The 56390-nt window shown below is 72.6% G+C and carries 50 protein-coding genes and 1 pseudogene (1 of these 51 running past the window's edge); 18 read left to right on the forward strand and 33 right to left on the reverse strand.

Annotation, left to right across the window (positions count from 1 at the left end):
* Positions 1 to 21, reverse strand: the 5' end (the start) of a protein-coding gene (locus MFF61_RS09805) for a GCG_CRPN prefix-to-repeats domain-containing protein (protein WP_238234916.1). It extends 288 nt beyond the left edge of the window; 21 of the gene's 309 nt are visible here — the first part of the coding sequence; the start codon lies at positions 19 to 21; its stop codon lies off the left edge, out of view.
* Between the two features lie 387 nt (positions 22 to 408).
* On the opposite strand from MFF61_RS09805, the gene MFF61_RS09810 reads away from it, so the two are divergent.
* The 5 genes from MFF61_RS09810 to lpdA all read left to right on the forward strand — a co-directional run bounded on the left by MFF61_RS09810 (position 409) and on the right by lpdA (position 7964).
* Positions 409 to 684 carry a DUF6489 family protein gene (locus MFF61_RS09810; protein ID WP_238234917.1) on the forward strand — a complete coding sequence of 92 codons (276 nt, stop codon included), beginning with the start codon at positions 409 to 411 and terminating at the stop codon, positions 682 to 684.
* A gap of 186 nt (positions 685 to 870) precedes the next feature.
* On the forward strand, positions 871 to 1629 hold the full coding sequence (locus MFF61_RS09815; RefSeq protein WP_238234918.1) for a YoaK family protein: 759 nt from the start codon (positions 871 to 873) through the stop codon (positions 1627 to 1629).
* A gap of 399 nt (positions 1630 to 2028) precedes the next feature.
* Positions 2029 to 4698 (forward strand): pyruvate dehydrogenase (acetyl-transferring), homodimeric type, encoded by a 2670-nt coding sequence (aceE, locus tag MFF61_RS09820; protein ID WP_238234919.1) that lies wholly within the window; start codon positions 2029 to 2031, stop codon positions 4696 to 4698.
* 121 nt (positions 4699 to 4819) lie between these two features.
* Positions 4820 to 6112 carry a dihydrolipoyllysine-residue acetyltransferase gene (gene aceF / locus MFF61_RS09825; protein WP_238234920.1) on the forward strand — a complete coding sequence of 431 codons (1293 nt, stop codon included), beginning with the start codon at positions 4820 to 4822 and terminating at the stop codon, positions 6110 to 6112.
* A 13-nt stretch (positions 6113 to 6125) separates the two neighbouring features.
* A complete protein-coding gene (gene lpdA / locus MFF61_RS09830) occupies positions 6126 to 7964 on the forward strand; it encodes a dihydrolipoyl dehydrogenase (RefSeq protein WP_238234921.1) in 1839 nt (612 codons plus the stop codon).
* Between the two features lie 113 nt (positions 7965 to 8077).
* On the opposite strand, the gene MFF61_RS09835 is transcribed toward lpdA, so the two are convergent.
* Positions 8078 to 8515 (reverse strand): Ros/MucR family transcriptional regulator, encoded by a 438-nt coding sequence (locus MFF61_RS09835; RefSeq protein ID WP_238234922.1) that lies wholly within the window; start codon positions 8513 to 8515, stop codon positions 8078 to 8080.
* Positions 8516 to 9232: 717 nt separating this feature from the next.
* Between MFF61_RS09835 and MFF61_RS09840 the strand changes: the two genes are divergently transcribed.
* Positions 9233 to 9709, forward strand: a complete 477-nt coding sequence (locus MFF61_RS09840; RefSeq protein WP_238234923.1) for an MgtC/SapB family protein — start codon at positions 9233 to 9235, stop codon at positions 9707 to 9709.
* 21 nt (positions 9710 to 9730) lie between these two features.
* Here the strand turns inward: MFF61_RS09840 and paaE are convergent, their stop codons facing one another.
* The 6 genes from paaE to MFF61_RS09870 form a co-directional block, all read right to left on the reverse strand.
* Positions 9731 to 10816 (reverse strand): 1,2-phenylacetyl-CoA epoxidase subunit PaaE, encoded by a 1086-nt coding sequence (gene paaE / locus MFF61_RS09845; RefSeq protein WP_238234924.1) that lies wholly within the window; start codon positions 10814 to 10816, stop codon positions 9731 to 9733.
* Between the two features lie 8 nt (positions 10817 to 10824).
* Complete coding sequence (paaD, locus tag MFF61_RS09850) at positions 10825 to 11313, reverse strand: 1,2-phenylacetyl-CoA epoxidase subunit PaaD (protein WP_238234925.1); 489 nt, start codon at positions 11311 to 11313, stop codon at positions 10825 to 10827.
* The gene (gene paaC, locus MFF61_RS09855) at positions 11310 to 12086 is read right to left on the reverse strand and encodes a 1,2-phenylacetyl-CoA epoxidase subunit PaaC (protein WP_238234926.1); all 777 of its coding nucleotides are present in this window, start codon (positions 12084 to 12086) and stop codon (positions 11310 to 11312) included. The genes paaD and paaC overlap by 4 nt, the downstream gene beginning before the upstream one ends.
* An 88-nt stretch (positions 12087 to 12174) precedes the next feature.
* On the reverse strand, positions 12175 to 12462 hold the full coding sequence (gene paaB / locus MFF61_RS09860) for a 1,2-phenylacetyl-CoA epoxidase subunit PaaB (RefSeq protein WP_238234927.1): 288 nt from the start codon (positions 12460 to 12462) through the stop codon (positions 12175 to 12177).
* Positions 12463 to 12472: 10 nt separating this feature from the next.
* Entirely contained in the window at positions 12473 to 13489 is a 1017-nt protein-coding gene (gene paaA, locus MFF61_RS09865) for a 1,2-phenylacetyl-CoA epoxidase subunit PaaA (RefSeq protein ID WP_238234928.1), read from the reverse strand.
* 46 nt (positions 13490 to 13535) lie between these two features.
* Entirely contained in the window at positions 13536 to 14429 is an 894-nt protein-coding gene (locus MFF61_RS09870) for a PaaX family transcriptional regulator C-terminal domain-containing protein (RefSeq protein ID WP_238234929.1), read from the reverse strand.
* 246 nt (positions 14430 to 14675) lie between these two features.
* Between MFF61_RS09870 and paaZ the strand changes: the two genes are divergently transcribed.
* A complete protein-coding gene (gene paaZ / locus MFF61_RS09875) occupies positions 14676 to 16703 on the forward strand; it encodes a phenylacetic acid degradation bifunctional protein PaaZ (RefSeq protein WP_238234930.1) in 2028 nt (675 codons plus the stop codon).
* A gap of 27 nt (positions 16704 to 16730) precedes the next feature.
* Here paaZ and MFF61_RS09880 read toward each other — a convergent pair whose 3' ends face one another.
* From MFF61_RS09880 to MFF61_RS09895, 4 genes are all read right to left on the reverse strand, one after another.
* Positions 16731 to 17003, reverse strand: a complete 273-nt coding sequence (locus tag MFF61_RS09880) for a hypothetical protein (RefSeq protein ID WP_238234931.1) — start codon at positions 17001 to 17003, stop codon at positions 16731 to 16733.
* A 258-nt stretch (positions 17004 to 17261) separates the two neighbouring features.
* The gene (locus MFF61_RS09885) at positions 17262 to 17474 is read right to left on the reverse strand and encodes a hypothetical protein (RefSeq protein WP_238234932.1); all 213 of its coding nucleotides are present in this window, start codon (positions 17472 to 17474) and stop codon (positions 17262 to 17264) included.
* Between the two features lie 109 nt (positions 17475 to 17583).
* Complete coding sequence (locus MFF61_RS09890; protein ID WP_238234933.1) at positions 17584 to 20295, reverse strand: ATP-binding protein; 2712 nt, start codon at positions 20293 to 20295, stop codon at positions 17584 to 17586.
* Positions 20296 to 20338: 43 nt separating this feature from the next.
* Complete coding sequence (locus MFF61_RS09895) at positions 20339 to 21385, reverse strand: HD-GYP domain-containing protein (protein ID WP_238234934.1); 1047 nt, start codon at positions 21383 to 21385, stop codon at positions 20339 to 20341.
* Between the two features lie 297 nt (positions 21386 to 21682).
* On the opposite strand from MFF61_RS09895, the gene MFF61_RS09900 reads away from it, so the two are divergent.
* Complete coding sequence (locus MFF61_RS09900) at positions 21683 to 22030, forward strand: DUF6481 family protein (RefSeq protein WP_238234935.1); 348 nt, start codon at positions 21683 to 21685, stop codon at positions 22028 to 22030.
* A 441-nt stretch (positions 22031 to 22471) separates the two neighbouring features.
* Here MFF61_RS09900 and MFF61_RS09905 read toward each other — a convergent pair whose 3' ends face one another.
* Positions 22472 to 22954: a Ros/MucR family transcriptional regulator gene (locus tag MFF61_RS09905; RefSeq protein WP_238234936.1), complete on the reverse strand. Its 483-nt coding sequence runs from the start codon at positions 22952 to 22954 to the stop codon at positions 22472 to 22474.
* A 507-nt stretch (positions 22955 to 23461) separates the two neighbouring features.
* Positions 23462 to 24082, reverse strand: a complete 621-nt coding sequence (locus MFF61_RS09910) for a DUF2147 domain-containing protein (RefSeq protein ID WP_238234937.1) — start codon at positions 24080 to 24082, stop codon at positions 23462 to 23464.
* Positions 24083 to 24361: 279 nt separating this feature from the next.
* Between MFF61_RS09910 and MFF61_RS09915 the strand changes: the two genes are divergently transcribed.
* The 4 genes from MFF61_RS09915 (at position 24362) to MFF61_RS09930 (ending at position 27349) form a co-directional block, all read left to right on the forward strand.
* Positions 24362 to 24544 carry a hypothetical protein gene (locus MFF61_RS09915; protein WP_238234938.1) on the forward strand — a complete coding sequence of 61 codons (183 nt, stop codon included), beginning with the start codon at positions 24362 to 24364 and terminating at the stop codon, positions 24542 to 24544.
* A 129-nt stretch (positions 24545 to 24673) separates the two neighbouring features.
* Complete coding sequence (locus tag MFF61_RS09920) at positions 24674 to 26491, forward strand: cation:proton antiporter domain-containing protein (protein ID WP_238234939.1); 1818 nt, start codon at positions 24674 to 24676, stop codon at positions 26489 to 26491.
* Between the two features lie 304 nt (positions 26492 to 26795).
* Positions 26796 to 27059, forward strand: a complete 264-nt coding sequence (locus MFF61_RS09925; RefSeq protein ID WP_373324666.1) for a hypothetical protein — start codon at positions 26796 to 26798, stop codon at positions 27057 to 27059.
* Between the two features lie 83 nt (positions 27060 to 27142).
* Entirely contained in the window at positions 27143 to 27349 is a 207-nt protein-coding gene (locus tag MFF61_RS09930) for a hypothetical protein (RefSeq protein WP_238234940.1), read from the forward strand.
* A gap of 22 nt (positions 27350 to 27371) precedes the next feature.
* Here MFF61_RS09930 and MFF61_RS09935 read toward each other — a convergent pair whose 3' ends face one another.
* The 8 genes and pseudogenes from MFF61_RS09935 to MFF61_RS09970 all read right to left on the reverse strand — a co-directional run bounded on the left by MFF61_RS09935 (position 27372) and on the right by MFF61_RS09970 (position 36233).
* The gene (locus tag MFF61_RS09935) at positions 27372 to 29528 is read right to left on the reverse strand and encodes a putative bifunctional diguanylate cyclase/phosphodiesterase (protein ID WP_238234941.1); all 2157 of its coding nucleotides are present in this window, start codon (positions 29526 to 29528) and stop codon (positions 27372 to 27374) included.
* 73 nt (positions 29529 to 29601) lie between these two features.
* Positions 29602 to 29937 carry a hypothetical protein gene (locus MFF61_RS09940; RefSeq protein WP_238234942.1) on the reverse strand — a complete coding sequence of 112 codons (336 nt, stop codon included), beginning with the start codon at positions 29935 to 29937 and terminating at the stop codon, positions 29602 to 29604.
* Positions 29938 to 30075: 138 nt separating this feature from the next.
* Positions 30076 to 30792, reverse strand: a pseudogene (locus MFF61_RS09945) (SOS response-associated peptidase).
* A 66-nt stretch (positions 30793 to 30858) separates the two neighbouring features.
* Positions 30859 to 31854, reverse strand: a complete 996-nt coding sequence (gene corA / locus MFF61_RS09950) for a magnesium/cobalt transporter CorA (RefSeq protein ID WP_238234943.1) — start codon at positions 31852 to 31854, stop codon at positions 30859 to 30861.
* Positions 31855 to 31862: 8 nt separating this feature from the next.
* Complete coding sequence (locus tag MFF61_RS09955) at positions 31863 to 32717, reverse strand: SDR family oxidoreductase (RefSeq protein WP_238234944.1); 855 nt, start codon at positions 32715 to 32717, stop codon at positions 31863 to 31865.
* 34 nt (positions 32718 to 32751) lie between these two features.
* Entirely contained in the window at positions 32752 to 33597 is an 846-nt protein-coding gene (locus MFF61_RS09960) for an SDR family NAD(P)-dependent oxidoreductase (RefSeq protein ID WP_238234945.1), read from the reverse strand.
* On the reverse strand, positions 33594 to 34358 hold the full coding sequence (locus MFF61_RS09965; RefSeq protein WP_238234946.1) for an enoyl-CoA hydratase-related protein: 765 nt from the start codon (positions 34356 to 34358) through the stop codon (positions 33594 to 33596). The genes MFF61_RS09960 and MFF61_RS09965 overlap by 4 nt, the downstream gene beginning before the upstream one ends.
* A gap of 96 nt (positions 34359 to 34454) precedes the next feature.
* Complete coding sequence (locus MFF61_RS09970; protein ID WP_238234947.1) at positions 34455 to 36233, reverse strand: acyl-CoA dehydrogenase family protein; 1779 nt, start codon at positions 36231 to 36233, stop codon at positions 34455 to 34457.
* Between the two features lie 100 nt (positions 36234 to 36333).
* On the opposite strand from MFF61_RS09970, the gene MFF61_RS09975 reads away from it, so the two are divergent.
* Positions 36334 to 37326, forward strand: a complete 993-nt coding sequence (locus tag MFF61_RS09975) for an L-threonylcarbamoyladenylate synthase (RefSeq protein WP_373324667.1) — start codon at positions 36334 to 36336, stop codon at positions 37324 to 37326.
* Between the two features lie 192 nt (positions 37327 to 37518).
* Here MFF61_RS09975 and wrbA read toward each other — a convergent pair whose 3' ends face one another.
* Positions 37519 to 38118: an NAD(P)H:quinone oxidoreductase gene (wrbA, locus tag MFF61_RS09980; RefSeq protein WP_238234949.1), complete on the reverse strand. Its 600-nt coding sequence runs from the start codon at positions 38116 to 38118 to the stop codon at positions 37519 to 37521.
* A 132-nt stretch (positions 38119 to 38250) separates the two neighbouring features.
* On the opposite strand from wrbA, the gene MFF61_RS09985 reads away from it, so the two are divergent.
* Complete coding sequence (locus tag MFF61_RS09985) at positions 38251 to 39153, forward strand: LysR family transcriptional regulator (protein ID WP_238234950.1); 903 nt, start codon at positions 38251 to 38253, stop codon at positions 39151 to 39153.
* Here the strand turns inward: MFF61_RS09985 and greA are convergent.
* From greA to ppdK, 5 genes are all read right to left on the reverse strand, one after another.
* Positions 39137 to 39598 carry a transcription elongation factor GreA gene (gene greA, locus MFF61_RS09990; protein WP_238234951.1) on the reverse strand — a complete coding sequence of 154 codons (462 nt, stop codon included), beginning with the start codon at positions 39596 to 39598 and terminating at the stop codon, positions 39137 to 39139. The two genes, MFF61_RS09985 and greA, sit on opposite strands and share 17 nt — an antisense overlap.
* A gap of 71 nt (positions 39599 to 39669) precedes the next feature.
* Entirely contained in the window at positions 39670 to 40656 is a 987-nt protein-coding gene (gene acuI / locus MFF61_RS09995) for an acrylyl-CoA reductase (NADPH) (RefSeq protein ID WP_238234952.1), read from the reverse strand.
* A 112-nt stretch (positions 40657 to 40768) separates the two neighbouring features.
* Positions 40769 to 41419, reverse strand: a complete 651-nt coding sequence (locus MFF61_RS10000; protein ID WP_238234954.1) for a hypothetical protein — start codon at positions 41417 to 41419, stop codon at positions 40769 to 40771.
* Between the two features lie 297 nt (positions 41420 to 41716).
* Entirely contained in the window at positions 41717 to 42871 is a 1155-nt protein-coding gene (locus MFF61_RS10005; RefSeq protein ID WP_373324668.1) for a cell wall hydrolase, read from the reverse strand.
* Positions 42872 to 43163: 292 nt separating this feature from the next.
* Positions 43164 to 45839, reverse strand: coding sequence for a pyruvate, phosphate dikinase (gene ppdK / locus MFF61_RS10010; protein ID WP_238234955.1), 2676 nt, complete (start codon positions 45837 to 45839; stop codon positions 43164 to 43166).
* Positions 45840 to 46091: 252 nt separating this feature from the next.
* On the opposite strand from ppdK, the gene MFF61_RS10015 reads away from it, so the two are divergent.
* Positions 46092 to 46541, forward strand: a complete 450-nt coding sequence (locus MFF61_RS10015) for a DUF5991 domain-containing protein (RefSeq protein WP_238234957.1) — start codon at positions 46092 to 46094, stop codon at positions 46539 to 46541.
* A 62-nt stretch (positions 46542 to 46603) separates the two neighbouring features.
* Here MFF61_RS10015 and MFF61_RS10020 read toward each other — a convergent pair whose 3' ends face one another.
* From MFF61_RS10020 to MFF61_RS10040, 5 genes are all read right to left on the reverse strand, one after another.
* Entirely contained in the window at positions 46604 to 46963 is a 360-nt protein-coding gene (locus tag MFF61_RS10020; protein ID WP_238234958.1) for a YciI family protein, read from the reverse strand.
* 117 nt (positions 46964 to 47080) lie between these two features.
* Complete coding sequence (locus MFF61_RS10025; protein ID WP_238234959.1) at positions 47081 to 47725, reverse strand: L,D-transpeptidase; 645 nt, start codon at positions 47723 to 47725, stop codon at positions 47081 to 47083.
* A 111-nt stretch (positions 47726 to 47836) separates the two neighbouring features.
* On the reverse strand, positions 47837 to 50284 hold the full coding sequence (locus MFF61_RS10030; RefSeq protein ID WP_238234960.1) for a putative bifunctional diguanylate cyclase/phosphodiesterase: 2448 nt from the start codon (positions 50282 to 50284) through the stop codon (positions 47837 to 47839).
* A 110-nt stretch (positions 50285 to 50394) separates the two neighbouring features.
* Positions 50395 to 51942 (reverse strand): acetolactate synthase large subunit, encoded by a 1548-nt coding sequence (locus MFF61_RS10035; RefSeq protein WP_238234961.1) that lies wholly within the window; start codon positions 51940 to 51942, stop codon positions 50395 to 50397.
* Positions 51943 to 52133: 191 nt separating this feature from the next.
* A complete protein-coding gene (locus MFF61_RS10040) occupies positions 52134 to 53156 on the reverse strand; it encodes a PAS domain-containing protein (RefSeq protein WP_238234962.1) in 1023 nt (340 codons plus the stop codon).
* A 292-nt stretch (positions 53157 to 53448) separates the two neighbouring features.
* Between MFF61_RS10040 and MFF61_RS10045 the strand changes: the two genes are divergently transcribed.
* The 3 genes from MFF61_RS10045 (at position 53449) to MFF61_RS10055 (ending at position 56164) form a co-directional block, all read left to right on the forward strand.
* Positions 53449 to 54507, forward strand: a complete 1059-nt coding sequence (locus tag MFF61_RS10045; RefSeq protein WP_238234963.1) for a zinc-binding metallopeptidase family protein — start codon at positions 53449 to 53451, stop codon at positions 54505 to 54507.
* Positions 54508 to 54656: 149 nt separating this feature from the next.
* Entirely contained in the window at positions 54657 to 55655 is a 999-nt protein-coding gene (locus tag MFF61_RS10050; RefSeq protein WP_238234964.1) for a fumarylacetoacetate hydrolase family protein, read from the forward strand.
* Between the two features lie 65 nt (positions 55656 to 55720).
* The gene (locus tag MFF61_RS10055; protein WP_238234965.1) at positions 55721 to 56164 is read left to right on the forward strand and encodes a VOC family protein; all 444 of its coding nucleotides are present in this window, start codon (positions 55721 to 55723) and stop codon (positions 56162 to 56164) included.
* Positions 56165 to 56390: the final 226 nt, after the last annotated feature.

Here is a 56390-nt window from a genome sequence, read left to right on the forward strand (position 1 = left end):
CATGATCTTCGTGCTCGTCATGACAGTATCTCCTCTCGTTCCCTTCGTCTCCGCGACCTGCGGATCAAGAACAAGAGAAGTGTTACTGCGCCCTCGCCGGGAAGAATGTGCCGAATGACACGCCGGCGCGGGCCGCCGGACCGGGAGCGGGCGCCGGCCCGTCGGGGCCGGCACCCGCCCCTGAGGCGGGCCGGGCGTCGCATCACCGGACATTCTGTGCCCGGCCCGCCGCCGCGCCGCCGGGAGAGGGGCTGGATGGGCGGCACGGCGGATGCACCGTTGCACGGGCGCCGCGGCTGCGCTGTTCACATAGGCAACGGGAGCGGTCGCAATCGCGCTTTACAAAAAGTCGCGAATGCTCCTGTGTGGGTGCGACGGGGCGCGCCGGCCCCGGGAGGAAGACGGGCGATGAAGTTCCGGGTCGAGGTCGACTGCACCCCGCTGGAGGCGCGCCAGTTCGTCGGTCTACCCAACCTTGAGCCGATGCAGGCGGCCGTGATGGCGGAACTCGAGCGCCGGATGCTGGCCGACATCGAGCGCTTCTCCCCCGATGCCATGCTGCGCAGCTGGTTCTCGCTCTTCCCCCAGAATGCCGAGCAGATGCAGTCCATGTTCCTGAACATGTTCCAGCAGGGCTTCGGCGGCACGGCGGCGCCCGCCCGGACCGACCGCGAGCGCGAGTGAGGCGGGCCTCGCCGCTGGTGCCGTTCGGCCGCCAGGAAGTCTGCCCCTGAGGAAGGGAGGCGGCTGCCGCAGAGGCGTCGTGCCGCTGCCGGAGCGCTTGCCAAAGGTCATCCGCATCTGCAAGCCTTCCGCGCGGAACGGATCGCCCCGTCCGGGGCGCGCTGCCGCCGGATCCCGGGAGCCCTGATGACCGACAAATCGTTTCCCGCGAGCGCGATCACGCGCGTGCCTCTGGCACTCATGCTGTCCGGACTGGCGGGATGCGCGGATGCGATCGGGTTCCTCGAATTCTCGCAGCTGTTCATGTCGTTCATGTCGGGCAATACCACCCGCTTCGGCGCGGCGGTGGCCCAGGGCGAGTGGGACGGGGCGACCCGCGTCGCCTCGGTGATCGCGGTGTTCTGCTTGGGCGCCTTCGCGGGCACCCTCGTCGCCGCCTGGGCCGGGCGCTGGCGCCTGCCCGTGCTGCTGTGGCTCCAGGCCGCCCTCCTGTGCCTCGGGCTCGGCATGCCGGAGGGGCCCGTCCCGTTCCCGTTCCACGTCTACCCGGTGGTGCTGGCGCTCGGGATGCAGAACGCGACGCTGCAGGATGCGGACGGGCGCAGCCTCGCGCTGACCTACGTGACGGGAGCGGTGGTGCGCTTCGGCACCGGGCTGGCGAACCTCCTCCTGCACAAGCCCGCCGACTCCTTCTGGATCCAGGCGCCGCTCTGGGGGGCGTTGAGCTCCGGCGCGGTGGTGGGCGGCGTCCTGCACACTTATTTCGGCGAGGCCGCCTTCCTGTTCACGGCGGCCCTGGCGGCGGGCCTCGCCCTGGCGGTGACCGTGCTGACCCTCGCCAAGCCGGGCAGCCGGCTCATCGCCGGCACGGCGCCCGCCCCCGACGCGCCCGCCGATGCCGTGCCCGTGACCGTCGTGAGGGAGCGCGCGACGGCAGCGTCCTGAGCCCTCCGGCCTGACGCCGATGCCGGTTCGCAGGCGGCCAAGAGGCAGCCATGAAGGCGAGAGCAGAACCCTGAGGCAGGACCGCCCGGAACAATTTTGCCGGGCAGGCTCGCGGCAGAATTACGCAGGGGTAGGACGCCGCATCGTCAGATCTCGCGCCGGACGCCAAGCAGTCCCGGCGACCGGGCGCGGCCCCGCGCCGGATCTGGTCCTGTCTGAGTTTCCGGACAGAATCTCGCTTCTATTCCGAAATGTCGGAACGGCCTCGGCCGGGCGCTGCACTAAGCCCTTGCACTTCCACGTGGCTTCTCTAAGCCATGGTGTGGCACGCGCCGTGCTCATGGCCCGGCGACAGACCAGCCCCGCGCCGCCGCGAGAGGGCTACCAGGGAGGACCAGAGTGGAACGCAGCCGCGAACTCGACCAGCGCGATCCCGATCCCGTGGAGACCCGGGAGTGGCTCGACTCCCTCGACGGCGTGCTCGACGTGGAGGGGCCCGAACGGGCGCACTTCCTGATCGGGCAGGTGATCGAGGAGGCCCGCAAGAAGGGCGCGCCCGTCCCCTACTCGGCCAACACCGCCTACCTGAACACGATCCCGGTCGACAAGCAGGACCCCCACCCCGGCGACCGGGCGATCGAGCACCGCATCCGCTCCGCCATCCGCTGGAACGCCATCGCGATCATCCTGCGGGCCAACAAGGACTCCTCCGAACTCGGCGGCCACATCGCCAGCTTCCAGTCGGCTGCGACCCTGTACGACACCGGCTTCATGCATTTCTGGCACGGGGCCAACGACAGCCACGGCGGCGACCTGATCTACGTCCAGGGCCATTCCTCGCCAGGGATCTACGCCCGCGCCTTCCTCGAAGGGCGGCTCACCGAGGAGCAGCTCCTGTCCTTCCGCCAGGAGGTCGGGGGCAAGGGCCTCTCCTCCTATCCGCATCCCTGGCTGATGCCGGATTTCTGGCAGTTCCCCACCGTCTCGATGGGCCTCGGGCCGCTGATGGCGATCTACCAGGCCCGCTACCTGCGCTACCTCCATCACCGCGGGCTGGCCAACACCGACGGCCGCAAGGTCTGGGCCTTCATGGGCGACGGCGAGATGGACGAGCCCGAGTCCCTCGGCGCCATCGCGCTTGCGGCGCGCGAGAAGCTCGACAACCTCGTCTTCGTCATCAACTGCAACCTGCAGCGCCTCGACGGGCCGGTGCGCGGCAACGGCAAGATCGTGCAGGAGCTGGAGGCCAACTTCCGCGGCGCCGGCTGGAACGTCATCAAGGTGCTGTGGGGCTCCGGCTGGGATCAGCTGCTCACCCGCGACACCTCCGGCATGCTGGCACGCCTGATGACCGAGTGCGTCGACGGCGAGTACCAGGACTTCAAGTCCAAGAACGGCGCCTACATCCGCGAGCATTTCTTCGGCCGCTACCCCGAGACCGCCGCGCTGGTGGCCGACTGGAGCGACGACGACATCTGGCGCCTCACCCGCGGCGGCCACGACCCGAGCAAGGTCTACGCGGCCTACAGCGCGGCCGTGAAGCATAAGGGCCAGCCCACCCTCATCCTCGCCAAGACCGTGAAGGGCTACGGCATGGGCGAGGCCGGCGAGGGCCAGAACATCACCCACCAGCAGAAGAAGATGGGTGAGGCGGTCCTCAAGCAGTTCCGGGACCGCTTCCAGATCGACCTCACCGACGAGCAGGTCGGCGAGATCCCGTTCATCCGCTTCCCCGAGGGAAGCCCCGAGCACCGCTACCTGATGGCCCGGCGCGAGGCGCTGGGCGGTCCCCTGCCGGCGCGCCGGCAAAAGGCGCAGGCGCTCCAGGTGCCGCCGCTGGAGGCCTTCGACGCGCAGCTCAAGGAGACTGCGGGCCGCGAGATCTCCACCACCATGGCCTTCGTGCGGGTGCTGAACACGCTCCTGCGCGACAAGAGCATCGGCAACCGCATCGTGCCGATCGTGCCCGACGAGAGCCGCACCTTCGGCATGGAGGGCATGTTCCGCCAGTTCGGCATCTTCAGCCAGGTCGGCCAGCTCTACCGGCCGGAGGATGCCAACCAGCTGATGTACTACCGCGAGGACGAGAAGGGCCAGATGCTCCAGGAGGGCATCAACGAGGCCGGCGCCATGTCCTCGTGGATCGCGGCGGCGACCTCCTACTCGCATTCCGACGCGCCGACGATCCCGTTCTACATCTACTACTCGATGTTCGGCTTCCAGCGCATCGGCGACCTCGCCTGGGCGGCGGGCGACATGCGGGCGCGGGGCTTCCTGATCGGCGGCACCGCCGGGCGCACCACCCTCAACGGCGAGGGGCTCCAGCACGAGGACGGGCACAGCCACCTGGTCTCGGCCACGATCCCGAACTGCATCTCCTACGACCCGACCTTCTCGTACGAGGTCGCGGTGATCGTGCAGGACGGCCTGCGGCGGATGTATGCCGAGCAGGAGGACGTGTTCTACTACATCACCGTGATGAACGAGAATTACGCCCATCCGGGCATGCCGGAGGGGGCGCGGGAGGGCATCCTCAAGGGCATGTACCTGTTCCGCGAGGGCCAGGGCAAAGGCCCGCGGGTGCAACTCCTCGGCTCGGGCACCATCCTGCGCGAGGTGATCGCGGGGGCCGAACTCCTGAAGACGGATTTCGGCATCGTCGCGGACATCTGGTCCTGCCCGAGCTTCACGGAGCTGAAGCGCGAGGCGATGGCGGTGGAGCGCTGGAACATGCTGCACCCGACCGAGCCGCAGCGGACCTCCTACGTCGAGACCTGCCTGTCGGGCCGCTCCGGCCCGGTGATCGCCGCCACCGACTACATGCGGCTCTTCGCCGACCAGATCCGCCCCTACGTGCCGGGCCGCTACAAGGTGCTGGGCACGGACGGGTTCGGGCGCTCGGACTACCGGGTGCGCCTGCGCGACTTCTTCGAGGTCGACCGGCACTGGGTGGCGGTGGCGGCCCTCAAGAGCCTCGCCGAGGAAGGACAGGTCCCGGCCGCCAAGGTCGCCGAGGCGATCGCCAAGTACGGCCTCGATCCGCAGAAGCCCGCACCCTGGACGGTGTGACCCGACGCGGGCCCCTGCTCCCGTCCGGGACAGGGGGCCCGCCACGCAAGCTCCATCGAGCCAGCATCCATCGAGCCAGCATCCGTCAAGCCAAGCGACGTGACGTAACGGGAGAGGCGCCGTGGCGACCGAGGTCAAGATTCCGGATATCGGGGATTTCAAGGACATCCCGATCATCGAAGTGCACGTGAAGGTGGGCGACACGATCGGGCCGGACGATCCGCTCGTCTCGCTCGAATCCGACAAGGCCACCATGGAGGTGCCCTCCCCTGCGGCCGGCGTGGTCGAGCAGGTGCTGATCAAGATCGGCGACAAGGTGAGCGAGGGCAGCCCGATCCTGCTGCTCAAGGGCGAGGGTGGTGCCGCGGCCGAGACTAAATCCGAGCCGAAGGGCAACGGGGCCGCGACCGCGGCCGACACCGCCGCGCTGATGCCGAAGCAGGAGCTCGCCCCGGCCCCGGCCGCGGCGCCCGCCGCCTCCGCCATCCCCGACTTCTCGCAGGTCCATGCCAGCCCGGCGGTGCGCCGCCTCGCGCGCGAACTCGGCATCGACCTCAACGCCGTGAAGGGCACCGGCGAGAAGGGCCGGATCACCAAGGAGGACGTGAAGGGCCACCTCACCCGCGCGGCGGCCCCGGCCCCGGCCCCGGGCGGCGCCGTGATGACGTCGGGCGGCATGGGCATCCCGGAGATCCCGGCCGTCGACTTCTCGAAGTTCGGCCCCATCGAGACCAAGCCGCTCGCGCGGATCAAGAAGATCTCGGGGCCGCACCTGCACCGGGCTTGGCTCAACGTGCCCCTCGTCACCCATCAGGACGAGGCCGACATCACCGAGACCGACGCCTACCGCAAGGAACTCGACACCCAGGGCAAGGAGAAGGGCTACCGCGTCACGCTGCTGGCCTTCCTGATCAAGGCCTCGGTCTCGGCCCTGCGGGCGCACCCGGAGTTCAACTCGTCCCTGTCGCCCGACAAGGAGGCCTTGATCCTCAAGCGCTACTACAACATCGGCGTCGCGGTCGACACGCCGGACGGGCTCGTCGTGCCGGTGGTCAAGGACGCCGACCGCAAGGGCATTACCGAGATCAGCCAGGAACTCGGCGCGCTCTCCAAGAAGGCCCGCGACGGCAAGCTCGGCAGCGGCGACATGCAGGGGGCGACCTTCACCATCTCGTCGCTCGGCGGCATCGGCGGCACCGCCTTCACGCCGCTCGTCAACGCCCCCGAGGTGGCGATCCTGGGCGTGGTGCGCTCGAAGATGGCGCCCGTCTGGGACGGGTCGGAGTTCAAGCCCCGCCTGATGCTGCCGCTCTCGGTCTCCTACGACCACCGGGTCATCGACGGGGCGCTCGCCGCCCGCTTCACCCACCATCTCGCCCACGTCCTCGAGGACGTGCGGCGGCTCGTGATCTGAGGAGGCGACAGCGATGAGCCAGAACGAGGTCCGCCTCCCCGACATCGGGGACTTCAAGGACGTGCCGATCATCGAGGTCGTCGTGAAGCCCGGCGACCAGATCGGGATCGACGACACGCTGATCGTGCTCGAATCCGACAAGGCGACGATGGACGTGCCCTCGCCCGTGGCCGGCACGGTGGCGGAGGTGAAGGTGAAGCCCGGCGACAAGGTGAGCCAGGGCGACCTGATCCTCCTGCTCTCCGGTGCCGCTGCCGGCACCGGCGCGGCCAAGCCCCAGGTCGCCGAGACGGCCGCCCCCAAGGCCGCCCCGGCGGCTGGCGGTCACGCCCCCGGCGAGGGGCAGGCCGGCTACGGCTCGTCCGCCGCGGCCGGGGGCAACGGCGCGGCGCCCGCCGCACCGGCCCCGAGGGCCGCCGCCCCGGTCTCCGGCGAGGAGATGCGCGCCGAGGTGCTGGTGCTCGGCGCCGGCCCCGGCGGCTACACGGCGGCCTTCCGGGCGGCCGATCTCGGCAAGAAGGTCGTGCTGGTCGAGCGCTGGGCCTCGCTCGGCGGGGTGTGCCTCAACGTCGGCTGCATCCCCTCGAAGGCGCTGCTGCACGCCGCCAAGGTGATCGACGAGAGCCACGCCATGGCCTCGCACGGCATCAGCTTCGCGGCGCCCTCCATCGACATCGACAAGCTGCGCGGGTGGAAGGACGGGGTCGTCAAGAAGCTCACCGGCGGCCTCGGGGGCTTGGCCAAGCAGCGCAAGGTGACGGTCGTCACCGGCACCGCCCGCTTCGTCAGCCCGCACCAGATCGCGGTCGAGCACGAGGGCAGGACGCGCATCATCGGCTTCGAGCAGGCGATCATCGCGGCGGGCTCGGAGCCGGTGCGGATGCCGTTCATCCCGCACGACGACCCGCGGGTGATCGACTCCACGGGGGCGCTCGAACTCGACGGCATCCCCAAGCGCCTGCTCGTCATCGGCGGCGGCATCATCGGGCTCGAGATGGCCACCGTCTACCACGCGCTCGGCGCCAAGGTGACGATCGTCGAACTGATGGACCAGATCATCCCGGGCGCCGACAAGGACATCGTCACGCCGCTAATGAAGCGGATCTCCAAGCAGTACGAGGCGATCCACCTCAAGGCCAAGGTCACGGCCGTGGAGGCGCTGCCCGAGGGGCTGAAGGTGACGTTCGAGGGCGGCTCGGCGCCGGCCAGCGACACCTTCGACAAGATCCTGGTCTCGGTGGGCCGGCGGCCGAACGGCAAGCTGATCGGGGCCGAGGCGGCGGGCGTGGCCGTGGACGAGCGGGGCTTCATCCCGGTCGACCGGCAGATGCGCACCAACGTGCCGCACATCTTCGCCATCGGCGACGTGGTGGGCCAGCCGATGCTCGCCCACAAGGCGACGCACGAGGGCAAGGTGGCGGCCGAGACGGCGGCGGGGAAGAATTCCTTCTTCGACGCCAAGGTGATCCCGTCGGTGGCCTACACGGATCCGGAGGTGGCCTGGGTGGGGCTCACCGAGAACGAGGCCAAGGCCAAGGGCCTCAAGGTCGGCAAGGGCGTGTTTCCGTGGGCGGCGAGCGGTCGCTCGCTGGCGCTCGGCCGTGACGAGGGCCTGACCAAGGTGCTGCTCGACGAGACCACGGACCGCATCCTCGGCTGCGGCATCGTCGGCCCCTCGGCGGGCGACCTGATCGCGGAGGCGGCGCTCGCCATCGAGATGGGGGCGGATGCGAGCGACATCGGGCTCACCATCCATCCGCACCCGACCCTGTCGGAGACCGTCGGCATGGCGGCGGAGGCCTTCGAGGGCACGATCACCGACCTCTACATGCCCAAGCGCGCCGCGCACTGAGAGGGAAGCGGGCTCCCCCGTCCTGCGGGACGGGGGAGCCCTTATGGTCCGTCACGCCCCGCCGACGGCGGGATGGCCGCACCGGGTGCTGCGGCGCGTGGCCGATGGCGGCGTCAGGGCTTGCGGCGGCCGCGGTTCTTGCGCTGCTGGCCGAGGCCGATGCTCTTGGCCAGTTCGGAGCGCTGCGCGGCATAGTTGGCCGCCACCATCGGGTAGTCGGGGGGGAGCCCCCACTTCTGGCGGTACTGGTCCGGGGTGAGGCCTCGGGTGGTGAGGTGTCGCTTGAGGGACTTGTAGGGCTTGCCGTCTTCCAGGCTGATGATGTGATCGGGGGTCACGGTCTTCTTGATCGGCACCGGCGGCACCGGCTTCTCCGGCTCGGGCGGAGGCGGCGAGACCAGGGCTCCCAGGGTTCCGTGGACCGCCGAGAGCAGCCCGGGCAGCTCCGCAATCGGCACGGAGTTCTTCGAGACGTAGGCCGACACGATGTCGGCCGTCAGCGTGACGAGATCGCCCGCGTCCTCGTCGTGACCTTCCACCTCTGCCATCATTCAGGTTCCATTTCGTGAGAGTTGCCGATGCCGGGCCACTCCCGCGCATGGTTCCACGGTCGGCCCTTGCTTCTTCGTTGGGCGCATCTTGGAGTGAGCCGAAGCACGTCTCCGCCGAGCGCGTCAGACGTGTTGAACGTTTAGGTGGCGGCTCGCAAGGTGGTGGAAGCAAAAAGCTTCGTGAAGATACGTAGTTCTTGTGGATGCGTTGCTCGCGACATCTCGAAACAGAAGACCTACGGTTGTGCTGGTTGGCGAGATTGTGAGGAAAATTGTAATTGATTCATGTCAGATTGTGTCGAGGGCGTAAATTTGATCGGGCTATGTCTTCGTCCGGCGGCCAGGGCGGAATGTTGCTGCGATCGATGCAACCCGGGCCGGTGACACGGCGGCTTCGCTCGCGCGATGCGTCCCATCTACTGAAACGAGAAATTGCAAGGACCGCCCGCAGGGTCGAGGCCGAGACGATGGGCGCGACAAGATCGGCTGCCGCCGGGCGTCGATCGGGTCGAGGATTGCGGCTATGCTGCGCGTCTTGCAGGACAGATGGCGCTTTGGTGGTCCGATTGTCGAGTCGCAACACGGAGAAAGCCGTGGAGATGCTGACGGCATCGATCGCGAAGAGCTTGGGAGCCGGTCGCACCCGCCGTCATCCGTTCGGCCCGCTGCGGCGTTTCCGTCTGCAGGAGAGCACGGCGCACTGACGAGGCCGTGACCATGACCATCCCGGACGAGACCAGTTTCGGCATCGCCGACCTGATGCTGCGCCTCGGCGCAGCGACGCTCTGCGGCCTCATGATCGGCTTCGAGCGGGAGGTTCGCGGCAAGGATGCGGGCCTGCGCACACACGCCCTGGTGGCGCTGAGTTCCGCGGTGATCACCGTGTCGGCGCTCAGCCTCTACGCGGCGGTGCGGGCGGACGGCGGCGACGCCGATCCGCTGCGGGTCATCCAGGGCCTCGCGCAGGCGATCGGCTTCATCGCCGCCGGGGCGATCATCGTGATGCGCGGGGACGTGCGCAACCTGACCACCGCGGCGAGCGTCTGGCTCTCCGCCGCCCTGGGCATCGCGGCGGGCGCGGCGCAGTACCGGCTCGTCGCCGCCGCCCTCGTCCTCGCCTTCGCGGTGCTGATCCTGGTGGGTCTCCTCAAGCGCCACATCCTGCCCGACAAGCACCGCTCGGACGACGATTGAGCCGCTGACCGGACCAGGAGCTCAGACGTGGTCGAAGTCGATCACCACCCGCTCGGTGGTGGGCTTGGCCTGGCAGGTGAGCACGAAGCCGGCCTCGATCTCCCAGGGTTCGAGGGAGTAGTTCACCTCCATCTCGACCGCGCCCTCCGCGACCTTGGCCCGGCAGGTGCAGCACATGCCGCCCCGGCAGGAATACGGCAGGTCGAGCCCGGCCCGGATCGCGGCGTCGAGCACCGTCTCGCCCGCCGCCACCGGCACCTCCGCGGCAATGCCGTCGGTGATCACGGTGGCGCGCGCGGCGGGCGCGTCCGCGGGCGCGACGGGGCGCGGCGCCCGCGCCCGGCCCTCGCCCGCCGGCGTGAAGCGCTCGACATGGATGCGCTGCTCCGGCAGGCCGGCCTCGCGCAACGCGCCCGACACCGCCTCGAGCATGTCGGCGGGGCCGCACACGAAGGCGTGGTCGACCCGCTCCGCCGGCACGATGGTGCGCAGGAACAGGGCGGCCTTCGCCCCGTCGAGGCGCCCGTTGAGGGCGTCGATGTCCTGCGTCTCGCGCGAGAGGACGTGGAACACGCTCAGCCGGTCGAGGAAGCGATCCTTCAGGTCCTCCAGCGCCTCGCGGAACAGGATCGAGCCCGTGGAGCGGTTGCCGTAGAACAGGAAGAAGCGGCTGTGCGGCTCGCGGGCGAGCATCGTGCGGATGATCGACAGGATCGGGGTGATGCCCGAACCCGCCGCGAAGGCCGCGTAGGTGTGCGCGGCCTCCGGCTGCGGCGCGAGGCCGAAGCGGCCCATCGGCGGCATCACGTCGATCTCGTCGCCGGTCGCCAGCGTGCCGGTGGCGAAGCCGGAGAACAGGCCGCCCTCGACCCGCTTGACCGCGATGCGCAGGTCCGCGTCGTCGAGGCCCGAGCAGATCGAGTAGGAGCGCCGCACCTCCTCGCCGTGCAGCGTCGTGCGCAGGGTCAGGTACTGGCCGCAGGCGAACCCGAAGGCGTCGCGCAGATCGTCCGGCACCGCGAGCGCGATCGAGACGGCATCCGGCGTCTCGCGGCGGACCTCGGCCACGCGCAGGCGATGGAAGCGGGGGCTGGAGCCGGGAGTCATGGCGGGCCTCAGATGCACTTGAAGGCGTCGAAGGGTTCGCGGCAGGCGAGGCAGCGCCATAGCGCCTTGCAGGCCGTCGAGCCGAACTCGGAGATGCGCTCGGTGCGCGCGGAGCCGCAATGCGGGCACGTCACCGCCTCCTCGCCGAACAGCGCCCGGCGCGAGGCCTTGGCGGCGGGCGGGGCGATGCCGTAGGCGGCGAGCTTGTCGCGGCCCGCCTGCGTCATCCAGTCGGTGGTCCAGGCGGGGGAGCGCACGAGGCGCACGACGGCGTCCGGGAAGCCCGCGGCGGCGAGCGCGGTCTGCACCTCCAGGCCGATCACGTCCATGGCCGGGCAGCCCGAATAGGTCGGCGTGATGGCGACCTCGACCCGGCCGTCGCGCAGGCTGACCTCCCGCAGCACGCCGAGATCCGCGATGGTGAGGACCGGGATCTCCGGGTCGCAGACCCCGGCCGCGGCCGCGTAGGCGGCCTCCCGCCGCGCCGCCTCGTTCACCACACCGCCCCCGGATGGGCCCGCTGCAGGTACTGAAGGTCGGCGAGGATGAAGCCGAGATGCTCGCTGTGGCGCCCGCGCCGGCCCCCGCTCTGCGCGCCCGAGCCGGTTGGCCGCGTGAGCGTCGCCTCCTCCAGCACCCGCGCGATCGTGCGATCGAAGGCCGGCCGCAGCGAGGCCGGGTCGACCGCGATCCCGGCCGCGACGAGCCCGGCTTCCGCGGGATCGCTCTCGAACGCTTCGCCCGCGTAGGGCCAGAGGTCGTCGAGGGCGGCCTGCACCCGGGCACGGCTCTCGGCCGTGCCGTCGCCGAGCCGGATCAGCCACTCGGCCGCATGGCGCAGGTGGTAGGCCGTCTCCTTCTCGGCCTTGGCGGCCACCGCCGCGAGCGCGGCGTCGGCCGAACCCATCATCGCCCGCCAGTACGGATCGATGAAGGCTGAGAACAGCACCTGCCGCACGATGGTGGCGGCGAAGTCGCCGTTCGGCTGCTCCACGAGCAGGCAGTTGCGGTACTGGTGCGCCTCGCGCCGGTAGGCGAAATCGTCCTCCGTGAGCCCCCGCCCGTCGACCTGTGCCGCGTATTCGTAGAGGGCGCGGGCCTGGCCCACGCAGTCGAGGGCGATGTTGGCGAGCGCGATGTCCTCCTCCAGCATCGGCGCGTGCCCGCACCACTCGGAGAGGCGGTGCCCGAGGATCAGCGCGTCGTCCGCCCGGCGCAGAACGAGGGCGAGGAGCGGCGATTCCGCGAGGGCGATGGAGGTGGTGGACATCGTCCGATCTCCGCGATCAGTCAGGGTGCGGCCGGCCTCCCCTTGCCCGGGCGGGAGAGGGCGTCCCGCGCTCGGTCCGGGAGCCGCGCTACATGTGCCCCACGTCGTCCGGCACCTCGTAGAAGGTCGGGTGCCGGTAGATCTTCGAGGCGGTGGGCTCGAACAACATCTCCTTGTCGGCGGGGTCCGAGGCCACGATGGCGGCCGAGGGCACGACCCAGAGCGACAGGCCTTCCCCGCGCCGGGTGTAGACGTCGCGCGCCGCCTGCAGGGCCATGCCGGCATCCGCCGCATGCAGCGAGCCCACGTGCTTGTGCGCGAGCCCGTTGCGCGAGCGGATGAACACTTCCCAGAGCGGGATCTTCGCCTCGGCCATCATCCCCTCCTCAGGCGGCCGCCGCGACGGCGCCGGTGGCCTCCCGCGCCCGGCGGGCGCGCTTCTCGGCATGGGCCATCGCGGCCTCGCGCACCCAGGCGCCGGCCGCGTGGGCGTCGCGGCGCTGCTTCATCCGCTGGCGGTTGCAGGGGCCGTTGCCGGCGAGCACCTGCCGGAACTCCTCCCAGTCGATCGCCCCGAAGCGCCAGTGGCCGGCGGCCTCGTCGTAGGTGAGGTCCGGGTCCGGGAAGGTCAGGCCGAGATGGTGGCCCTGGGGCACCGTCGCGTCCACGAACTTCTGGCGCAGCTCGTCGTTCGAGAAGCGCTTGATCTTCCATTGGGCCGATTGCTCGGAATGCTGGCTCTCGGCATCGGGCGGACCGAACATCATCAGGCAGGGCCACCACCAGCGGTTCAGGGCGTCCTGCGCCATCGCCTTCTGCTCGGGCGTGCCGCGGCACAGCGTCAGCATGATCTCGTAGCCCTGGCGCTGGTGGAAGCTCTCCTCCTTGCAGATGCGGATCATCGCCCGCGCGTAGGGGCCGTAGGAGCAGCGGCAGAGCGGGATCTGGTTCATGATCGCCGCGCCGTCGACGAGCCAGCCGATCGCCCCGATATCGGCCCAGGACAGCGTCGGGTAGTTGAAGATCGACGAGTACTTCGCCTTGCCGGACAGGAGCTGGTCGACCAGCTCCTCGCGGCTCGTCCCCAGGGTCTCGGCCGCGGCATAGAGGTAGAGCCCGTGGCCGGCCTCGTCCTGCACCTTGGCCAGCAGCGCCGCCTTGCGCTTGAGCGAGGGCGCGCGGGTGATCCAGTTGCCCTCCGGCAGCATGCCCACGATCTCCGAATGGGCGTGCTGGGAGATCTGCCGCACCAGGGTGCGCCGGTAGGCCTCCGGCATCCAGTCGTTCGGCTCGATGCGCTCCTCGGCATCGACCCGCGCCTGGAAACGCCCGTTGCGGCCGGCCTCCTCGGGGCCGGCAGCCTCCACGACGGCGTCCTTGGCGTTCAGGGCCTGCGTGTACATGAGCGATCCCTCCCGAGGATTCGCCTTTCAATATGTCACAGAAAATCTAGATTGCAAGATTTTCCGTAACACGAAGCGGTGCGGCGAACCGGGCCGCGAAGGCGGGGCCGGGCGGCGGCAGGGCGCCCGCATCGCTGCGGGCATGCCGGTCGAGCCAGCGCTCGGCCGCGGGCGCGAGGCTGCGGTAGAGCCGCCCGCAGAGGTCGCGCGCCGCCTCGCCGGCCCAGTCCTCGGGCAGGAGGGGGGCGGGCAGGAGCGGGTCCTTGAGCACGGCGCGGCGAAACTCGTGGATCAGCAGCAGGCGCACCACCAGGGCCTCGAGATCGTCCGGCTGCCGGCCCGCCTCCAGCGCCTCGGCGGCGGGGGCAAAGGCGGAGACGAAGCGGGCGTAGCGCGCGCCCACCGCGTCGAGGGGCCAGGCGCGGGCGGCGAGCCGCCGGGCGGTGGCGAGGTCGTCCGGGGCGCCCGCGAGGCGCAGGAACCCCCCCTCGCCCGCCCGCTCGCCGATCCCGACCATCAGGTCGGGCGCGAGCATGCCGTAGCCCGCGGCGGCGAGCTCCGCCCGCACACCCGCCCGATCGTCGGCCCCGTCGAGGAGGAGGAGGTCGAAGCTCCCCCGCCACGCGGGCGGACGCCCGGCATAGATGCGCTCGGTCGCCCGCGCGAAGGGCGCGGCGCCCACGGGGGTGAGCCGGTAGAAGCTGTTGCGGCCGACCTTCCAGCGCGCGAACCAGCCGTCCGCCACGAGGCGCGAGAGCGCCGTGCGCACCACCCCGTCGCCGATCCGGAAGGCGCGGGTCACGGCGAGCAGGGATTCGAGCGACAGCACCCCGCCCCGCGGCACCACCGCGTCGCCGAACACCGTGACCACGAGCGACCCGACCCGGAGCGGCGTGCGCTGGTGAAACTGGTCGAGCAGCGACTGGACGTAGGCGGCCATCCGGCGGCGCACTCCTCGGGGTGGGTTGCGGCCTGGGGTCGAGGAATGGCGCGCGGAGCATGCCCTCTCCCGTACGGGAGAGGAGGTCTCGCGCTCGTCCGATCCACCCGGCAGCCGGCCGAGACCGCACGGATATCGGTGGTCCGCCGGCGCTTGTCGAGACGACGCGTCCCGCCTTGACCAACCGGCCGGTCGGTCAATAATGCGCCGGAAGGACGCGACCAGAACGACACGGGAGGAACGCCGATGAGACTGGAGAGCTACGTCCAGGGCCGCTGGGCCGCGCCCGGCACCGACCTCGTGCTCGTGCGCAGCGCCGTCACGGGCGAGCCGGTGGCGGAGGTCGCGAGCGGCGGCCTCGCGATGGACGAGGTGCTGGACTACGCCAGGCGCGTCGGCGGTCCGGCCCTGCGCCGCCTCACCTTCCACGACCGCGCCGCGATGCTGAAGGCGCTGGCGCAGTATCTCACCGAGCGCAAGGAGGCGCTCTACGCCCTCTCGCTCCAGACCGGGGCCACGCGCGGCGACAGCCTGATCGACGTGGACGGGGGCATCGGCACGCTGTTCGTGTTCGCCTCCAAGGGCCGGCGCGAACTGCCGAACGCGACGTTCTTGCTCGACGGCGAGGCGGAATCGCTCGCGCGCAGCGGCCGCTTCGCGGGCCGCCACGTGCTGACCTCCCGGGCCGGGGCGGCCGTGCACATCAACGCCTTCAACTTCCCGTGCTGGGGCCTCCTGGAGAAGTTGGCGCCCGCGCTGCTCGCGGGCGTGCCGGTCGTCACCAAGCCCGCCACCGTGACCGCGCAGGTGGCGCACGCGCTGGTGCGGATGATCGCCGAATCCGGGATCCTGCCGGACGGCGCCCTGCAATGCGTGATCGGCGCGACGGGCGACCTGTTCGACCACCTCACCGGCCAGGACGTGGTCGCCTTCACGGGCTCGGCCGAGACCGCTTCCCGCCTGCAGCGCCATCCCGTCATCGCCCGCGAGGCGGTGCGCTTCAACGCCGAGCGCGACTCGCTCAACGCCGCCATCCTCGGCCCCGACGCGGTCCCGGGCACGCCCGAGTTCGACCTGTTCATCAAGGAGGTCGCCAAGGAGATGACCGTGAAGGCCGGGCAGAAATGCACGGCGATCCGGCGGGCGATGGCGCCGCGCGCCCAGGTGCCGGCGGTGATCGACGCCTTGCGCCAGCGCCTGGCGGGCGTGCGGGTGGGCGATCCGGCGCTCGAAGGCGTGCGGATGGGGCCCGTGGTCGGGCTCGACCAGCGGCGCGACGTGCGGGCCAAGCTCGACCTCCTCGCCCCGGAGACCGAGCGGGTCGCGGGCGATCCGGACGACTTCGCCGTGGAGGGCGCGGACCCGGCGCGCGGCGCCTTCCTGCCGCCGATCCTGCTGCACTGCCCCGACCCGATCCGGGCGACGCGCGTCCACCAGGTCGAGGCGTTCGGGCCGGCCTGCACGGTGATGGGCTATGCCGACCCCGCCGAGGCGGTGCGGCTGGCCAATCGCGGCGAGGGCAGCCTCGTCGCCTCGCTCTACACCCACGACCCGGCCGCGGCGGCCGAGATCGTCTTCGGCGCCAGCGCCTTCCACGGGCGGCTGCTCGTGGTCGACCGCGACTGCGCCAAGGACCAGACCGGCCACGGCTCGCCGGTGCCGCATCTCGTCCACGGGGGGCCGGGCCGCGCGGGCGGGGGCGAGGAACTCGGCGGCATGCGGGCGCTGCGCCCCTACCTGCAGCGCACCGCCCTGCAGGGCTCGCCCGCGATGCTGACCTCGCTCACCGGGAGCTGGGTCAAGGGCGCGCCGGTGATCGAGGCCGCGGCGCATCCGTTCCGCGCCCGCTTCGAGGAACTGGAGATCGGCCGGACCTTCCACTCGGGCGAGCGCACGATCACGGTCGAGGACATCGAGCACTTCGCGGCCTTCACGGGCGACACCTTCTACGCCCACATGAGCGACGAGGCGGTGCAGGACCACCCGTTCTTCCCCGGCCGGGTGGCGCACGGCTACCTGCTGCTCTCCTTCGCGGCCGGCCTGTTCGTGGATCCCGAGCCGGGCCCGGTCCTGGCCAATTACGGCCTCGATTCGCTGCGCTTCCTCAAGCCGCTGCGCCCCGGCGAGGCGATCCGGGTCCGCCTCACCGCCAAGGAGAAGTCGCCTCGCAACGCGCAATACGGCGAGGTGCGCTGGGACGTCGAGATCCTCACCGGCGCGGGCGAGACGGCGGCGACCTACGAACTCCTGACCATGAACGCCATGCGGGGGTGAGCGTGGCGCGTCGGCCCACGGACCTGTTCAGGGCGCGGACTTGTCCGTTCTTTCCTCGTCCGGACGGAGTCGCCGGGTGAACGGCGCGTTGACGAGAGTCGCGATGATGCCGCTGACGCCTATCCCGAGTGCGCCGGCGGCGATCCAATCGTGCCCTCTCTCCGCAAGGGCGTAGGCGAAGCACAGGATGATCAGCAGGCCTGTGAAGCCGGCGAGCAGAGCCAGGAGCTGATAGCGGTCCGTCCGCCGGTTGACATCGTGCACGGACTCGATCTCGGCCTGTTGCGCGCGCTCGGCCATCCGAAGGAGGCGATCCGCCATTCCGGGGTGCAGCCGCTAATACCGCTCAAGCGTTTCTGGCGCGGGCAGCGAGCCTTGATGCAGCGATTCTGCGACCTGTGTCTGTGTAACGAAACTCTGGCCTGCAAAATCGTAAGAAGCCGCTTGACAACTTCCGGCTGTTTGTCGGGATCGACAAGTCCATCAAGTGCTGGGCCGATCTTGTCTAGAAGTTGTTGCCTTACCTCGACCGGGATGCCGCCCTTCGCGGGCGGGCCGTCATCTGGATCGCGGCTCATCGCCGAGACGTCCCAGGCTCCGCGTCAGGTGGCGGCCAACGTTGCGCCACGCATGCTGAACTCCGTCGGTTCGCTGGATCGCCTGAAGCTTCATCGCCGGAACGGTCAGGAATGACGGTGCGCTCAAGCCCATCGCAAGGATGCGCAGGAGCGGCCGGTCTGCCAAGCGCCTCGGCACGTCGTCATGCTCCATGGCTCGCTCCGTCCGTTGCGTCCGCACTCGCATGATGCTGCGGACGGCGTCAATGTGGAAGCAGAGCATTGGGCCTGTGCCGAGGCGGAGCTTGCGCAACGCGCGGCCCCTACGCCGCCCGCGGCAGCGCCCGGAAGTGCAGGTCCAGCGCCGCGATCGTCTGCGCCAGCAGGCCCCTCAGCGGATCGAGCGCGGCGGCGTCCGGCATCGCGTCCTCGGTGCGGGCCGTCCGCTCGATGGCGGCGAGCGCCCCGGCGAGCGCGCTCGCCCCGACGTTGAGGCTCATCGATTTCAGTCCGTGCGCGGCGCGCGCCGCCGCCGGCGCGTCCTCGGCGGCGATCAGGCTTTCCAGGCTCTGCGGGGCGTGCTCGCAGAACAGGCGCAGCAGCCGCTCGATGAAGGCCGTCCCGCTCGCCTGCGCCATCTCGTCGAGGCTCGCCAGCGTCCCTGCATCGAGCAGGGCGGCGGGCGCGTCGACGGGGGTGTCCGCGGGAGCGGCGGCCGGCGCGCTCCCGGGCTCCAGCACGCCCGCGAGCGTGCGGGCGAGGTCCGCCAGGGTGAAGGGCTTGGCGAGCACGCCGTCCATGCCGGCCGCACGCCAGGCCTCGGCCCCCTCCCCGATCACGTGGGCGGTGAGCGCGACGATCGGCACCCGGCGCGCGCCGGTCTCGGCCTCACGGGCGCGGATGGCGCGGGCGGCGTCGAAGCCGTCCAGCACCGGCATGCTGCCGTCCATCAGGATCAGGTCGAGCCCGCCGGCCTCGGCCGCCGCCACCGCCTCGGCCCCGTTCTCCACGGTCTGGATGCGGGTGACGCCGCAGCGGGTGAGCGCCTCCACGGCGACCTCGCGGTTGACCGGGCTGTCGTCGGCCACGAGCACCCGGGCGCCCGCGAAGGCGGCCGGCGCCGGGCCTGAGGCCTCGCGCCGCTCGGCGGCGCCCGCGAAGGTCCCGCCGCGCGCCAGGATGCCGAGGGCCGCACGCCACTCGGCCTGCGCCAGCGGCCAGCGCAGCACCTCGTCGGCGGCGCCCGAGGCCAGCACCTCGGGCCCGTGCGCGTCGCCCATCGGGCAGAGCGCGAGCACCCGGGCGGCGCCCGCCGGGCGCCCGCGGGCCGCGAGGTCGCTCGCCGCCAGGATCCAGTGCGCCGGCCCCGTCCCATCCTGGCGGGGCATGAAGCCCGCCGCCGACAGGCCCGCCTCCAGGGCCGCGCGGGTGGCGGCGCCGGCCACGCCGACCACCACCGCGGACACCACCGCCGGGTCGCGCCGGAGCGGGGCGGCCGGCTCCAGCACCTCCACGGGAATCTCGGCGAAGAAGGTCGAGCCCTCCCCCTCGCGGCTCGTCACGCCGACCCGGCCGCCCATTGCGGCGACGAGGCGCTGGGCGATCGACAGGCCGAGGCCGGTGCCGCCGTAGCGGCGCGTGGTGGACTGGTCGGCCTGCGAGAAGGCCGTGAACAGGGTCGCCAGCGTCGCCGCCGGGATGCCGATCCCCGTGTCGGTGACCGACAGGCGCAAGGCGCGGCCGGCCTCGGCGGTCTCGATGCGGATCAGCACGTGGCCGGCTTCGGTGAACTTGAGGGCGTTGTTGACGAAGTTGCCGAGCACCTGCCCCAGCCGCACGGGATCGCCCGCGATGGCGCGCGGCACGTCCGGGGCGACGAGGGCCGCGAGGTCGAGGCCCTTGGCCCGCGCCCGCTCGCCGAACAGCGTCGCCACCGTGTCGGCGATCTCCGCCGGATCGACCGGGATGCGCTCCAGGTCCAGCTTACCCGCCTCGACCTTCGCGAAGTCGAGGATGTCGTTGATGATCGCGAGCAGGTTCTGCCCCGAGCGGGCGATCACCTCGGCGTAGCGGCGCTGGCGGGGCGGCAGGTCGCCCGCGGCGAGGAGTTCGGCCATCACCAGCATGCCGTTCATCGGCGTGCGGATCTCGTGGCTCATGGTGGCCAGGAAGGTCGACTTGGCGGCGTTGGCGGATTCCGCCGCCTCCTTGGCCTCGCTCAGGTCCGCGGTGCGGTCCTGCACCTCCTGCTCCAGCCGCGCCCGGTGGGCGGCGAGCCGCCGGTCGCGCTCGTCCACCGCGTCGAGGAGCCCGTTGAAGGTCGAGGCGAGCGCCCCGACCTCGTCGCGGGTCTCCACCGGCACGCGGTGGCGGTAATCGTGGTTCGCCTGGACGGTCGTCATGGCCTGCGTGAGCGCCGTCAGCGGCCGGGTGAGCGCCGCCTGCAGCCGCCACGCCACGAGCAGCCCGACCGCGACCGCGAGCCCGGCCGTCATGGCGGTGGTGGCCAGCACGTCGTAGAGGCGCCCGACCAGGTCGGCGGTCTCGGCGATGAGCGTGACGCGCCCGACCTCGCGGGTGTTCTCCAGCACCGGGACGCTCAGGCGCACGGTGCGGGTGGTGACGAGGTCGAGGACCGAGACGCCCTCCGCCCGGTCGAGATCGAGGTCCCGGGCCAGCCGGAGGCCCAGCCCCTGCTCGGCCAGCGCCGACCCGTCCGGCCGCGTGAGCGCCGCGTAGACGATGCCGGGCCTGAGCGCGATCGCCCGCAGGGCCGCATGCGCCCCCGCGGCATCCTCCGCCACGGCGGCCCGGGCGCTGGCGCTGGCGAAGACCGTGGCGAGCCCGTGCAGCCACTCGCGCTTGTCGGCGGCGTAGCGCGAGGCCTCGCGCCACGTCCCGAGAACGGCCGCGACCGCGAGCGCGACGAGGACGGCGCCGACGACCGCGCGCCCGAGCCGCGTGGCCAGGGACGTGCTGGCGGGCGGACCCGCGGGTGTGGCGGGTGTGGCGCCCCGGGAGGCTCTCGCTGTCATGGGGCCAAGCTCCTGCCGACCGATGCCCGCGGCGGGGGCCGCCTCACGCCGCCCGGACCGCGGCCTGTCCGGCGAGCGCCGTGACGGCGTCCCAGCGGCTCACGAAGGCCCTCACCACGGCGGCGTCGAAATGGGTGCCGGATTCCTCGATCAGGTGCGCGCGCGCCGCCTCCAGGCTCCAGGCCCGCTTGTAGGGCCGCTCGGTGGTGAGCGCGTCGAACACGTCCGCCACCGCGACCATGCGGCCGGGGAGCGGGATCGCCTCGCCGGCAAGCCCGCGCGGGTAGCCGGTTCCGTCCCAGCGCTCGTGGTGGCTCACGGCGATCTCGGCGGCGGCCCGGACCACCTCGGAGGAACTGCTCTCGAGGATGCGCGCGCCGCGCTCGGCGTGGCGCTCCATCACGCGCCGCTCCTCCGGGTCGAGCGGGCCGGGCTTGAGCAGGATCGCGTCGGGAATCGCGATCTTGCCGACATCGTGCATGGTCGAGGCGAGGCTGAGCAGCCGGCAGCGCTCCGGGGGCATCCCCAGCGCCTCGGCGATCAGGCCGACATAGGCCGCCACCCGGGCGATGTGGTTGCCGGTGTCGGTGTCGCGGTGCTCGGCAGCGCGCATCAGCAGGGTGATGATCTCGCGCTCGCGCGCCTCCACCAGGGCGACCGCCGCTGCGACCTCGCGGGCGAGCCACGCCGCCCGCTCCTGCTGCTCGCGGTAGGCCCGGCTCAGCGCCAGCAGGTTGGTGACGCGCGCCCGGATCTCGACCGGATCGCAGGGCTTGTTGAGGAAGTCCGTCGCGCCGGCCTCCAGGGCCTCGCGGCGCAGCGCCCGCGCGTCGTAGCTCGTCACCATCACGATCGGCACATGCGCGAAGCCCGGCACGGCGCGCGCGGCGCGGATGAAGGCGATGCCGTCCATCTCCGGCATCTCGTAGTCGGTGAGCACCACGCCGATCTCGTCGGCCTGCGCATGGATGCGCGCCAGCGCGTCGGCCGGCCGGGTGAACGCCTCCGCGGCGCAGTCGGGGATGGGGCGCAGCGCCTCCACCATCACGAGGTTGTTCAACTCGGCATCGTCGAGGACGAGCGCGCGCATCGATGTCCCTCTGGCGGCCGAACGGGCTGCCGCCGCGGCACCGTGCCCGCGAAACCTTGACAAGTTCTGCTCGACGCCCTGCGAAAGCTGCAAGGCTGCGCCTCCCCCCGCGCGCGAGGCGCCGCAAAGCCGCAGCACCCGCCCGGGACGAGACGGAAACCGGGAGCCGCTCCCGCGCGATTGCCTCTCTGCGAGGCGGGATTGGCTTTGAATCCTGCCGCCGCGGGCGTTACAGGACGAGCCTTCACCTGCTCCCGGGCGCCCTTGCCCGATTCGAGGATTCACGAGACCAACACGATGGCCGGCTTCAAGGACCAGCAATTCGACAAGCGGCGGGGCGCCTCCGCCGAGGCCAAGCGGGCGATGCTGGAGAAGTTCAAGGCGCGGCCGGCCGAGGACGACCCGACGGTGGTCGCCCGCCGGGCCGAGCGCCAGCGGATCGCCGAGGAGCGGGCCGCCCGCGAGGCCGCCCGCGAGGCGGCGCGGCAGGAGGAGAAGACGCGCCAGGAGGCCGAGGCCGCCGAAGCGCGCGAGCGCGCCGAGCGCGAGGCCGCCGAAGCCGCGGAGCGGGAGGCGGCCGCCGAGGCCGAGCGCAAGGCCGCCCGCGACGCCCGCTACGCCGCCCGCAAGGCCCGCCGGAAGTAGCGGCAGCCGCTCCGGCAGGGCCGGCCGACGGCCCGCGCCGGACGACGGATCGTCACGACGGCGCCGGCCGTCCGCGGGCGCCGCACGGCGTCCGGCATCCCGGCGCCTCGTCCGGCGAAGCGGAGGCCGGTGCGTTGCAGACAATGCGGCCGAGCTTTGGGAGCCGCATCCGCGCCGGCGTGACCGCAGGCCGCTCGCGGCCAACGAGCCTCGGGCCAGTCTGCCGCCGAAGCGCTCACCACCCCGGCGGCTGCGGGCCGGCCATTGCCATGCCGGACGCCTCGTGCGGATCGTCCTGCCGGTCGTCCCGGCCGCCGGCGCGGCGGACCATCGGCCAGCCCGGCCGTGCGTGACCGCACGCCGTATCCGGCGAGGAGCCGTCCGCCGGCTCCGCGGCGGACGCGCGGAGTCCTACGCGGCCGTCCTTTACGCGACCGTCCTTTACGCGACCGTCTTGGGCGGGCGTCCGCGCCTCTTCGGCTCTCCACCTGCCCCCTCCGCCAGCTTGGCGGCGCGCTCGCGCCGGAGCTGCCCGAGGCCGAGCGACTTGGCGAGTTCCGAGCGCTGGCGGGCATAGGCCTCGGCCACCATCGGGTAGTCGGGGGGGAGCCCCCACTTCTGGCGGTACTGGTCCGGGGTGAGGCCTCGGGTGGTGAGGTGTCGCTTGAGCGACTTGTAGGGCTTGCCGTCTTCCAGGCTGATGATGTGATCGAGGGTCACGGTCTTCTTGATCGGCACCGGCGGCACCGGCTTCTCCGGCTCGGGCGGAGGCGGCGAGACGACGCGCGACAGAGAGGAATGCACCGAGACGATCAGCCCGGCCAGCTCACCCATCGGCACCGAGTTGTTCGAGACGTAAGCCGAAACGATATCAGCCGACAGATTGATGAGGTCTGACTGGGTCGAAAGCTCGTCGGTCGTCATGGGCGCATCCTGCCAGAAAGCTGTTTTGCAGATGCGCGAAAAAAATCAGGGCGTCAACGAATATTTCGGGATACGATGTTACCTCCACTTTGTAACGGCGATGCGCTCGAAGGAGCGCCGGTAAGTACGTTCCAAATTTAGAGTTGTTTCGGCAGGTTCTCTCGGGTCAGGAGCGGATTTGCTCTTTTCTTGGATGCTTTTTGATCAAAAGTGATGGCGAGTGCATGGCGCGGAGGGTCCGGGCCTGCGCCCGGGACCATCCAGGCAGGGTAAAAAGTCTCACGATATCAGGGATTTGCGAAATCGAGGAGCGGCCCGGGCCGCGCCGGGTCATCGCGGCTCCGGCGCCGGGCCGTGTCGCCCGGGGAGCGGCGACGGACGCCCTGGCCGCTGTGGTTGCCACAACCAAAGCGGGAAGATGCCGGAGGCCCTACGTGGCCGGGCCGGGCCGGCCCAGGCTGTGGACAAGCGCGATCGGGGCGCGCCGGTGCGGCGCTCCCCGCCGGCTCAGGGCTTGGGCGCGTCGGCCGGCTTGCTCTCGCTGGCCTTGCCGGAGGCCGTCGGGCCGGCGGGAGCGGGCGCGGCGGCGGCGGGCTTGGGCGGCGGCGGCTTGGGCGTCCACTCCGCGTCCGGGCGCGGGCCGCCCGGCTGGTTCGTCGGACCGGTGAGCTGGCCGGGCGCGACATCGGTCACCCGCGTCCAGGATTGCGACCCGCACAGGAAGCCGAGCAGGCAGCCCCGCACGTTCAGCTCGCCCGGATCCTCGACCCAGACCGACACGTCGTAGAACTTCCCGTCCTCGGAATTGTAGATCTGGCCCTCGTGCCGGTTCTCGGCATTCGGCTTGAGCCCCATGATCAGCTGGTGACCGAGCGACGGACGGGTGCGCTTCTTGGCGTCGGTGTTCTTGAAGTCCACCCGGGGCTGGCCCTTGTCGTCGAGGGGCGTCTTCAGCCAGACGACGTAGCCGCAGATCCGGTCGCTGCGGGTCAGGCACTTCTCGATGCGGATCCGGGCCCGGCCGTCCTCGGTCAGCCACGTGCCGCTCGGATCTTTCGGCGCGGCGAGGGCCGCGACCGGCAGCAGCAGACCGAGGGCGGCCAGACCGCAGGTCAGGGGATTCATCATGCAGGATATCCTCCGTGGCGGAGCCGCAGCCGCATTAAGGCCAGCCTGCCGGGGCCGCAACCCGCCAGGAGTCCGTACGGCCGACGCGCCGCCTCGGGGCGGGCCGTCATGAGGCCCGGTTCATGAGGCCCGGTTGTCGCAGGCCCAGATGTCACATGGCCGGATGTCACATGGCTCCCCCGCCCCTCGGCGAGCTAGAGCGGCCTCGCCGGGGGCAATCGCCCCGCGGTCCCCGAGATTCCCGACGCGCCCGTCCGCCGGCCGCAGGGCACGAGCCGCATGATCCCGATCGAGATCCTGGTGATGACCTCCGGTGCCGTGGGCGCGATCGCGATCGTCGTGGCGGCCCGACCCGGCCGCCGCCGCCTCGCCCTGCGCGGCTCGCGCCCCCCCGGGGCGGGCCTCGGGGACACCGGCGCCCCGCGCGGCGCGGGCGCCGAGCCGCCGCTCCCGCGCCACTGAGCCGGTTCCCCTCGACCAGCGTGCCTCGGCCGGTTCGCCGGCCGGTTCGCCGGCTCTTGGCTTCGCGCGCGCAATCCTGCATCCCGGCCGGGAGCCCCCTCCCGTCGCCCGCAAGGAGAAACCGCGCCCGTGCCGCATGCCACCGAGCTGATCGCCATCATCGCCATCGGGCTCGTCTTCGCGTTCATCGGCGGCTTGATCGCCCAGCGGCTGCGTCTGCCGCCCCTGGTCGGCTACCTCGTGGCGGGCATCGCCATCGGCCCCCACACACCCGGTTTCGTCGGCAATGCGGAGCTCGCCGGCCAGCTCGCCGAGATCGGCGTGATCCTGCTGATGTTCGGGGTCGGGCTCCACTTCTCGATCGGCGACCTGATGGCGGTGCGCGCGATCGCGCTGCCGGGCGCGGTGGTGCAGATCGCCGTCGCGACGCTGATGGGGCTCGGGGTCGGCCTTGCCTGGGGCTGGGGGCTGGGCGCGGGCCTCGTCTTCGGCCTCGCCCTCTCGGTGGCCTCGACCGTGGTGCTGCTGCGCGCGCTGGAGGAGCGCGGCCTGCTCGACACCGACAAGGGCCGGATCGCGGTGGGCTGGCTCATCGTCGAGGACTTGGCGATGGTGCTGGCCCTGGTGCTGCTGCCGGCGCTCGCCGGGGCGCTCGGCGGCGAAGCGGGGCACGGTCGCGGCGGCGGCGATCTGTGGGCGAGCCTCGGGCTCACCCTGGCCAAGGTCGCGGCCTTCACGGGCGTGATGCTCGTCGGGGGGCGCCGGGTCGTGCCCTGGCTGCTCGATCAGGCCGCCCGCACCGGCTCGCGGGAATTATTCACCCTGGCGGTGCTGGCGCTGGCGCTCGGCATCGCCTTCGGGTCCGCGGCGCTGTTCGGGGTCTCCTTCGCGCTCGGAGCCTTCTTCGCCGGCATGGTCCTGGCGGAATCCGATCTCAGCCACCGGGCCGCCGCCGATTCGCTGCCGCTGCAGGACGCCTTCGCGGTCCTGTTCTTCGTCTCGGTCGGGATGCTGTTCGATCCCGGGATTCTGCTGCGCGCGCCCCTGGCGGTGCTGGCGGTGATCGGCATCATCCTGGTCGGCAAGTCGATCGCGGCGGTCGCGATCGTCCTGGCCTTCCGCTATCCTCTCGGCACCGCGCTCACCATCGCGGCGAGCCTCGCGCAGATCGGCGAATTCTCGTTCATCCTCGCCGGGCTGGGCATCGGCCTCAAGCTGCTGCCGCCCGAAGGGCGCGACCTGATCCTGGCGGGCGCGCTCCTGTCGATCACCATCAACCCGCTGTTCTTCGCCGGGATCGAGCGCCTCGCCCGGGTCCTGGCCGAGCGGCCGGACCTCGCCTCCCGCATCGAGCGGCGCGGGGCCGCGGACCTTCCGGTGCTCGCCCCGGCGCAGGCGGGCGTCTCGGGCCATGCGGTGCTGGTCGGCTACGGCCGGGTCGGCAGCAGCATCGCGCGGGCGTGCGAAGCCTGGGAGCTGCCCGTCGTGGTCGTCGAGCGCGACCGGCGCCGGGTGGAGGATCTGCGCGCGGCCGGTGCCGCGGCGGTATTCGGGGATGCGGCCGCGCCCGGCATCCTGGCGGCGGCGGACATCGCCCGGGCGCGGCTCCTCGTGGTGGCGAGCCCGGACGCGCATCAGGCGCGCCGCCTCGTGGCCATCGCCCGGCAGGCCAATCCCGGCATCGACACGCTCGTGCGCACCCACAGCGACATCGAGCGGCGCCACCTCGAGGACGAGGGCGTCGGCCTCGTGCTGATGGCCGAGCGCGAACTCGCCTTCGGCATGACCCTCTACGCCCTGCGCAGCCTCGGCATCAGCGAGGGCGAGGCGCGGGTCTTCGTCGACACGAGCCGGGCCGAGAGCCGCGGCGATCCGGCGGCCCAGGCGGCGCCGGGCCAGGGCGCCCCGGAGCTGCGCCCGCACCGGGAGGCGACGGGCGGCGAGTGAGACCAACGGTCATTGCCAATGACCGTTGTGCCGCTCTCGGGTCTTCGCCAAGCCCTTGGCTTGACGTCGGCAATGCGAGATGGCTCGACGGCCCCGTCGATCCCGGGCTTGCCCGGGATCGAGATCGATGCGTCAGCATCCCGGGCTTGCCCGGGATCGAGATCGATGCGTCGGAATCCTGGGCCGTTGGCATGAGCGGCCGGCCGGGGCGCGGGCGCACATTACGGGATGGCAATGTCGCGGCAATGCTGCCCACAGCTCGGCCGCGGCATCGTCGGGCATCGCCAACGACGGAGCGATGCCGATGTCGCAGATGGACCGCCCGGCCGAACTGATGATCTGGCACGGGGAGCGCGCCGCCCCCCCGGCCGAGGCGCGGCTCTACCCGACATTGCGGGAGGCGCTCGCGGCCGCCGCGGGTTGCGCCGGCGATCCCGATGCATTGCCCTGGATCGTCACCGAGGACGGCGACATCCTCAGCCCGCACTGGATCGACCGGCACGCCCGCGAGGCCGGGCATCCGGCGGGCGGCCTGCGCGCCTGGATCGCGCAGCGCTGGCTCTGCTGAGCGGAAGGCCACGCCGCGAAATCGCCGAAAGATGATGCGACGGGACATCTCCCGTTCATCGCGCCGCGTGCTACCTTGCCGCCATGACGAGTCTCCGCAAACCCGCTCCCGCGCGCCGCGACGTGGTCGCGACGACCTATGGCTACGGGGTGGCGCGCGGACGGCTGCCGCGTCCCGGCAACGACAACCGGCGCTCCTCGCGGCGCCGCTCGGTGCCGCTGCTCCTGGGCGCGTGGTTCGCGATCCTGGCGGCCATCACCGCCCTGTTCTGGCGCTCGGCCGGCCTCTGAGGCCGGTCGCGGGAGCAGAGGCTCAGGCCGCCCGCGTCAGCCGTCCGCCGGCCGCCAGGACGGCCGCCTGCGCGGCCGGCAGCGGCGGGCTGATCAGGTAGCCCTGGATCTCGCCGCATCCGGCCTGCGCCATCGCGGCCCGCTGCGCCTCCGTCTCGACGCCCTCGGCGCAGATCGCCATGCCGAGTTCCCCGCCCAGGCCCACCACCGACCGGATGATCGCCGCCGTGACCGGGCTCTGCGCGTCCTCCACGAAGGAGCGGTCGATCTTGATCTTGTCGAACGGGAACTGCCGCAGGTAGCTGAGGCTGGAATAGCCGATCCCGAAATCGTCGAGCACGATCCGCACCCCGAGGGTGCGCAGGCCCTGCAGGAGGTGCAGCACCGCCGCGCAATCCTGCAGCAGCAGCGTCTCGGTGATCTCCAGTTCGAGCCGGCGGGCCGGCAGGCCCGAGGCGGCGAGCGCCCCCGCCACGCTGGCGAGCAGCCCCTCCCCCCGGAACTGCACCGCCGAGACGTTGACCGAGACCTTGAGGTCGGGATCGGGCCACGCCATCGCGGTCCGGCAGGCCTGCCGCAGCAGCGCCTCGCCGAGCGGCACGATCAGTCCGGTCTCCTCGGCGAGCGGGACGAAGCTCCCGGGCGGGACGAGGCCGCGCACGGGGTGGCGCCAGCGCATCAGGGCCTCGAAGCCGAGGATGCGGTCCCCGCGCGCGGCCGCCACGGGCTGGTAATGCACCTCGATCTCGTCGCGCGCGAGCGCCGCACCGAGATCGAGCTCCAGGCGGCGGCGCGCCTCGGCGGCCTCGTCCATGGCCGCCTCGTAGAACCGGAAGGTGCCACGGCCCTCGGCCTTGGCACGGTAGAGCGCGAGATCGGCGCGCTTGAACAGGGTGTCCGCGTCGGTCCCGTCGCCGGGGGCGAGCGCGAGGCCGATGCTCAGGCCGACCGTGATCCGGTGGTCGCCGACCGCGACCGGCATCGACAGCGCCGCGATCAAGCGCTCGCACAGCACCCGGGCGCCGTGCGGGTCGGCGCCGGTCTGGATGACCGCGAACTCGTCGCCGCCGAGGCGCGCCACGGTGTCCTCGCACCGCAGCACCGTGCGCAGGCGCGCGGCCACCGCCTGCAGCAGCGCGTCGCCCACCGGATGACCGAGGGTGTCGTTCACCGCCTTGAAGCGGTCGAGGTCGAGGCACAGCACCGCGATGCCGCATCCCGTCCGGCGCAGCTCGGCCAGCGTCTGGTCCAGCCGCTCGCGGAACATCGTGCGGTTGGGCAGATCGGTGAGCGGGTCGTGACGGGCGAGCCGGGCGATCCGCTCCTCGGCCGCCTTGCGGTGACTGACGTCGATCTGCAGTCCGACGACCCGGACCGGCTTCGTCTCCGGCGGCGCGAAGACCAGCCGCCCGAAGCACTGCAGCCAGCGCGGCTCGCCGCCCTCGGCTCCGGGCGGCGTCACCCGGTACTCGCACATGAAGGTGGTCCGGGTCGCGACCGCGCGATCGTAGGCGGCGAGCACCCCGGGCAGGTCCTCCGGATGGATGTGCGCGCAGATGTCCTCCGCGGGGATCCGCACGCTGCCGTCCGGTCCGCACGGTCCGGACAGGCCGATCAGCCGGGCGCTCCCGGCGGAGTGCCGCATCGCGCCGCTCGCGCGGTCCCAATCCCAGATCGCCGCGCCGATCGCTTCCTGGGCGAGCTGCAGCAGGTCCATCGTCTGGGCGAACCGGTCGCGCTCCAGGACGATGTCGTCGATGTCGAGGGCCGTCGCGAGGCAGGCCGCGGCGCCGTCCGCGAGGCGGATCGGCACGAACGAGATCCGGTGCCAGCACGCGCTGGCGTCGTGGCGGCACAGCCGCGCCTCGACCTGAACCCGCTCGCCGCCGGTCTGCGCCGAAGCCCAGCCGCTCTGCAGGCGGGCGAGGTCGTCGGGATGGATCCGCTCCCGCAACGCCCGGCCGTCCCAGGCGACCGGGCCGAAATAGGCATGGAAGCGGCGGTTCGCGTAGACCAGCCGTCCGTCGCTGTCGCGCACGAGCGCCATCATCTCCGGCAGATCCTCGGCGATGGCGCGGAAGCCCGCCTCGCCGGGGGACGCTTCGCCGAGGGACGCCACGGCCGGACCCTCCCGGCGCCCGCTCACCCCCGCGTCCTGCGCTGCTCTCGTCAGCATCATGCCCCTCTCGTGCCGATCGTCCGCGCTGCGCGGTCCCGCCCGTCGCCCGCCGGCTGGATCCCGAAGCCCGACGTCAGCGCCCGACCGGCTTGGCCGTGCCGGCCGCCGCGGCGCTGAGCAGGGCCGCGAGACGCTCGGAGTCGAAGGCGGGATCGCGCTTCGGCTCCGCCTTGGCCTGTGCCTTGGGCTTGGCCGGCGGCAGCGGGGCCGGGCTGATCGCGCCGGTGGCGACCGGCTCCTCGGCCGGCCGGCCCGGGACCGGGCGGACCGGGGCCGGTGCGGCCGCAACGGCGGCGACCTGACGCGGCGCCGCCGCGTCCCGCTCCAGCTGGACGGCGGACACCGCGCAGACGCTGACGACGCCGAAGGCCGAGAGCGAGGCGATGGCGAGGTTGAGACGCAGGGACACCGGCTGCACCCTTGGCTGCACCCTTGGGTTAGGAAGGGCTGAGCCTAGCGGCGGATCCTTAACGCGCGCCTTCCCGAACCGTGGCCGAGTCCGGAAGGTCGGCCCGGCAGGCGCGTGCGGCCGGCCGCGGCACGAGGCTCACAGCAATCGGCCCTGCGCCTCCGGACGGACCGGTGCGGGGAACGGGGCGGCCGGGGCCGAGAGCAGGCCGGGATCGTCGTTGCGGTGATCGTTCACCCGCGGGTCGGCGGGGGCCAGGGTGAGCCATTCGTCCGGGCAGGGCCGGCAGAGGCCGGCGGCCGCCCCGGCCTCCACCGCGCGCAGGTCGAGCCAGCCCGCCACGGCCTCGGGTCCGAGGATCGCCGGCATGCGCTCGTGCAGGGCTGCGAGCATCCCGTTCGCCGCGCAGGTGACGATGGCCGCGGTGTCGATCTCCGAGCCGTCCGGGCCGCTCTAGGTCTCCCACAGGCCGGCGAGCGCCATCGGGCCGCCGTCCGCGCGCCGGATCAGGAACGGCGCCTGCCCGCGCCCGGCCCCGCGGCGCCACTCGTAGAAGCCGTCGGCCAGGACGATGCAGCGGCGATAGCGCAGGGCGTTGCGGAAGCTCGGCTTCTCGGCGGCGGTCTCGATCCGGGCGTTGACGATCAGGGGGAAGTCCGCCGGGTCCTTCACCCAGGCCGGCAGGAAGCCCCAGCGCATCAGCACGAAGCGCCGCCGCCCGTGCTCGGCGGTCACCACCGCCACCGGCTGGGTTGGCGCCACGTTGTGGCGGGCCGGAAAGTTCGGCCGCTCGGCATAGCCGTAGGTCGCCCGGAACACCTCGGGCGAGGAGAGGATGACGAACCGGCCGCACATCGCGCCTGTCCCGCTCGGTCTCGGACCAGCCCCGTCCCTCGCAGGAATCCCGCCGCCCTCCAAGCGCTACAGCCAGCGCTTCCACCGGAAGAACGCGTAGGGCAGGATCGCCGCCACCACCATCATGACGATCGCCATCGGGTAGCCCAGCACCCATTTCAGCTCGGGCATCGCCTCGAAGTTCATGCCGTAGATCGAGGCGATCAGGGTCGGCGGCATGAACACCACCGCCATGACCGAGAACAGCTTGATGATGTTGTTCTGCTCGAGGTTCACCAGCCCGAGGGTGGCGTCGAGCAGGAACTGGATCTTGGCCGACAGGAAGGTCGCGTGCTCCTCCAGGGACTGGAGGTCGCGCAGCGTCGAGCGGACCTCCTCGCGCACCTCCCGCGGGGCCTTGCTGGCGCGGTAGCTCGCCGAGAGCGAGAGCAGGATGCGCTCCATCGAGACGAGGCTCTCGCGCTGCTTGGACAGGAGCTCGTTGTGGCGCCCCAGGCCCCGCAGGGTCTCCTGCAGCTCGGCATTGCGGGCGCCCGGGTCGTGGGGCTCGTCGAAGATGCGTCGGGAGAGCGCGTCGATGCGCTCGCCCTGGAGCTGGAGCACGTCGGCGGCCCGGTCGATCACGGTCTCGATCAGCGCGGCCAGGATCGCCTCGCCGCCGAGCATCACCCCGGCCGGCCGCGCGGCGCGCTGCACGAACATCCGGAACGCCTGCGGGTCCTCGTAGCGCACCGTGGCGAGGCGGTTGTCGCGCAGGATGAAGGTGACGCCGGTGAGCATCGCCTCGTCGGTGTCGACCCGGCAGAGCAGGCGCCCGGTCATGTAGCGGGCGCCGTTCTCGACGTAGAGGAGTTCGGAGGGCTCGATGTCCTGCATCTCCTCCCGGGTGGGAATGGAGATGCCCATGAACGCCTCGACGCGGTGGTCCTCCTGCCGCGAGGGTTCGACGAGGTCGATCCACAGCGAATCGGGGGGAATCGGCTCGTTCGGATCGAGGAGGCGGCGTTCGAGGAGCGGCTGCCCCGTGCTGGCGCAGGCGTTCGGCTGGTGGACGAAGATCAAGGGCGGACTCAGTCGAGGGCGTGGGGCGGGGGCACGCTCGTATCCGGCACGAAGAAGTCCGGCGCAAGCGGCGTGCCCTGTGTGACCCGGTAGCGCGAAAACTCCGTGACGCCCTCCTCGGCCAGGAACGTGTCGTCGATGAGGAAGCGCCCGGTGAAGTCCCGCGCCGGCTTGGCGAAGACGTGCCAGGCGGCATCCGCCAGGATCTCCGGCGTGCGGCTCGCCTGGACGAGCGCCTCGCCGCCGAGGAGGTTGCGCACCGCCGCCGTCGCGATGGTGGTGCGCGGCCACAGCGCATTCACGGCGATGCCCTTCGGCCGCAGCTCGCCCGCCAGGCCGAGCACGCACAGCGACATGCCGAACTTCGCCATCGTGTAGGCGAGGTGGGGCGCGAACCACTTCTCCTGCATGTCGAGGGGCGGCGACAGCATCAGGATGTGGGGGTTCGCCGCCTTCTCCAGGTGCGGGATCGCGTATTTCGACACCATGTAGGTGCCGCGCGTGTTGATCTGATGCATCAGATCGAACCGCTTCATCTCGGTGGCCGGCGTCGGCGTGAGGGCGATCGCGCTCGCATTGTTGACCACGATGTCGAGGCCGCCGAAACGGGCCGCCGCGGCCTCGACCGCCTCCTTCACCTGCGCCTCCTCGCGCAAGTCGACCACGAGGGGCAGCGCCCGCCCGCCCGCCTTCTCGATCGCCTCGGCGGCCGAGTGGATCGTGCCTTCGAGCTTCGGATGCGGCTGCGTCGTCTTGGCGGCGATGGCCACGTTCGCACCGTCCCGCGCCGCCCGCAGCCCGATGGCGAGGCCGATGCCGCGCGATGCGCCGGTGATGAACAGGGTCTTGCCGTTGAGCGACATCGGGATCTCCGGGGTTGGATGACGGGCGGTTTCCCTACCGGCCGGGTCGCGCCGGCTGCGTGCCGTCGGCGTCGGTGAAGCCGTAGCGCCGGGCGAGGTCGGCGACGTGGAGGGTGAGGCCGGCCTGCGCGGCGGTCATCGGATCGGCGGCCAGCGCCGCGACGGCGCGGCCGGCATAGAGCGGGCTCTCGGTGGCGGAGGCGCCGAGGCCCGCGTCGCGGACGCGCTCGGTGCGCACGGCGCCCGGCGCGAGGGCGAGGGCGGTGACGCCGCGGGGGCCGAGTTCGGCCGCGGTCGCCAGCGCGAGGCGGTTGGTCGCCGCCATCGCGAGGTCGTAGACCAGGTCGCCGGCATAGGCCTCGGTGTCCGCCGAGACGAACACCATCAGGCCGCGCTTGGCCGAGATCATGGCGGGCGCGACCGCGCGGGCGAGCAGCAGCGCCGCGAAGGGGCCGGATTGCAGGGCGTGCCCGAGCGGATGGGCGGCGCGGCGCCAGAACGGCGCCCCCCAGGCGGCGCCGTCCGGGTAGCGGGTGCCGTCGTAGCCCTCGTTGCCGCCCCAGACGCTCGACACCATCAGGTCGATGCGCCCGAAGCGCCGCAGCGCCCAGTGCACCAGCCCGTCCACCGCCTGCTCGCGGATGTGGTCGCAGAGGTAATGGTGGCCCCGCCCCCCCGCGAGGTCGACCTCGCGGGCGGCATCCTCCAGCACCTCGCTGCGCCCGTCCGTGCGCGGGCCGCTCTCGCTGGAGCGCCCGGTGACGATCACGGTGGCGCCCGCCTCCCCGAGCGCCTGCGCGATGCCGCGCCCGACGCCCCGCGACGCGCCGGCGACGAGGCAGACGCGGTCCGCGAGGTCCGGGACGCCGGCGGGCCTCACGCGCGCGCCCTGCCCTTGTCCAGGAAGGCCCGGAAGGCGGCCTGCGCCTCCGGCGTGCGCAGGGCCGCGTCGAAGGCCTGCGCCTCGGCGTCCATCGCGGCCGCGACCGCCGCGTGGTCGCCCCGGATCAGCGCCCGCGTGGCGGCGAGCGCGGCCCGGGGCTTGGCCGCGAGCTTGGCCCCTTGCGCGAGCGCGTGCTCCACCAGCGCGTCGGCGGGCACGACCGCGTTGGCGAGGCCGAGCCGCACCGCCTCGTCGCCGCCGAAGGGCTCGGCGAGCATCAGGAGTTCGGTCGCCTTGGCGGTGCCGATGCGGCGCGGCAGCAGGTAGCTGGACCCCGCCTCCGGCACGAGGCCGAGATCCACGAAGGGCATCCGGAACAGCGCGCGCGGCGTCGCGTAGACGAGGTCGCAGTGGAGCGTCAGCGTCGTGCCGATGCCGACCGCGATCCCGTCCACCGCCGCCACCATCGGGGTGCGGGTGGCGGCGAGCTGCCGGATGAAGCGCAGGGACGGCGCCTCCCCGACGGACTGGCTGGCGCGGGCGACGAAATCTGCGATGTCGTTTCCCGCCGTGAAGGCGCCCTCGACGCCCGCGAACACCACCGCGCCGATCTCCGACCCCTCGCGGTCGGCCGCCACCAGCGCCTCGCGCATGGCGTCGTACATCGCGCCGGTCAGGGCGTTCTTCTTCTCCGGCCGGGTCATCCGCACGAGGCAGACGCCCCCCGGCTCCCGGGTGATCGTGACGTGCTCGGTCATGGGGTCTCGGTTCCTGGCCAGGGCCATGCGTCGGAGGGGCGGCGGGGCGCCCCGCTCCGGTCCGGACGGGGCGCCCCGCAGGTGTGCTGAGCGCCGTCAGCTCGCCAGCGCCAGCGCGGCGTCGTGCAGCGAGCCGGCGCCGGCCGTGACGGTCTCCTCCAGGCCGCGCGCGGCGGTGGCGAGGGACTCTGCGAAGAAGCGCGCCAGCGCGATCCGGGCCGGGTGGGCCGGGTCGGTGCTGCCGGCGGCGGCCTCGGCCTGGGCGGCCAGCGCCGCCTGCGCCAGGCAGGCGCCCCCCTGCGCGAGGCCGAACAGGCGCAGGTAGGGCGTGGCGCCGGCCAGCGCCTCCTCGGGCCGGTTCGAGGCGAGCGCCCGCAGGAGGAAGCTCGTCGCCCGGTCGAGGCTCTCGATCGCCTCGCGCAGGCGCGGCGCCGTGTGCCCGAAGGCGGGGCCGCCCTCGCGCAGCACGCGCTCGGCGACGGCACGCATCGCCGCGATCTGGGCGCGCACCACCGCGCCGCCCTGGAGCGGCAGCTTGCGGGTGACGAGGTCGATGGCCTGGATGCCGTTGGTGCCCTCGTAGATCGGCGCGATCCGGGCGTCGCGCAGGTGCTGGGCGGCGCCCGTCTCTTCCACGAAGCCCATGCCGCCATGGACCTGGATCCCGAGCGAGGCCACCTCGACGCCGATGTCGGTGGAGAAGGCCTTGGCCACCGGGGTGAGCAGCGAGGCGCGGTCCTGCGCCGCCCGGCGCTCCGTCTCGTCGGCGGCGCGGTGCGCCCGGTCGAGGGCCTCGGCGGTGAGGTAGCAGATCCCGCGCGAGGCCGCCGTGTAGGCCTTCATGGTCAGCAGCATGCGCTGCACGTCCGGGTGCTCGATGATCGGGCTCATGCCCTCCGCGGCGGTGCCGGCCTTGCCCTGGCGCCGGTCGCGCGCATAGGCGAGCGCCTGCTGGGTCGCCCGCTCGGCGATGGCGACGCCCTGCAGGCCGACGCCGAGGCGGGCGTTGTTCATCATCGTGAACATGCAGGCGAGGCCGCGGTTGGGCTCGCCGACGAGCCAGCCGACCGCCCCCTCCCCCTCGCCGTACACCATCGTGCAGGTGGGGGAGCCGTGGATGCCGAGCTTGTGCTCGATCCCGGCGCAGCGCAGGTCGTTGCGCCGCCCGTCCGGCAGCACCTTCGGCACGAGGAAGAGCGAGATGCCCCGCGTGCCGGCCGGGGCGTCGGGCAGGCGCGCCAGCACGAGGTGGATGATGTTGTCCGTGAGGTCGTGCTCGCCCCAGGTGATGTAGATCTTCTCGCCGCGGATCCGGTAGGAGCCGTCGCCCGCGGGCTCCGCCCGGCTGCGCAGGGCCGAGAGGTCCGAGCCCGCCTGCGGCTCGGTCAGGTTCATGGTCGCGGTCCACTCGCCCGTGACCAGCTTCTCCAGGTAGCGCGCGCGCAGGTCCTCCGAGCCGTGCTGCGAGAGCGCCTCGACGCCCCCGGCGGTCAGCAGCGGACCGAGCCCGAAGGACATCGAGGCGGCGTTCCACATCTCGATGCAGGCGGCATTGAGCAGGAGCGGCAGGCCCTGCCCGCCATAGGCCTCCGGTCCCGGCAGGGCGTTCCAGCCGGCCTCGCTCCAGGCGCGGTAGGCCTCGCGGAAGCCCGGCGGCATCGTCACCACCCCGTCCCGGAGCGGCGTGCCGTGCCGGTCGCCGACGCGGTTGAGCGGCGCCAGCACGTCGCTGGCGAAGCGCCCCGCCTCCTCCAGGATGGTCTCGGCGAGATCGGCCGTCAGGTCGCCGTGCAGCCCCTCGGCCACGGCGCGGTCGAGCCCGGCCACTTGCCGGATGGTGAAGGCCATCTCGGCCACGGGCGCGCGATAGGTCATGGCGTGCTGTCCTCCCGGATGCGGCAATGCGGCGGGCCCGATTTGACGCGAGAGGGCCCGCGACGCTAGGGCCGCATCCATGTCTGGAGATAGTTTAGACGTGAACGATCTCGGGTCAACGGGCGGGACGACCCGGCGGCTCGGCCCCGACGCGGACGGGCTCGCCGAGGCGGCGGGGCTGCTGCGCGCCGGGCGCCTCGTCGCCTTCCCGACCGAGACCGTCTACGGGCTCGGGGCCGACGCCACCGACCCGGCGGCGGTGGCGGCCCTCTACGCCGCCAAGGCGCGTCCGCGCTTCAACCCGCTCATCGCCCACCTGCCGGATCTCGACGCCGCCCGCCGCGAGGGCGCCTTCGACGCCGAGGCCCTGCGGCTCGCCGAGGCGTTCTGGCCGGGGCCGCTGACGCTGGTGGTGCCGTGCGCCGCGGGCGGCCGCGTCACCGACCTCGCCCGGGCGGGCCTGCCGAGCGTGGCGCTGCGGGTGCCGGCCGCGCCCCTCGCCCGCGACCTCCTAATGCGCGTGGGCCGGCCCGTGGCCGCGCCCTCCGCCAACCGCTCGGGGCGGGTGAGCCCGACCGCGGCCGCGCACGTGCTGGGCGACCTCGACGGCCGCATCGCGGCCGTCCTCGACGGCGGCACCTGCCCGGTCGGGGTCGAATCGACCATCGTCGCCTGCCTCGACGGGGCGCCGCGCCTGCTGCGGCCGGGCGGCGTGCCGCGGGAGGCGATCGAGGCCCTGCTCGGCCGGGCGCTCCTCGCGCTGCCGGGCGGCGGCCCCGCGCCGCTGTCGCCGGGCCTCTTGGCCTCGCACTACGCGCCGCGCGCGGGCGTGCGGCTCGACGCCGGGGAGATCCGTCCGGGCGAGGCGGCGCTGCTGTTCGGGCCAGTCGCCCCGCCGGGCCTCGCGCGGGCGCGGGCGCAGCTCAACCTCAGCCCGGCGGGCGACCTCGCGGAGGCCGCCGCCAACCTGTTCGCCCATCTGCGCCGGCTCGACGCCTCGGGGGCGGCGACGATCGCGGTCGCGCCGATCCCGCGGAGCGGCCTCGGCGAGGCCATCGCCGACCGGCTGCAGCGCGCCGCCGCGCCGCGCTGACGCGCGAATCTTTTTTCGCATCGGCTCCGGAACCGATGCGTGGGACGCGGCGTTATCGAGCCATTGAAGGCCACTTCAAGCCCCCATCGGCCTTCCCCCTTGCAGAGGCCCGGAGTGATCCGGGCCTTTTTCTTGTCCGCGTCACGGCTCGCGCCGTCGTGATGCACGCCTGCCGGACGGCCGTCCGGTGCGTCAGCCGGCGAGCTTGGCGGCGATTCCGGCCACGTGACGGCCCTGGTAGCGGGCGCCGTCGAGTTCCACGGCCGAGGGCTGGCGGCTGCCGTCCCCGTCCGCGATGGTCGAGGCGCCGTAGGGCGAGTTGCCCATCACCTGCGTCACCCCGAGCTGGCCCTGGAAGCTGTAGGGCAGCCCGACCACCACCATGCCCTGATGCAGGAGCACGGTGTGGACGCTCAGGATGGTGGATTCCTGGCCGCCATGCTGCGAGGCGGTGGAGGTGAAGACCGAGCCGACCTTGCCGACGAGCGCGCCCTTCATCCACAGGCCGCCAGTCTGGTCGATGAAGTTCTTCATCTGCGCGGCCATGTTGCCGAAGCGGGTCGGCGTGCCGATGATGATGGCGTCGTAGGAGGGCAGCTCGTCCACGCTGGCGATCGGCGCCGCTTGGTCGAGCTTGTAGTGGCTGTTGCGCGCCACCGCCTCGGGCACCAGTTCCGGCACCCGCTTGACCACCGCCTCGGCGCCCGCCTCGCGCACGCCCTCGGCCACCGCGTAGGCCATCTGCTCGATGTGGCCGTAGGTGGAGTAGTAGAGCACCAGAACCTTCGCCATCGGACGTCCCCGTCATCTGCCCGCTCCGCCGACCATCGGCGCGCGCCGTCGTGGCCGCACCATCGGCCATCGCGTGCCGGAGCGGAATGCGCTAGTCTGCAAGCCCGAGCTTGCAAGGACGCACAGGCTGCCGTGGCGCCTCCCCTCGCCTGGGACGATTTCCGGCTGATCAAGGCCATCGCCGACCATCGCGGCCTGACGAGCGCCGCCGAGCGGCTCGGCATCAACCACTCCACGGCCTTCCGGCGCCTCGGCCAGATCGAGGCCGCGCTCGGCACGAGCCTGTTCGAGCGCCACCGCACCGGCTACGCGCCGACGCCCGCCGGCGAGGAGATGGCCCAGGTCGCCGCGCGGATGGAGGACGACGTCGCGGCCTTCTCGCGCAAGCTCGACGGGCAGGTCCTGGCCGTCTCGGGCGAGTTGCGCATCACCACGGCGGATTCGCTGTTCAACGAACTCCTGGCGCCGATCCTGGGGCGGTTCTGCGCGCGCCACCCGGAGGTGCGGGTCGACGTCGTCCTGTCGAACCAGCCGCTCAACCTCTCGAAGCGCGACGCCGACGTGGCGTTGCGCGCCACCGACGATCCGCCCGACACCCTGGTGGGGCGGCGCCTCGCCACCATCGCCTGGGCCCTGTACGGGCGGGCCGAGGACGGCGCCGAGGCGCCTTTGGCAGCCCGGCGCTGGGTGTCGCTCGCGGAGGGGACGGGCGCCGCGAAGGTCGCCCGCTACGTCGCCGCCCGCGCCGGCCCGGCCCGCATCGCGGTGCGGCTCGACACGGTGGCGGGCTTGGCGGAGGCGGTCGAGGCGGGGATCGGCATCGCCCCCCTCGCCTGCCTCACCGGCGACCGCCGGCCCGGCCTGATGCGGCTCTCGGCGCCCGAGCCCGACCTCGCCGCCGGCCTCTGGCTCCTCACCCACGCGGACCTGCGCCATTCGGCCCGGGTGCGGGCCTTCCTCGACTTCGCGGCGGGCGAGATCGCCCGCGAGCGACACCTGATCGAGGGCCGGGAGCCTCTCAGCGCACCTCGATGATCTCGACCTCGTGGTCGGCCACCGTCACCACGTCGCCGGCCTGCTTGCCGGTGAGCGCCCGCGCGAGCGGAGCCACGTAGGCGATGCTGCCCTTGGCGGGGTCGGATTCGTCCTCGCCGACGATGCGGAAGGTCTGGCGCTGGCCGCCCTCGCGCTCGATCGTGACGGTCGAGCCGAAATGCACCGTGTCGCCGGGCGTCGGCTCGACCACCTGGGCGGAGTTGCGCCGGGCGGTCCAGTAGCGCAGGTCGCGATTGACCCGCGAGAGGTTCGCCTTGTCGTCGGGCGCCAGCCCGGCATGCTCGGCATGCAGCCGGTCCAGCTCCGCCTCGATCAGGGCGAGCCCCTGGGGCGTGACGAAGTTCGGGTGCGGAGAGAGCGGACGGTCGGGGAGATCCTCGAAGGCTTCCCCGCCCTCCGGTTCACGGACGAAGGCGATGCTCATGAAGCAGGCAATGCGCGAATCACCGTCAAGGTTCCATCGCGGGCGATCTGTCGTCCGCGCAGGCAGCCTGCTCAGCTGATCGCCACGACCACGCGCCCGCGGGTCCGGCCGGCCAGGATCTCCGGACCCTGGTCGATCACCGCGTCGAGGCCGATCGTGGTCGTCATGGCGGCGAGCGCCGCGTGGTCGAGGTCGCGCGCGAGCCGGCTCCAGGCCTCCCGCCGCAGGGCCTGCGGCGCCATCACGCTGTCGATCCCGTAGAGCGCGATGCCACGCAGGATGAACGGCGCCACCGAGGTCGGCAGGTCCATGCCGCCCGCAAGCCCGCAGGCCGCCACCGCGCCGCCGTAGCGGGTCATCGACAGCACGTTGGCGAGCGTGGTGGCGCCCACCGCATCGATGCCGGCCGCCCAGCGTTCCTTGGCGAGCGGCTTGGCCGGCTTGGCCAGCTCCTCGCGGCCGATGATCTCCGCCGCGCCGAGCCCGCGCAGATACTCGGCCTCCGCGGCGCGCCCCGTCGAGGCGATCACGTGCCAGCCGGCCTTGGCGAGGAGCGCGATCGCCACCGAGCCGACGCCGCCCGCCGCTCCCGTCACCACCGCAGGGCCGGAGGCGGGGCTGAGCCCGTGGCGCTCCAGCGCCAGCACCGAGAGCATGGCGGTGTAGCCGGCGGTGCCGATCGCCATCGCCTGCTGCGGCGTGAGGCTGGCCGGCAGCGGCACCAGCCAGTCGCCCTTCACCCGGGCCTTCTCCGCATAGGCGCCGAGATGCGTCTCGCCGGTGCCCCAGCCGTTGAGCACCACTGCGTCGCCCGGCTTCCAGTCGGGATGGCTCGACTGCTCCACCACGCCCGCGAAGTCGATGCCGGGAATCATGGGGAAGCGGCGCACCACCGGCGCCTGGCCGGTGAGCGCGAGCCCGTCCTTGTAGTTCAGGGTCGAGTGCGTCACCCGCACGGTGACGTCGCCCTCCATCAGGTCGGCCTCGTCGAAGGTCGTGAGCGCGGCGCGCTGCCCGCCCTCGGCCTTCTCGATCACCACCGCCTTGAACGTCGCCATCCGGGTCTCCCATGTGTCCCGCCCGCTCTTGTGGGGCGGGCGGGCCGGCCCGGCAAGGCGTGGGAGAGCCTCGGAGTGCGGCCCCGGAGCGCCGCCCCGGGGCCGGCGCGCCTCAGTAGCCGTCGTAGGGGCTGCCGCCCCCGAGGGCGAAGCCCGCCGCCGCGCCGGCGGTGGCCACGCCCAGGCCGACGCCCGCCCCCGCAAGGCCGAGCCCGGCACCGACCACGCCGCCCGCCGGGCCGTAGGTGCCCGGATAGCCCGGGCCGCCATAGGGCGCGGGGCCGCCGTAGCCGCCTCCGCCGTAGCCGGTCCCGCCGGCCGGCACCCAGGCCGAGCGGGCCGGCTCGACGAGGACGCGGCGCTGGAAGGAGGCGTAGGCCGGCGGGATCACCTGCGGCACCACCTCGGCCGGGCGCACCAGCACGCGGCGATGGCGCACGGCGTAGCGGGGCGGCGTCGTCACCCAGCAGCCCACGAGCTGTCCGTAGGCGTCGTAGGAGGTCTGCCAGACGCGGCCGCCCGGCGACACCAGCACCTTCTCGGCGACGGTGTCATAGACCGGCGGGACGACATGCGTCACGGTGCGGGGCGGGCGCACCATCACCTGCTCGGAGACGGTGCCGTAGACCGGCGGGGTGGAGACGCGCCGGTAGCATTCGGCGGTGGTGCAGCCGTAGCCGCCGGCCGCGGCCGGCAGGGCGACGAGCACGGCGCCCGCCGCGGCGGCGAGCGACAGGGGAAGACGGGTGACCGCAGCGGTCATCGAGGGGCCTCACGCAGAACGGGACGACGGCGCGCCGGATCGCCCGCCGCGCTTGCCCGTCATGGAAGCCGCGTGCCCGCCCCTGCGGCAAGTCGAAACCCGCCAGAGGGTAAAGTCACCCTCGTAAAATACTACGTATTTCGGTGCATCCTGCAGGGTTCCGCTCATTGCCGCCTGCCGGTCGCGCCCGCCGCTGCCGTCCGCCGAAGGTTGCGATCAAATACAGGGTAGGCCGTCAATCTTAATGCGCGATCCGCATGAGGATGACGGTGCGGATCGGTTGACGGGCGGGACGCGTCAGGTCTGTCCCGGCTTGAGCTGATAGAAGATGTGGCGGCCGATCACGTCCATCTTCTTCAGCCGGCGCGACCAGCGGGGCTTGACGTAGTCGGCGTGGTAGTGGGTGGCCCCGCCGACATCGGCGAGGTAGGTGCGGCCTTCCACCACCGCCCGGGCGACCCGCGTGGCGGTGGCCCACGAGCCCTCGTCGGTGACGCGCAGGGACCGGCCCTCGCAGGCGAAGGAGAACTGGCAGCCGAGGTAGCGGTGGCGGTTCTGGTAGACGACGCCGCAGATGTTCGACGGGTAGAGGCCGCTCTTGGCGCGGTTGAGCACCACCTGGGCCACCGCCGCCTGTCCCTGCTCGGGCTCGCCGCGCGCCTCGAAATAGACCGCCTCCGCGAGGCAGCGCTGCTCCTTCTCGGCGCTGTCCGGGGTGATCAGGTCGGCGTAGCGCCGCCGCGCCTCGTCGGGGGGGGCGAGGGGCTTGGCCGCCAGCGTCTCGCCCCGGCCCGCGCGGTCGAGGCGCGGCGACGCCTGCCCGCCCGCCAGCACCTCGACGGGGGTGGCATCGGCGGGGGCCGGCGTGGCGGAGGACAGGGCGACCGCCCGCGGCACCGCGGGCGTGGCGCCGTCCTGGCCGCTCTCCTGGCGGGTCTCGCGTGTGCGTCCCCCGTCCGCGCCGCCCCGGGTCGCGTCGGAGGCGGCGCTCGCGGGCGAACTCTCGGCCGCCCGGTCCCCGCCCTCGCCGTCCGGGAAGGGCACGAAGCCGCTCGCCGCGTCGAGGTCGGGATTCCAGGTGGCCGGGCCGGGCGTGAGGGAGGCGGCGATGCCGCTCGCGCTCCCGCCGATCCAGCTGCGGGCGGGCAGCGGCCGCTCCGTGCCCGGGTGCAGACCGGCGAGCGCGTCGGTCTTGGCGGCCCGCTGCGGCACCGGCGGAGCCTCGGCCTGCGCCTTCGCGTCATCGCGCAGCGGTGCGGCGTCGAGGATGCCGAGGGCCCGATGCACCGGCCCGATCAGGCCGCCGGGCGGCAGCGGCGGCACCGCGCGGGCGGTGAGGCCCGGGATCGCGCTCGCCCCGGGGGCGGATTCGAAACCCGCCGAGGCCGTGAAGGAGACGAGGAGCCCGGCGCCGAGCACCCAGGGTGCGGTCGCCGCCCAGATCCAGCGCAGGCCCCGGGCCCGGCGCGCCCGCCGCCTGTCCGTCGCACTCGCCGCCCGTCTCGCCGCCCGTCTGGCCACGCGCCCGTCCCGCACCCGTTGATCCTGGCCGGGCCGGCGCCGGTGGTGTCCGGGCGCCGCGCGGCGTCCGGATCACTGTCGGGGAGCATGGTTGAGAGGGGGTTAACTCCCAACGGTCGGTGAAGACGACCCTTGGTTCAGTTCTCGAATTTTCGATGCCGGATCAACGATCCGACGAAACATCGAGAACTGAACCGGCGGTCGCCGACGGCGACCGCCGGTATCAGGCCTGGCTCTGGGGCTTGGCCTGGAGCGCCGCCTGGGCCGCCGCGAGCCGCGCGATCGGCACGCGGTAGGGCGAGCAGGACACGTAGTCGAGGCCGACCTCCTGGCAGAAGGCGATCGAATCGGGGTCGCCGCCGTGCTCGCCGCAGATGCCGAGCTTGATCCCCGGCCGCACCGCCCGGCCGCGCTCCACCCCGAGCTTCACCAGTTCGCCCACGCCCTCCTGGTCGATCGACACGAAGGGATCGGCGCTGAGGATGCCGTTCTTGGCGTAGGGGCCGAGGAAGGTGCCGGCATCGTCGCGGCTGATGCCGAGCGTGGTCTGCGTCAGGTCGTTGGTGCCGAAGGAGAAGAACTCCGCGGTCTCGGCGATGTCGCCCGCCCGCAGGGCCGCCCGCGGCAGCTCGATCATCGTGCCGACCTGGTACTCCACCTGGGTGCCGGTCTCCTGCGAGACGGCCTTCGCCATGGCGTCGATGCGCGCCTTCACGAGGTCGAACTCGGCCTTGGTGAAGACGAGCGGCACCATCACCTCCGGGATGACCGGCTCGCCCGTCCGCTTGCCGGCCTCGACCGCGGCCTCGAAGATCGCGCGGGCCTGCATCTCGGCGATCTCGGGGAAGAGGATCGCCAGCCGGCAGCCGCGGAAGCCGAGCATCGGGTTGGTCTCGTGCAGCTCCGTCATGCGGCGGCGCAGCTTGTCCGCCGACAGGCCGGTCTCGGCCGCGAAGGCCCCAACCTCCTCCTCCTTGGGCAGGAACTCGTGCAGCGGCGGATCGAGGAGCCGGATCGTCACCGGCAGCCCCGACATGATGGTGAACAGCTCGACGAAATCCGCCCGCTGGTAGGGCAGGAGCTTGGCGAGCGCAGCGCGCCGGCCCTCCGCATCGTCGGACAGGATCATCTCCCGCACGGCGGTGATGCGGCCCTCGTCGAAGAACATGTGCTCGGTGCGCGACAGGCCGATGCCCTCGGCCCCGAAGGTGCGGGCCGCGCGCGCATCCGCCGGCGTCTCGGCGTTGGCGCGCACCTTCATGGTGCGGACCGCGTCGGCCCAGCCCATCAGGGTCGCGAAGTCGCCCGACAGTTCGGGCTCCAGCATCGGCATCTCGCCGCGGATCACCTGCCCGTTCGACCCGTCGATGGTGACGACGTCGCCGGCCTTCAGCGTCACGCCGCCGACCGAGAGGGTGCGGGCCGCGTAGTCGACCCGGATCGCGCCTGCGCCCGAGACGCAGGGCTTGCCCATGCCGCGCGCCACCACGGCGGCGTGCGAGGTCATGCCGCCGCGGGTGGTGAGGATGCCCTCGGCCGCGTGCATGCCGTGGATGTCCTCCGGGCTCGTCTCGACGCGCACCAGGATGACCTTGCGCTCGGCCTTCTTGGCGGCCTCGGCCTCCTCGGAGTTGAACACGATCTCGCCGCAGGCCGCGCCCGGGGAGGCCGGCAGGCCGGTGGCGATCACCTGGCGCTCGGCCTTGGGATCGATGGTCGGGTGCAGGAGCTGGTCGAGGGAGGCGGGCTCCACGCGGCCCACCGCCTCCTCGTGCGTGATCAGGCCCTCGCCCGCCAGCTCCACGGCGATGCGCAGGGCCGCCTTGGCGGTGCGCTTGCCGTTGCGGGTCTGCAGCATCCAGAGCTTCCCGGTCTCGACCGTGAACTCCATGTCCTGCATGTCGCGGTAGTGGTTCTCCAGCAGGCCGTAGATCCGCACCAGCTCGGCATAGGCCTCCGGCATCGCCTTCTCCATCGAGGGCTTGTCGGAGCCCGATTCGATGCGGGCGGCCTCGGTGATGTCCTGCGGGGTGCGGATGCCCGCCACCACGTCCTCGCCCTGGGCGTTGATCAGGAACTCGCCGTAGAGCGCCTTCTCGCCGGTCGAGGGATTGCGCGTGAAGGCGACGCCCGTGGCCGACGTGTCGCCCATGTTGCCGAACACCATCGCCTGCACGTTGACGGCCGTGCCCCAGCTCGCCGGGATGTTGTGCAGCTCGCGGTACTTGTTCGCCCGCGGGTTCATCCACGAGCCGAACACCGCCCCGATCGCGCCCCAGAGCTGGGCCTGCGGGTCCTGCGGGAACTCCTCCCCGAGCTCGCGCTTCACCAGCGCCTTGTACTCGCCGATCAGGTGCTTCCAGTCCTGCGCCGACAGGTCGGTGTCGAGGGTATGGCCCTTGGTCTCCTTGTAGCGCTCCAGCACCTCCTCGAACGCGTGGTGCTCCACGCCGAGCACCACGCTCGAATACATGGTGATGAAGCGGCGGTAGCTGTCGTAGGCGAAGCGCGGGTCGCCGGCGCTGCCCGCCAGCGCCTCGACCGTGACGTCGTTGAGGCCGAGGTTGAGCACCGTGTCCATCATGCCGGGCATCGAGGCCCGGGCGCCGGAGCGCACCGAGACGAGGAGCGGCATCTCGGCATCGCCGAAGCGGCGCCCGGTGAGCGCCCCCACGGCCGCCAGCGCCGTGTCGACCTGCTCCTGCAGCTCCGGCGGGTACTCGCGGCCGTGATCGTAGAAGTAGGTGCAGACCTCGGTGGTGATGGTGAAGCCGGGCGGCACGGGCAGGCCGAGATTCGACATCTCGGCGAGGTTCGCCCCCTTGCCGCCGAGGAGGTTGCGCATCGCGGATTGCCCCTCGGCCTTGCCGTCACCGAAGGTGTAGACCCACTTCGTCATGGTGTTCGTCCGTTCGTCCGGGTTGCAGGCGTGAGCTTCGCCGGGGTTGGACCATCCCTCGGCACAACGCAAGCTGAACCGATCGGCTCCGCACCTGCGCCCACCGGCCGCTCACCTGCGTGCCGCAGGTCTCGTGGGCGGCCCCCCCGGCCGGCCGGTCCTCCCCGCGCCGGGGCCGTTGCGGCGCCGGCCGTCAGGTCGGATAAGGCCGGGGCGGGAGAGGCCGTGACGACGGGAGATCCAGTGCGACACATGGTCGAGAGGGCGATGGGTCCGGCCCTGACGCTTGTGGTGGCGCTCGCGGGCACGCCTGCCGGGTCGGCACCGGACGTCCTGGGCGGATGGGCGGGCACCTACGAATACGCCGCCGATAGCGGGCGCACCGCCGGGAGCAGCGCGGTCGTGGTCGTGCATACCCTGCGGCTGTCGCCGGCCGCCGGGCGGTCCTGCCGGCTCACCAGCGCGGGGTTCCAGACCGACACCACGATCCTGTGCGACGTGACGGGCTCCGCGCAGGAGATCACCGTGGCCTTCCGCCGCTACGGCGACGGGCGGGCCGTGAACGCCTACGGGGTCGCCGTGTACCGGCCCGGCCAGCCTCTCCTGCGCCTCAGGCGCCTGGACCGGCGGCTCGAGACCGAGATGCTCGGCCTCGATGCCGACGGCCCGCGGACCGGCGCGCTGTTCGCCAAGACTTCCTGATGGCCAAGACCTCATGAGGCGCTGGGATGCGCGCGGAGGCGCTCCTCAGGCCCGGCCTGGGCTCAGGAGAAGTCGGCCATCTCGTAGAGCGGGCGGATCTCGATCTCGCTCCTGCTCGGCATGGGATTGGGGCAGCGCCTGACCCACGCTACCGCCTCCGCCATGTCCTTCACCTCCCAGATCCAGTACCCGGCGACGAGTTCCTGCGTGGCCGAGAAGGGGCCGTCGAGGACGGTGCGGCTCGGGCCGTCGAACACGATCCGCTTGCCGTCCCGGGACGGGCGCAGGCCGTCGCCGGCCCGCAGGATCCCCGCCTCGGTCAGGTCCGCGTTGTAGCGGCCCATGGCCTCCAGGAGGTCGTGGGTCGGCATGAGGCCGGCCTCGCTCTCGGGGGTCGCCTTGACCAGAACCATCACACGCATCGCCTGCTCCCCTCCGGCGGGGCCGCCGCGGCCCCGCTCCCGTGGTGAAGACGAACGAGGCCGCCCCGGGCCGACATCGGGCGGGCCGGATCATTCCGCGCGGCCGGCCCGGGCGCCTCAGACTCGATACCGGCCGTGCCGCTTGACTAGCACGGTCGTGCCCACCGGCACGCGCGCGTAGAGGTCCACCACGTCCTCGTTCAGCATGCGCACGCAGCCCGACGACATCTGCTCGCCGATGCTCCAGGGCTCGTTGGTGCCGTGGATGCGGAACAGGATGTCGCGCCCGCCCTGGTAGAGGTAGAGGGCTCGGGCGCCGAGCGGATTGTCGACCCCGCCCCTGCGCGAGCGCGGCAGGTCGGGATTGAGGCTGACCATGCGGGAGGTCGGCCCCCAATCGGGCCAGACGCCCTTGCGGCCGACCGAGGCCACGCCCTTCCACGAGAAGCCGAGCTTGCCGACCCCGACGCCGTAGCGGATCGCCTGGCCGCCGTCCTGCACGAGGTAGAGGTGCCGCTCGTCGATGTCGACCACGATGGTGCCGGGCTTTTCCGGCCCCGTGTAGGCGACGGTCTGGCGCCGGTACTTGGGGTCCATCCGGCTGCGGTCGACGAGGGGCACGTCGAAGGGCTGGTCCGGCATCGTGCCGATGTACCACGCGGCATCCTCGTCCACGGCCGCGACCCGCGCGGGCGCATGCGCGTTGCAGGCGGCGAGCGGCAGGCCCGCCAGGAGGACGAGGAGGATCCGGCGCGACGGCATCAGGACACCCCGATTCGGTGAGGAGCGGTCATGGCGAGTCCTGCCTAGCCGTTCGCGCGCCGCCGGGATGTGTCATTCGGGCCGCAGGCGCGGCCGATCCGTCACGCCGGCTCAGGCCGCCGCGCTTCCCGTCGCGCTACCCGCCGCACTTGCCGCCGCACTTCCCGCGCAGGTGGCGAGGAGGCGGCGCAGCTCCGCGGCAGGCACCGGACGTCCGAACAGGAAGCCCTGCACCTCGTCGCAGGGGCCGGCGCGCAGGTGCAGGAACTGCTCCTGCGTCTCCACGCCCTCGGCCACGGTGGTGATGCCGAGGCTCGCCCCCAGCTCGATCACGGCCCGCACGATCGCGGTCGAATGGCCGTCGAGGCCGAGGGCGCGCGTGAAGGAGCGGTCGATCTTGATCTTGTCGAACGGGAAGGCGCGCAGGTAGCTGAGCGACGAGTAGCCGGTGCCGAAATCATCGATGGCGATGCGCACCCCAAGATCACGCAGCGCGTGCAGCATCGCGATGTTGGCGGCGTTCTCCGACAGGAGCACGGTCTCGGTGATCTCCAGTTCGAGCCGGTGCGCCGGCAGGCCGGTCGCCGCGAGCGCCGCCGCCACGCCGAGCGCCAGGCCCGGGTTGCGGAACTGCACCGGCGAGAGATTCACGGCGATCCGCAGGGGCTCCGGCCAGCCCGCGGCCTCCCGGCAGGCGGTGCGCAGCACCCACTCGCCGATCTGGCCGATCAGGCCCGCCTCCTCGGCGACCGGCACGAACTCGGCCGGGGAAACGAAGCCCCGCTCCGGGTGGTGCCAGCGCAGCAGCGCCTCGCAGCCCGTCACGGCGAGGCTGCGGACCGAGAGGATCGGCTGGTAGTGCACGTCGAGCGCCCCTGCCGCCACCGCGGCGCGCAGATCCGCCTCCAGCGCGCGGCGCGCCTGCAGGGCCGCATCCATCGTCGGCTCGAACAGCCGGACCGTGCGCCGGCCCTCCGCCTTGGCCGCGTAGAGCGCCATGTCGCCCTTGCGCAGGAGCAGGTCGGGATCCGTTCCGTGCTCGGGCGCGAGGGCGACGCCGATGCTCACCCCCACCGTGACCTCCTGGCCGGCCAGGCCGAAGGGCCGGGAGAGGGCCGCGACCACCGCCTCGGCGCAGGCCACCACGGCCTCCGGCCGCTCGGCCCCGACCACGATCGCGAACTCGTCGCCGCCGAGCCGCGCCACCGTCCCGGCCTGCGCGGCGCAGATCCGCAGGCGGGAGGAGACCTGCCGCAGCAGGTCGTCGCCGGCCGGATGACCGAGAGAGTCGTTCACGACCTTGAAATGGTCGAGGTCGAGGCAGAGCAGGCCGACGCAGCCCGCACGCCCCGGCAGCCCGGCCATCGCCTCGGTCAGGCGCGCACGGAACAGCACGCGGTTGGGCAGGTCCGTGAGCGCGTCGTGGTGCGCCATGTGGACGATGCGGGCCTCGGCCCGCCGCATCTCGGTGACGTCGACCACGGCCGTCAGCGTCGCGGGCCGTCCCTCGAAGGGGATCGCCCGCGAGTAGGTCGTCACCTCGATCGCGCCGCCGTCCCGGCGGCGGTGCGCCACCACGCCCCCGGGCGCCGGGTCCGCGCCGGACGCGCCGAGATCGGCGACCGACATCGCCAGGAAGTCGCGCCGCGCGTAGCCGTAATGATCCACGGCCGCATCGTTGACCGCCAGGAAGAGACCGTCCTCGCCGCACACCCACATCGGCAGCGGGTTGGTCTCGAACAGGAGGCGGGCGGAGGCCTCCCGGGCCTTCATGTCGCCGATGTCGGTGAGCGTGAGGCCGAGCAGATCGCCGAGCGAGGCGACCTCCACCCTGAGGTGAAGCAGCGTTCCGTCGTCCCGGCGGTACGCCGTCTCGTAGACGAGCCGGCCCTGCCGGCCGAGGGCGTCGGTCAGGCGCGCGAGCGTCGTGGCGGCGGGCAGGTCCGGCAGCACCGCGGTGAGGCGCTGCCACAGCACCTCCTCGACGCGCCGCCCGAACATCGTCGCGGTGGCCTCGTTGAGCGCGACGATCTGGAAGTCGATCGCCCGCCCGCCCTCGTCGCGCAGGGCGCTGAGCGCCAGCATGCCCTGGCCGGTGGCCCGGAAGACGGCCCGCAGGAGGTTGGTCCGGGTCGTCTCGCCGGCGAGGCAGAGGAGGACGAAGCGTCCGCCCCCGCGCTCGCGCAGCGGCAGCCCGATGAGGTCGGTGGTGAGCACGACGCCGCCGCTCACCCGGTTGCAGCGCGTCCGCACGGGCTCCTCGCCCGTCCCCGCATCGGCGACGATCTGGGACAGGGAATGGCCGAGTCCCTCGCGCAGGCCCGCGACCGCCACGTTGCGCGCGGGGCCGCCGAGCCAGGCCTCGAACTCGTCCCCGCCCCAGAGGATCGTGGCGGCGCCCTCCGGCACGACGGCCACCAGGGCGACGCGGCCGGCCGCGCGCCCGAGATTGCCCAGGACCACGTCCTCGTAGGCCGGGACGCCACGCGACGTGAGCCGTGCGGAATGCCAGCGCCGCAGCAGGGCTTCCGCCCGAACCGGGTCAGCCGTGTCGTTCATCGGTCTCTCGTGCGGGGTGATCGATCCCCGTTACGTGCGGTGCCGTTAAGAGACCTTGAAATTTCGACGGCTATACTTTTCGATCGCCTCGATTTCTTATGGAGATGCCGTCAGAGCGCCACCTCGATCAGGAACGGCCCGCGCCGCGCGAGCGCCTGCCGGAAGGTGTCGATGAACTGGGCGAGCGTCTCCACCCGGCGGCCCTCGACGCCGTAGCCCCGCGCGAGGCTCGGCCAGTCGATCGGCGGGTCGTCGAGGGTGAGCATGTCGATGGCCTTGCGGCCCGGATTGGCGCCCACATTGGCGAGTTCCGCCCGCAGGATGGCATAGGAGCGGTTCGACCAGATCAGCGTCACGACGTCGAGCCGCTCGCGCGCCTGCGTCCAGAGGGCCTGCGCGGTGTAGAGCGCGCTGCCGTCGGCCTGGAGCGTGATCACCTTGCGGTCCGGGCAGGCCACCGCCGCGCCGGTCGCCATCGGGATGCCGAGCCCGATCGACCCGCCGCTGAGCTGCAGCCACGTGTGCGGGGCCGCCGCGTGCGTCGCGGGAAAGAAGTTGCGGCCGGTGGTGATCGATTCGTCGCAGACGATCGCGCCCTCGGGAATCAGCGCGCCGAGCACGCGGGCGATCGCGTCCTGGTCGAGGCGGTCCCCGCCCGGCAGGTCCGGCCGGGGGCTTGCGGGCAGCGGGGCCTCCGCGGGGGCACCCACCGCCTCGGCCAGCCGCTCCAGCGCATCGATCTGGTCCTGCTCCGGGGTCGCGAGGGCAAAGACGTCGCAGGTGGCCGGCGCGAGCGCGCTCGGCTTGCCCGGATAGGCGAAGAAGGCGACGGGCAGCGTCGCGCCGATCAGGATGATGTGCCGGAAGGGCTCCAGCACCGCCCGGGCGGGATCCACCGGATAGGGCAGCCGCTCGATCGGCACCGTGCCGGCGCCGCGGTCGATGCGGGCGTTCGAGGTCATGGCGAGAAGCTGCGCGCCCGTCTTGCGGGCGATGCGCGCGGCGATGCGCCGCCCCTCCCCGCGCACCGCCCGGTCGCCGAGATGCAGCAGCACCGGCTCGCCGCTGCGCAGGGCCGCGGCCGCGTGCAAGATCGCTTCCTCCTGCACGCGCGCCCGCGCCGGCACCGGCGGCAGCGGAGCGATGCCGCTCCCCTCCTCCCAGGCGGTGTCGGCCGGCAGGATCAGGGTGGCGACGCCGCCGGGCGGCGCGAGGGCCGCCGCCACGGCCGCCGCCCCGTCCGCCGCCACCTCCCGCGCGCTCATGCCGGTGCGCACCCACGCCGACACTGGCCGCGCCAGCCCGTCGATGTCGGAGGTGAGCGGGGCGTCGAAGGCCCGGTGGTAGGTGGCGTGCTCGCCCACGATGTTGACGAGGGGCGAGCGGGCGCGGCGGGCATTGTGCAGGTTGGCGATGCCGTTGCCGAGGCCGGGGCCGAGATGGAGCAGGGTCGAGGCCGGCTTGTCGGCCATGCGGGCATAGCCGTCGGCGGCCCCCGTCGCGCCGCCCTCGAACAGGCACAGCACGGCGCGCATGCCCTCGACGCGGTCGAGCGCCGCGACGAAGTGCATCTCCGACGTGCCCGGATTGGTGAAGCAGACCTCGACGCCTCCCGCCACCAGAGTGCGGACCAAGCTCTCGGCACCGTTCATCGCCATGCGCCTCTCCTTCTGCGGGCAACCGACGCCAACTCGCCCGCGCTCGTCCCGGTTGCCGTTCGCGGGTCCGGCGTCAAGGTCCCCGCGGCGCGGCGGGATCGCGAGCGCGATCGCCCCGTCCTTCGGGGAGCCCATGATGCCAAGATCGATGCGCCTGGATGAGGGCACCCCGCTTGCCCGCGCGGGAGGATTCAGTCGATGAGCGCCACGGCGATCCGGCTGCCCTCGACGAGGGAGAATCGGATGCCGGCCTGCCGCAGGGCCGTCAGCGCCAGGGGGCGGCTGCGCCGTCCGGCCTCCGGATCCTCCTCCAGGCGCCGGACGGTCGAGAGCGAGAGACCGCTCGCCCGCGCGAGATCCTCCAGGGTCCAGCCCAGGAGGGCGCGGGCGGCGCGCAGGTGGCGCGGCGCGATGCCCTGCTCCAGGCCCTCGCGCAGCCGGCCCGCGGGCCGGGGCGGCGTGGCGTCCTGAGGATAGGTTGCCGAGGCCCACCCCTCGATCGACCCGTCGCTCCGGCGCACGACGGCGCTCACCAGTACGAAGCGCCGGGTCGTCCCATCCGCGAGGCGCAGGCTGGCGGTGACCGAGAAGGGTTTGCCCGAGGCATGCAAGGCCCACAGCCGATCGCCCAAGGCTGGACGCTCCTGCGGTGCCAAAGAGCAGGTCCAGTCGTCGTTCAGCTCCTCGTTGGTGCGGCCGGTCAGGGCGCGGAACTCCGGCGCCCATTCGACGACCGGGACGCGATCGGTCCAGCCGGCATAGAGCTGCGCCTGCTCGAACAGCGCCTTCCGCCGCCGCCGCCTGGCGCTGCGCGCCTTGGCGAGCGCCTCCTCGTTGCTGACGTCGATCAGCGCGCCCGCAGCCCGCAGGGGGCGGCCCGCCGGATCGACGAACACCTCCGCCCGGCTCCGCACGGTGCGCAACGTGCCGTCCGGGCGGATCAGCCGCACCCGCCGGTCGAGGAGAAGCCCGTCGAGCAGGAACTGCCGAAACTCCGCCGACGGCAGGCGGTCCTCCGGGTGCAGCAGGCTCAGGAGCAGCGCGATGTCCGGCCTGACCGCCTGGTCGTCGAGGCCGAGCAGGTGGTAGAGGCCCCGGGACCAGTGTTGTTCATCCGTCACGAAATCCCACTGCCAGAGGCCGACCATATCGAAGCCGTCGATGAGGCGCAGGTACTCCGATACATTGGCGTGCGGCGAACGTAGCAGGGTCATGAATCCAAGCAATGCAAGTATGGATCCAACGTCAGGTGCCACCCTTACGCTGGGGCGAGAAGCCGGCGGCCGGGTGGCCGCGTCGAGTGGTCGCGAGGGGATGCGGGCCCGGTCCCGACCGAACCGGCCGGGGCGCGGGAAACACGGCGGCCGCCCGAGGCTTGGCCGCCCTCCTGCATCCACGAAGGCCGCCCGCTGCGCGCGGCTGAACCTTGGGCGTCGCGGCACGTTCGCGAGAAGCCCGTCCGCCAGAAATCCGTCCGCCCCACGCAATGGTCGCCAGGAGACCCCGATGAAGCTGTTCCAGTGCCAGTCCTGCGGCAACATCCTGTACTTCGAGAACCGCACCTGCCAGCGCTGCGGCCACCGGCTCGCCTACCTGCCCGAGACCGGCACGCTCTCGGCGCTGGAGCCGGCCGGCGGCGAGGAATGGCGGCCGCTCGCGGCTCCCGACCGGCCGAGCCGCTTCTGCGCCAACGCCGTGCCGGATGCCTGCAACTGGCTGGTGCCGCCGGGCTCGGGCGACGCCTTCTGCCTCGCCTGCCGCCACAACGGTACGATCCCCGACATCACGGACCCGGCCCATCTCGATGCGTGGCGCAAGATGGAGGTCGCCAAGCACCGCCTGATCTACTCCCTGCTGCGCTGGAACCTGCCGCTCAGGACGCGGGCCGAGGATCCCGAGCACGGCCTGATCTTCCACTTCCTGGCCGATCCGCCCGCCGACGGGCCGAAGGTGATGACCGGCCACGACAACGGCGTCATCACCATCGCGCTCGTGGAGGCGGACGATGCCGAGCGCGAGAAGCGCCGTGCCGCCATGGGCGAGCCCTACCGCACCCTGCTCGGGCATTTCCGGCACGAGGTCGGGCATCATTACTGGGACATCCTGGTGCGCGACCGCGGCAAGCTCGACGCCTGCCGGGCGGTGTTCGGCGACGATTCGCAGGATTACGAGCAGGCGCTCAAGCGCCACTACGCCGAAGGCACGCCGCCGAACTGGCAGGAGCAGTTCGTCTCGGCCTACGCCACCACCCACCCCTGGGAGGATTTCGCCGAGACCTGGGCGCATTACCTGCACATCGTCGACACCCTGGAGATGGCGTCCAGCTTCGGCCTGCAGGTGCAGCCGCTCCTCGACGCCTCGGGGACGCTCGCCGCCCGCATCGGCTTCGACCCCTACGCGGCGGAGGGCATCGACACGATCGTGAATGCATGGCTGCCGGTCGTCTTCGCCCTCAACAGCGTCAACCGGGCGATGGGGCTCAACGACCTCTATCCCTTCGTGCTGGCGCCGCCCGTCATCGCCAAGCTCGGCTTCATCCACGACCTCGTCCACGGGCGGGTCTGAGCCCGAAGCAGCCGGCCCGCGGACGCAGTTCCTTCTGAGCCATGGCGTCCGGCTGCGGACGCGTTCATGATGGGCGCCGAGCCCCGCGGGAGCGCGTCCGACGCCATCGGCGCCTTCCGGTCCGAGGGGCCGGGAGGACACCGACGCCCATGAAACTCGCCAGCCTCGCGCACGGCCGGGACGGCCGCCTCGTCGTCGTCTCGCGGGACCTCACCCGCGCCACCGATGCCTTCATCGTGGTGCCGACCCTGCGGCAGGCCCTCGACGACTGGCCCCGCTACGCCCCGGCCCTCGAAGCCCTGGCCGAGCAGCTCGAACACGGATCCGTGCCCTCGTTCCGCTTCCACGAGCATGCCTGCGCGGCGCCCCTGCCGCGCGCCTATGCCCGGCTGCACGCGGCGGCGTGGCCGAGCCACACGGCCCTGCTGCGGCAGGCGGAAGGGGCGGAGGCCCCGGCGAGCGACCCGGCCGACCGCCTGCGGCGGGCGGTCTCGGACGGGTTCCTCGGCCCGCGCGACCCGATCCCCGCCGATCCGGCCGCCTCCCTCGACCTCGCGGCGGGTCTCGCGGTGATCACCGGCGATGTGCCGGCGGGCGCCGGCCCCGGCGAGGCCGCAGAGGCCATCCGTCTGGTCACCCTGGTGGGCGAGGTGATCCGCCGCGACCGGCTGCGGCCGGACGGCCTCGACCTGGACGGCCCGCTGGCGGCGGGCGTGACCGCGAGCCTCGGCCCCGTGGCGGTGACGCCGGACGAACTCGGGCCGGCATGGCGGGGCGGCATGGCGCAGCGCCCGCTCTGCGTCACCCGCAACGGCGCCCTGCTCGGGCGCCCGGAGGCCGGGTCCGATCTCGGCGCCGGGTTCGATGCGCTGGTCGCCGCGGCGGCGGCCCGCCATGCGCTCGGGGCCGGCAGCCTCGTCAGCGCCGGGCCGGTCTCGAACCGCGGCATCGACGGCGGCCCCGGCCGGCCGGTGGCGGAGGGCGGCGCGGGCTTCGCCAGCCTGGCGGAGGCGCGCGCCGCCGAGGTTCTGGGCAGCGGCTGGGCGCGCCTGCCCTATCTCTCGCCCGGCGACCGCCTGCGCATCGAGATGAAGGACGCCGCCGGCCACTCCCTGTTCGGGGCGATCGAGCACGACGTGGTGGGCTGACGTTCGCGCCGGACGCGCTATCTCGGGAGGGAGCCGGGCCGCCCGGCGCCGGACCCGACCCCGCGATGCCCGATCCCGCGCCGCTGCCCGACCTCGCCGAGGCGCTGCCCGACACGGCCCTGCGCCCGGCGATCCACCTCGACCATTGCGTCATCCACGTCTCGGACTGGGAGCGGGCCACCGCCTTCTACCGCGACGTCCTCGGGGCCGAGCCGGTGCCGGTGGGCCGGGGCTTCGCCTACCGCTTCGGCGGCGTGCAGCTCAACGTCCACGGACCCGGCCAGATCGGCGAGCCGCGCGCCCGGCTGCCGGTGATGCCGGGCGGCAGCGATCTCTGCTTCCGCTGGTCGGGGCCGATCGAGGAGGCCATCGCGCATCTGGAGCGCCACGGTGTGCCGGTCGAACTCGGCCCCGTGCCCCGCACCGGGGCCGCCGGTCCCGGGATCAGCGTCTATTTTCGCGATCCCGACGGCTCGTTGATGGAATTCATCACCTACCCGGTGCCGTAAGGACAGGATCACCTCGATCGGCCACAGCACGGGGCGTCCTTTGCGGCAGCGCCGGGCCTGGATGCGCGGTGATGAGGCGGCGCGCCCGCGAGCCCGTGCGGACGACTGGTCCTGGCAGAGCCGTCCGTTGCTCAATTCAGCGATCCGGCGACCCGCGGCAGCATTTCCCGTAGGGCATAATTCTTTCGTTCGCCGCATCGATCTGCAGCCGAATCCCAGTCCAGCC

Origin of the sequence: Methylobacterium isbiliense (genome assembly GCF_022179325.1) — a bacterium.
Classification (GTDB): Bacteria; Pseudomonadota; Alphaproteobacteria; order Rhizobiales; family Beijerinckiaceae; genus Methylobacterium; species Methylobacterium isbiliense.

Coding starts and splice junctions, on each gene's coding strand:
- MFF61_RS09880 (WP_238234931.1), bottom strand. CDS start 17,003: ATGGCCGAGCGCGCGCAACAGGCCGAGATCGAGTCCGTGCACGATGTC.
- MFF61_RS10055 (WP_238234965.1), top strand. CDS start 55,721: ATGCCCGATCCCGCGCCGCTGCCCGACCTCGCCGAGGCGCTGCCCGAC.
- MFF61_RS09885 (WP_238234932.1), bottom strand. CDS start 17,474: ATGGAGCATGACGACGTGCCGAGGCGCTTGGCAGACCGGCCGCTCCTG.
- MFF61_RS09905 (WP_238234936.1), bottom strand. CDS start 22,954: ATGACGACCGACGAGCTTTCGACCCAGTCAGACCTCATCAATCTGTCG.
- MFF61_RS10030 (WP_238234960.1), bottom strand. CDS start 50,284: ATGAACGACACGGCTGACCCGGTTCGGGCGGAAGCCCTGCTGCGGCGC.
- paaB (WP_238234927.1), bottom strand. CDS start 12,462: ATGGCCGAGGCGAAGATCCCGCTCTGGGAAGTGTTCATCCGCTCGCGC.
- paaC (WP_238234926.1), bottom strand. CDS start 12,086: ATGTCCACCACCTCCATCGCCCTCGCGGAATCGCCGCTCCTCGCCCTC.
- MFF61_RS10000 (WP_238234954.1), bottom strand. CDS start 41,419: ATGACCGCTGCGGTCACCCGTCTTCCCCTGTCGCTCGCCGCCGCGGCG.
- MFF61_RS09870 (WP_238234929.1), bottom strand. CDS start 14,429: ATGGCCGCCTACGTCCAGTCGCTGCTCGACCAGTTTCACCAGCGCACG.
- MFF61_RS10035 (WP_238234961.1), bottom strand. CDS start 51,942: ATGGCGATGAACGGTGCCGAGAGCTTGGTCCGCACTCTGGTGGCGGGA.
- MFF61_RS09810 (WP_238234917.1), top strand. CDS start 409: ATGAAGTTCCGGGTCGAGGTCGACTGCACCCCGCTGGAGGCGCGCCAG.
- MFF61_RS09890 (WP_238234933.1), bottom strand. CDS start 20,295: ATGACAGCGAGAGCCTCCCGGGGCGCCACACCCGCCACACCCGCGGGT.
- MFF61_RS09970 (WP_238234947.1), bottom strand. CDS start 36,233: ATGACCTATCGCGCGCCCGTGGCCGAGATGGCCTTCACCATCCGGCAA.
- MFF61_RS09955 (WP_238234944.1), bottom strand. CDS start 32,717: ATGTCGCTCAACGGCAAGACCCTGTTCATCACCGGCGCATCGCGCGGC.
- MFF61_RS09910 (WP_238234937.1), bottom strand. CDS start 24,082: ATGATGAATCCCCTGACCTGCGGTCTGGCCGCCCTCGGTCTGCTGCTG.
- ppdK (WP_238234955.1), bottom strand. CDS start 45,839: ATGACGAAGTGGGTCTACACCTTCGGTGACGGCAAGGCCGAGGGGCAA.
- paaA (WP_238234928.1), bottom strand. CDS start 13,489: ATGTACACGCAGGCCCTGAACGCCAAGGACGCCGTCGTGGAGGCTGCC.
- paaE (WP_238234924.1), bottom strand. CDS start 10,816: ATGACTCCCGGCTCCAGCCCCCGCTTCCATCGCCTGCGCGTGGCCGAG.
- lpdA (WP_238234921.1), top strand. CDS start 6,126: ATGAGCCAGAACGAGGTCCGCCTCCCCGACATCGGGGACTTCAAGGAC.
- MFF61_RS09840 (WP_238234923.1), top strand. CDS start 9,233: ATGACCATCCCGGACGAGACCAGTTTCGGCATCGCCGACCTGATGCTG.
- wrbA (WP_238234949.1), bottom strand. CDS start 38,118: ATGGCGAAGGTTCTGGTGCTCTACTACTCCACCTACGGCCACATCGAG.
- MFF61_RS09915 (WP_238234938.1), top strand. CDS start 24,362: ATGATCCCGATCGAGATCCTGGTGATGACCTCCGGTGCCGTGGGCGCG.
- MFF61_RS10045 (WP_238234963.1), top strand. CDS start 53,449: ATGAAGCTGTTCCAGTGCCAGTCCTGCGGCAACATCCTGTACTTCGAG.
- acuI (WP_238234952.1), bottom strand. CDS start 40,656: ATGGCGACGTTCAAGGCGGTGGTGATCGAGAAGGCCGAGGGCGGGCAG.
- MFF61_RS09815 (WP_238234918.1), top strand. CDS start 871: ATGACCGACAAATCGTTTCCCGCGAGCGCGATCACGCGCGTGCCTCTG.
- greA (WP_238234951.1), bottom strand. CDS start 39,598: ATGAGCATCGCCTTCGTCCGTGAACCGGAGGGCGGGGAAGCCTTCGAG.
- MFF61_RS10020 (WP_238234958.1), bottom strand. CDS start 46,963: ATGCGTGTGATGGTTCTGGTCAAGGCGACCCCCGAGAGCGAGGCCGGC.
- MFF61_RS09835 (WP_238234922.1), bottom strand. CDS start 8,515: ATGATGGCAGAGGTGGAAGGTCACGACGAGGACGCGGGCGATCTCGTC.
- paaZ (WP_238234930.1), top strand. CDS start 14,676: ATGAGACTGGAGAGCTACGTCCAGGGCCGCTGGGCCGCGCCCGGCACC.
- MFF61_RS09930 (WP_238234940.1), top strand. CDS start 27,143: ATGACGAGTCTCCGCAAACCCGCTCCCGCGCGCCGCGACGTGGTCGCG.
- MFF61_RS09925 (WP_373324666.1), top strand. CDS start 26,796: ATGTCGCAGATGGACCGCCCGGCCGAACTGATGATCTGGCACGGGGAG.
- MFF61_RS09935 (WP_238234941.1), bottom strand. CDS start 29,528: ATGATGCTGACGAGAGCAGCGCAGGACGCGGGGGTGAGCGGGCGCCGG.
- MFF61_RS10040 (WP_238234962.1), bottom strand. CDS start 53,156: ATGACCCTGCTACGTTCGCCGCACGCCAATGTATCGGAGTACCTGCGC.
- MFF61_RS09900 (WP_238234935.1), top strand. CDS start 21,683: ATGGCCGGCTTCAAGGACCAGCAATTCGACAAGCGGCGGGGCGCCTCC.
- MFF61_RS09895 (WP_238234934.1), bottom strand. CDS start 21,385: ATGCGCGCGCTCGTCCTCGACGATGCCGAGTTGAACAACCTCGTGATG.
- MFF61_RS09965 (WP_238234946.1), bottom strand. CDS start 34,358: ATGACCGAGCACGTCACGATCACCCGGGAGCCGGGGGGCGTCTGCCTC.
- MFF61_RS10015 (WP_238234957.1), top strand. CDS start 46,092: ATGGTCGAGAGGGCGATGGGTCCGGCCCTGACGCTTGTGGTGGCGCTC.
- MFF61_RS10050 (WP_238234964.1), top strand. CDS start 54,657: ATGAAACTCGCCAGCCTCGCGCACGGCCGGGACGGCCGCCTCGTCGTC.
- MFF61_RS10025 (WP_238234959.1), bottom strand. CDS start 47,725: ATGCCGTCGCGCCGGATCCTCCTCGTCCTCCTGGCGGGCCTGCCGCTC.